We start from the raw sequence: 57,671 nt of genomic DNA on the forward strand, positions 1-57,671 counted from the left end.
AAGTCGTCATTTCCGAGAAAGCCAAATTCCAGCGTTTACTCCAAAATTCGTTTAAGCTCTTCGCCATTACCGGATTGCGAAACAGCTGCTGGCAATCAAATCCTGCCCATCTCCATGCACCGGCCCATATGTTCAATAAACCAAAATGGCCGGCAAAACTGATCCCTGTCAGCAGCAGCGCGGTTGTCCCAATTGAGCTGTAACTGGACAAAATAATGAGCAGGAGACCGAGCAGCAATCTTGCGATTCCCATTTTCATATACTTCGGGGCGTCCCTGTAAGGCTCCGCCTTCCGTTTCGCGAAAACATAAGGCTTCATCCCGATCCAGAAGTGAAAGGCCACCCAGCGCAGCACGGGTAACCGGCCTTGTGTTCGACTGGAGCATTCCACATAAGTAACGGATTTCATGGCATATAGCAGCACCACGATAATGACGATCATCCTGGTTACGGCTGGTTGAGCGAACACAATCCGATCGGCCAGCATGAGCGCGAATGCGGCCATTCCCCAGGCGAGGCTGCGTTTGATGACCATCGATTGCAGTAAAGCGATTCGATACCCGAGCACCGGAATGCAGGCACAGATGAGCGCAATCAAAGCAGGTATCATGGCGTCCCCCAGACACATAAGAAAGCCGCGCCGCCGTACACAATCGTGAAAAAAACGAAGCAGAGGGAAAGCAGCCATTCTCCGTAACGATATATCCCGCCGTTCGGTATGCCTTTTTTATCGTAATATAAAAACTGTATGCCCAGACGCGCTCCCCAATATAGCGTAATGAAGAGGCATATGGCCACAGCCAGTCCAGAGCCATCCGTCAAGCTCGGAGCCAAACAGATCGACAGCACCGCAAAAAACAAATTGGTACAAAAAATGTACGCCGCATACGTCCAGAACACTTGCTTGATTAGCGTTCGAACGGACAATAACTCATCGCGCCATTGAAGCAAATAAGGCACGGCAAGACTGCCGACAGCGACGCCCAACTGCAAATACCCCGCCCACCTGATTAGTTCCGTCCACTCGTTCATTATCTGGCTCATTCGATAACCTCCTCTCCCGTATCAATAAACCGCTCTCTCAAACCCGCCTCCGGAAGCTTGCAAACCTCTCTTCTGCCGAACAAGCGATTGCGGCGACGCGCAATGCCGTCATATACTTTGTCTCTCAACTTCACGGGAATGACGACAAGTCCATATAGAAGCCGCCAGCCCCCATCAAGCTTGCGGAAAACACGCAAAGCCGCTCCCGACTTCGTGTAGTAACGCCCGTCTTGTATGAGAACGAACGTATCCGGGTTATTCACAGGCAACTCGCCTTGTTCCAACAGCTGACGACCAACATTCGATTGCAAAGGGACGAACCGGAATCGCCCCGCCCTGTCCCGTTTGTACACAAATTGTGCTAATCCATGACAGAGCGTACATTCACCGTCAATGAGCAAATACATGAACGCCTTCGTATCCATAACGTGCTGCTTCATCCCAAGTCCCCTCCTTTCACTTGAATTGTAGCCGGTTCGCCGCCCTTTGCTCAGTTCCAACTTCTATAGGCGGATGCCAAAAAAGGTACTACATGACGTAGTACCCCGCGTTAATGAGCGAACAGAAATATCTCTCCCTACTGCCCTTCTTTATTCCTTGCGCTCTCTTCGAAACAGCCCCTTCCGCTTCACGATTTCAACGGCTTCTTTGCTGCTTTTGACACCGAACTTTTTCAGTATTTTGTTCACCTGATTTTTGAGCGTGCTTTCGGCTTTATACAATTCGCGTTCAATTTGAGCCTGCGTATACCCTTGCTCGATCAGCTCGAACACTTCGCGTTCCGCATCCGTTAGTTGCTTCAGTTGTTCTTGCCGCTTTAATCTGGATAACTCTTTCAGCAACGCGTCCATTGCCGCCGAATGATGGTAGGCGCTGCGAATCGTATGCGGCAATTCCATAAACCGGGTTTTGTCCAAATAATGAATGGCTCCCGCTGTAAAAGCCTGCGTAATGACGTGTTCATCGGTTAATGAGGTCAGCATAATGATTTTGGCAGGACGAATTTCCAGTATTTCGACTGCAGCATAGATGCCGTCCAAACCATTTTCGGTCAGCTGAATATCCATCAATACGACATCGAACGCTAACGTATGCGCCAGTCGGATCGCTTCTTCCGCGCTCGCAGCAGAACCGACCACCAGCAAATCCTCTTCCTTATTTACAAAAGCGGTAATCGCTTTAACCCAATCCGGATCATCCTCTACGAGGAACACTTTAATGTGGTTCATTCGGACTTCCCTTCGTTCGCTTGAATGATTTTGTGGCGAGGAATAAAAAGTTCGACCGCAGTGCCGATATGCTCGCGGCTTCTTACCCGAACCGAGCCGCCGCTTTTCCGCATCACATTGTGGACATATGAGAGGCCGAGACCGAAATTCCGCGAGCGGTTTTTCGTACTGAAAAAGGGTTCAAAAACCTGAGCCAGCCGATGCGCCGGAATTCCCGCTCCATTATCCTCCACGGTCAGCAAAAGCCCTTTCTTATTCGCGTCCAGCCGAATCTCGACATTTCCTCTAGCGGAAGGCAGCGCCTCTATCGCATTCGACAGCAGGTTGTTAACCACCTCTTTCATATGTACAGGATCACAAAGGACTAGCGGGCGGACCACGTAATTAGCCGTTATATTCAAGCTTTGATCGTTCGACAATAATGGCTGTCCCTGGCTTCGGCATTCATCGCATAGTTGATCCAGCCGGCACGGCTGCTCTCGGAGAACAATTTCTTTCGTCTTGTCGTGAATGCGAGAGACCATAGCCAGCATATGCCCGGATGCGCTTGCGATGATATCCAGATGCTGTTGGGACACATCGTCGTTTGCCGGAATAGATGCTTTTAAGTTCGCAGAGCTGATGGCGATTTTGCCGATTTCATTTTTCAACGTATGATTTAGCAATGCTGATCCCGAGCCCGCCGCCTTCATCGCACCTTCCAGAGGATCCCGCTCAAACCGCAGTTTGACGCCAAGCACGCTGTACAGAAACGTCCCTAGCAAACCTGCGGCAAGAGAATAACCAATGAATACGGATATATAGTTAAAAAAATCGAAATCAGGCCATATCGCCCTCGCTCCGTAAATCAACACGAGCACAGCCAGCAGCGTTGGCACGACAATAATGGCAGTAATCAAGCGTTTCTTCTTATTTGGGCGATCTCTTTCCTGGAGAAATGATGCAATCATCGCGTAGCAAGAAGCTAGATAATAAGGTGCGGCCCATGCGAGTAAAAGCTGATCATTCAACGTATATTCCGCAGACAAGCAAGTCGATGCCAGCATCATGCCTACCGGAAGCAGCAACACTCGCTTATACACTCTCATTTTAGCCGGAGCAACTCCTCCATACACCAGACTAAATATAAGCACCGCGTATGGCGTCCAAACAAGGTTAATAAACTGCGTCGCTTGCGCCCCAAAGTCGAAATGAGCTTTATGCAGGGAATCCGTTACCCCGCCGATAGCGGCGCAACTCAAAAAGAAAGCAGCCCAACGATTCGTTTCGCTTCGGATATCATTAAACAAAATAACAACAGCAGCCAGCAATAAAGCAAAAAAGTAATAAAGCATCTTTCCCAGCTCCGTTTGGTTGTGCAGTTGGCGATGTGTGCTTTTCTTTTAACGATACCATACAATGGTGCATTCATAGATGAAATCTTCAATAGTACACCGTGAAAATACGCCGAGGATCAAACAAATCTTTTAAGATTTCTTTAAGATTTCTACTCCTACAGGCTTGCTACAATAAAAATATTAATAGAGCACAAGCCAAGGAGCGAATAATTGTGAAGAAGAAATATTTCTCGCTGATGACAGCCCTTCTGCTATTTGTCATGGCGCTGGCACCGGCTATCGTTGCTGTGCAGAAAGCTACGGCGGCGGACGATGAGTGGGTTGACATCAGTACGGCCGCCGAACTGGATGCGATCAGAAGCGACAACGGCCTTGTCAAAAACTACAGATTAACCGCGGATATTGATCTTTCCAGTTATTCGAGTTGGGATCCGATTGGCGTTTACTTAAATAAGCCGTTTATCGGCAAGTTCGATGGGCAAGGACATACGATCGCTAATTTGCGGATTGATCTGCCCGGCACAAACAATATCGGACTGTTTGCCTACACAAAAGGAGCCACCATTACCAATGTACATCTAACGAATGTAAACATCATCGGTGAACAGTATGTCGGGGGCCTCGTTGGTCAGCTTTCGGATTCCAACTTATCGAGCGTGTCTATTTCCGGTACCGTTAAGGGAAACCGCTCAGTTGGCGGCCTAGTCGGATACAACGATGGATCCAGCATTAGCGACAGTTATACGACAGGGTTCATAGCCGGGGGGACGACTCCGAATTCAGAATTTGGCGGCATCGCGGGCCATGCAACTTTCCTTGGCAATACGTTAAATGAGTTCCGCAACGTATACTCCAATGCCGAAGTCTATGCCAGTTCTGAATCCGGAGGACTTATTGGACTAGCAGAGGGCTATCCTCGGGTGTACAACGCCTACTGGGATACGCAGACAAGCGGACGCTCCACATCTTCAGGCGGCGGTACAGGGCGTGCGACAGCCGAGATGATGCACCAAACGGCATTCACTGGCTGGGATTTTACGAACACTTGGGGCATTGTCGAAGGTGTCACGTATCCTCTGAGCCGCAGCCAATACGATAGCATTGCGTTAGCTTCATTAACTGTGAAAAACACGGCTAACGACGCGGCAATTCCACTCGACCGCTCCTTCTCCGGCAACTATGGCCTGTACAAAGCCCAAGTAATAAGCCAGGTCGATCACATTAACATTGAGGGCACCGCAATACAAGGAACTTCCGCCGTATCGATCGTCGGAAACGGCGGTTCGAATACTGTCGCTCTTGTCCCGGGAGAGAATGTCATCGCGATCCGCGTCACGGCATATACAGGATTAACCGCGGATTATAAGCTAACCGTCACGAGAGATGCAGGTACGGCCCAGATCCCTCACCGGATCACAACGGCAGCTCAGCTAGCCGACATTGGCAAAGCCGGTTCAAATTATGTTTTGACCCAAACCTACAGACTGGATGCAGACTTGGATTTATCCAACTATGCCTCGGGCAGTGGTTGGCTGCCGATCGGCAGCAGCGCATCTCCTTTCAAGGGCGTGTTTGACGGCAATCATCATACAATTGCCCATTTGACGATCAACCGTCCCGGCACGGACGATGTCGGGCTTTTTGGAAATACGGATGGTGCAACGATTACCGGTCTGGCTCTTACAAACGCGAACGTAACCGGTCATGATCATGTTGGCGGGCTTATCGGCACGTCCAACGATACACTTGTTAGCCATACAGCGGTTCAGGGCGAGGTTTATGGCAACGACAAAGTGGCCGGCTTGATCGGCAGCCAGAGCGGCGCCGGAGGATCAGTCGACTACTCCTACTCGACTGCGAAAGTCGAAGCACCGGTCGGAAGTATGACCGGCGGCCTCGTCGCACATTCGGTCGGCGCAACTGTGTCCCGTTCTTTCTGGGACATGGACACGAGTCGGCAAGCGCAGTCCGACGGCGGCGGCACGGGCAAAACAACTAATGAAATGAAAAAGAAAGCGACTTACGCCGCCGACGGCTGGTTGTTCGGCAACGGACAAAGCTGGGACATGATCGAAGACACCGGCTATCCGGTGCCATTGTCCAGCTTTGCGAACGTAACGCTTAGCGGCTTAATGCTCAGTACGCCCGGCGCGACCCATACGTTAGGCAGCTTTAGCACACATACGGGCGCCTACACGGCAACCTTGAGCACACCGGTGACAACGGCTGCAATCACTGCAACGCCAACTACGGCAGGCGCATCGGTTACCTTCAACGGCTCCGCCTCCAGCAGCCTTAATCTCCACCTGGGCAGTAACCTCATCGATGTGCTTGTCACTGCGCCGGACGGCGCGTCGCAAGGTTTGTATCGCCTGACACTTACTGTCCCGACACCGCAAATGCAATCGGTACAGGTACCTGCGGACGGGATGTATGGCGTCGGCCAAGAGCTTGATTTTACTGTTACCTATGACCATCCGGTTGATGTTACGGGAACACCGACCCTCCCGATCCGCTTGAATGGCACGGACACCGCCGCTGTCTATGCCGGACAACCGCCAGGGCAATCAGCTCAGCTTACTTTCACTTACATTGTGAAGGCGGGGGATCTTGACTCCGATGGCATTACCGTGGGCAGCGTGCTTAAGGCTGACGCGCCTGCAGCCATTACAGCCATCGGCGACTCGGTTCCATTGGCGCTGGCCGGCGTACCTTCGCTGAGCGGTGTGCTGATCGACGGCGTAGCGCCGACGATCGGCTTGACGCGGTCAACAACCGCGCCGACAAACGGACCGCTTAAGATAAGCGTAGCGGCTGATGGAACAGGCAGCGCGCTCGCCAGTTTGCGTTGGGCGCCGGGCGATTTGACTGTCGGCGATTTCGCGGACCCGTTATTCGGAACAGCAGTACCCGTGTCGAACGAGATTTCGGTTACGGAAAATGGAAAATACACCGTGTATGCTGCGGACTCAGCAGGCAATAAACAATCGGTCTCTATTGCCATTACCAATATTGTCGCGCCGACGTCCAATACGGGTCCCCCTACGCTGCCGGCAGGCCAGTTCCAAGTCGTACCAGGACAATCTTATACGCTCACGTTCGGCACTCTCACGTTGCATATTCCGGCGAACGCGATTACACAACCGATGATCATTTCTTTGAAGGATGCAACCGGCGATGCCGAAAAGCTGCTCGGCCAAGGCCAAAAGCTGTACAGCAACGCGTTTAGCTTAACGAAAAGCGTTCCCGGCACGTTCGCTGCTCCTGTTACATTGAAGCTGCAAGCTAATTCGAGCAACGCTGTTGCCGGACAGCGCATTATCCTGTTCTACTATGACGAATCCGCCAAGCAGTGGAAGCCGCTTCCGAGCAAGTCGGAGGGCAACACTATCGCAGGCGAGACCGACCACTTCACCCTGTTTGCCGCTTTGTCCGTGCCAACTAACGTTGAAACTTCGTTTACGGACGTTGCCGGCCACTGGGCGGAAAAGGACATTCTCAGCAGCGCGGGACAGGGCTGGGTCAGCGGCTATCCGGACGGCACATTCCTGCCGAACAAAGCGGTGACTCGCGCAGAGTTCGCTGTCATGCTAAGCAAAACGCTCCGCTTGCCCCCTGCTGCAGACTTGCCGTTCACGGATGCGAAGGCCATCCCGGATTGGGCTGCCGCTTCCGTTGCCGCAGCGACGAAGGCTGGCATTCTGAGCGGCTACGGAGACCGCTCATTCCGCCCGGAAGTGAATATCACGCGCGCCGAAGCCGCAGCGATGATCGTAAGAGCTGCCGGGCTGCCAGCCTTGCCGACTGCCGCCACCGGCTTTGCCGACGACGCGAACATCGCCAACTGGGCCAAAGGCTGGATCTCCGCAGCCGCAGGGGCGAATCTCATGCAAGGCCAAGGAAAAAATGTCTTCCATCCGCAGGCAACGACAACGAGAGCCGAAGCGGCCGTGCTCCTGCAGCGGCTGGCTGCGGCGCTTCAGTAATATTCTAAGTGAAAGAGCCTTGGCATCCCGCCAAGGCTCTTTCACTTATGGCCTGCGGCCTGCTTGTCCGAAAAAACGACGCTTTAACTTTAGTTCCTAAATTGCAGAACAACTTGAGCTTCCGCGCCAGAGGTCGAAACATAAACCGTTTCTCTGGACTTATCGTATGTTCCGCCGATGACGCCAATGGCAAGTTTTCCTTCGGGATGCGGCAAACGAATTTCTACCTTCTCCGGCCGGCGATCGGAGTGAAATGCAATAATTGCTGTGATAAGTCCATGAGCGACATCGGACTCTATCTGCATCGAGAAGGGACCGAAATAGCTGGCAGCTTGGCGAAGAGAAATGCTTTTTCCTTGTTCCAGCCAAGCTCTCGGTATTCCTTGCAGAAGCCTTAAGCTGCAGCCTTCCTCCATATATAACATCCAGCGGCATTGCATGAGAAACCAGCCTTCTTCATGCGTTTTATGCGGGCTGGCATGGAAGTAGTGCTCCCAGAAGGAATACGTTTCTCTGTCTGCCAGTCCGGCGAGCCCGTTATAGAAGGCTTTGAGGAAAGCCTTCGTCTCCCCTCGCTTGAGATGAACCCAAGGGTGGATGCTGTAATAGGGCTGACTTAACGCCACATTGCGCAGGCACATCAACTCGCTTTGAACATTCAGCAAAAAGGAGGTTTCTTGCTCGTCCGGCTCAAGTATTTCCTGGAACACAAGATATAACGGTCCGAGAAGCGAATCCCTTGCCACCATGGAGCCATGTGTTCCCCACTTGCCGCCTTCCGCATATAAGGACACCGGTCCGCGGTAATCTGCCCAAGGCGCACAAGTTGGCACCCAGCTTCCATCGCCAAGCGGTACGACGGGCGACCGCGACATCGTCTGCTTGAACGATAATCGAATATCGTGTTTCAACTGACTCGCATCGCGGCCGATTTGTTCCGCTAGTTGCTTATCTTCATCCGCGAGGATCTCTTCCAATCTCTTCAGCCCCAAGTAGGCATACCCATTCAACATATAGGAGCGGAACGGATCTTCCGGATCAGCGGTTTTCCCCTCCAGCATCCCGTACCCCTTGCCAACGAGATCTTCGCGAAGGTTGCGATTGCGCCAGTTCATTAGATACTCATAGGCTTTAACCAGGTTCGGCTTTATTTTCTTCAGCCAGATGTTGTTCCTCGTGTAGCGGTAATGCTCGCCAATGCTCCACAACGCGGCCCCTGTCTCAAGCATGTACCCGTTAAAATTTTGCATAAATCCGTTGTCGTGCTGCTTATCCAGAAAAAACTGAAGGGACCGTTCGGCAAGCCCGTGCGCTCCCGCCGAATCCAAATACTGAATAATGGGCGAACTCTCGGAACCGATCGCGGTATAGATTCCGATGGCCGGGACGACCGTGTGCTCCGGCTCGATTCCATAACAGATCAAGTCCAGATGATTCAAGCCGGCTTGCATCATTTCCTCGATTCTTCTCTCCGGCAGCTTCACCTCGACGCTATTATTCAGTTTGGATTTCCAGAAGAGCAGACACTCCCGATGTCTGGCCTTAAAGTCTTGCCGGGAAAGAGACTTCGCCCGTTCACCAGTTATCGGCCGATGAGGAATATAAAATTCGAAAGTAACCGATTCGCCGGGCTTCAGCAAAACCGCCGTTTCCTCCTGCAGCATAGGCTGCCCGTTAAGCTTGGAGACGGCAAACACGCGATCCGCTGCGAATAAGCCGAATCCTGTATCCCCATCGAATTCATAGGGAATTTTCGCCGGGAACGGGCTTTTGAACCAAGCATATCGTGGCACACGAGACTTATTGGTTGCCACGGTCATGGCGTAATAGACGGTCTCTTCAGACGGAAAAAAGTCAATCTGCTCGAGCTTCTCGAACTGTTCTCTCTGCTGTGGAGTGAACATGTACTCCCCGCCGAATTGGTCTGCGGCAAGATAATGGGTTCCGCGCAAAGTATCGGCATTTAACGGGCTTGCTTCATAGGATACGAAAGCTGTATTGTCGTATTGGATTTCGTCGTCATGAATCGTGCAAAGCGCAATCGGGAATTTGCCTTCTTCCAGCTTGCGGGATACTCGATATTCGCAACCGATTCCCCGTCCAAGCAAATAATGATAGTGAATCGTCTCTTGCGGAGCTTCGGGAATCTCCACTCTCCGGTCATGAAACCTCGGACGCACACTATCCCAGCTGCGGGTGAAGTCACTATCTCCCATTCCACGGAAGTCAGCCTCGAATATCCGTACATCTCTCGATAAGCCAAGCCAAATCGGAGATCTTAATGGTCTGGTAGCTGCGGCTGCCCTCTCGTAAGTTTCTTCCGGTTCGGATTCAATTCGTTGCAGATGAGTCGATAAGCCGCGTCCGGCAATTTCCTGAACGACCTGATCGAATTCAAGAAGTTGATCCGCTTCGGTGACAATGACGCCGTATTCCCGGATGTAAATCGGATAATCTGCCGTTACATCGCGCAAGAAAAAGCTGAATGAGCGACTGCCTGCTCCGATCGACACCATTGTCGCGCAAGCGCCCTGCTTCGTATCCCCGCCGGTAATCGTTAGCTCCAAACGCCCGGGACCGACGATATGGAACCTATGCGAATTGTTATCATAGGCTCCATGACCGGATAAAATATTTCCCTCAACCCTGTCGGCATGTTCGATAGATACGGTGCCCTCGCTGACGTTATCTTTCCACAGGATCGCAATTTTGTTCAAATCAAGCACCTCTATCGTATCGTTTACCTTATCTAAGACTTACATGTTCACCGAGCACGACTTCAATTCCCTCAGGCGCATAATAACTCAGTTTCACCCCGGATTTGGTCCGTTCCCACTCTACATCGATTCTGCCCTCGGGAACAGGCACAGATCCTCTAGCCCACTTCAGATGGCATGGCTTCGGATCGATCAATGCCTTGGTGAAACCCGGAGTCAAGGGGCGCACGCCAAGAATCTGGGATCCCAGAAAATACCCCGGGGCCGTAGACCAAGCATGACAATAACTGCGCGTCGGACCAACCATATTCGGCCGACTGACGGTTTCCCAGCAGCTCTCCGTCCCCTCATCGATCATCTGTCCCCATACTTCGCCGATCCGTTCAACGATTTGCTCTTGACGGTCGATACGCGATAAAGCTTCAAAGTAAAAGAACAGCATAAATGGGTTAACGATCTGCACGAATGAATCAGGCGGCTGCTTCAGAGCATGCTCCAGTTTCTGCTTTCTGATCCCTTCCGCACAGTTGGCCAAGTAAACCATCACTTGCGTTTGCATGCTGAAGACGTTCGATGACGTTCCGTCCGCATGTAAGCAATCGACGTACGCCTGCTTGGTTTCATCCCACAACCAACGATTAATGGCCTTCGTTATTTTCTCGGCCAATTGCTTCCACAATGCCGCGTCCTGTTCAAGCGTCAGCCAATTGGCAATGGATGCCATCGACTCCAGCGCACTGACCAAGCTCGCGTTCAGATGAGTAACGATCCCGTCATCGGGCGTATCCATCGCAGCCCACTCCAGCATGTTCCAGGCATCAATTTGCAGAAGATCCCGATCGTTCAATCTGGAAACAAAGCCTTCCATGTTCGCCTTTAAACTCGGATACATTTCCTTCAGAAAGTCATCGTCTCCGGCGTATACGTAATACTCCTTGCAAGCGGCAACCCATAACAAGGACCAAGCCGACAGCACGTTTTGCCAGCCGCTAGGTACTTGAGATTCCGTGATGGGCGACCGTTGCAAGGAACCCGCAACCAATCGCAAACAACGGCGAATCAAGGGATATGATCCATAATTATAATAATTAACCAATGATACATTCCTCGCGTCTCCCACCCAGAAAGTTTGCTCATAGACCGGGCAATCGACGAAGGTATCCTCCATGCATGCGAGCAGCGTTTGCTGGGAAATTTCCCAAATCCGGTTCAGCTTCCAGTCGGAACATTCCATTCGACCGACCGAAGTGACGGGGTACGTACTGAACTGGATTTGGATTCCGTATACTTTAACCGGAGCCCTCGCATTCCTGAACGTAACGTATAAATATCGGAATCCGCGCCGAACAAGCGACCGATACGATTGCTTGCCGCTTCGCGCCACATATCGCAGCGTATTATTCATCCCTTCCGTATGCTCGGGTACGAGGTCCGCCCCCACTCTTTCCACCCCGTAACAATCGACAACCGTACCTTGCGCCGCTTCCAATTCAAACTGAATGTATCCCGTCACTTCTTGTCCGAAATCGAGCAACACCTCGATATCGCCCGAATCGTCCGGATTCAGAATACTATACGAAGAATTCGGCATGATCATATGCTGAAGTTCGGGCGTGATCTGAAACTCTTGCTTAACGTCTTTGTACCGGTTTGGCATATACACATTGTCCAAGCAAATCTGCTCGGGAGCAATGGGGCGAATATACTCTGAATACCGCAGCAGGTCCCCCCATTCCTTCGCCTGCCATGCCCTCTCGAACCGTTCATCCGTATCCCATGGTTCCTCTTGTCGAGGAATCTTTTCCCCAAGCTGTAACAACGACTGACTACGAAACGGGCCGACGGTAACGAAGCTAATCTCAGGGTGCTCCGGCACAACGAACGAGACGGGCTGTTCGGCATCGATATGGAAAAATACGGAACCAAGATGGAACGGCTCGCTAATTCTTAGGAGACATAGATTTGCGCCTTCGCGAAGATGAATCGCAACTTCCCTGCTGGGCGGCACCTTGTAGACAATTCCGTTCACAGCAATGCTGCCGTAAGCGGACAACCAGCTATCCCATGGAAACGAGATCAAGATCGACATTTCTTTCGGTGAAACAAGGTGGCAGGCAACCAGCCCTAATACTCTTCTGGGGTTGGCATCTCTGCTGTCCGGGAAGAAATTCGGCTGCAGGTCGAGAGAGACGGGCTGTCCTCTTGGAACAACCCGCCGTACCCCTTCTATCCTGCGAGGATAAGTGAGTACTTCCTGAAGATGAGGAATATCCCGTTTAGTAACGGTAAGCCATGGCAAGCTTTCATCCGATCCTAGCTCTATCGCATTATCCCAGTCCCGGTCATCGAACTCGCGATCCTTCCATCCTTCGTCCATCCCGTTCGCATCGTAGATCTCCGTCCAGGCCAACTGGCAACAAATCCGTTCGGCGCTTCTTGCGTACCCGTCATGGGAATGAACGCGCCAGGAGCTATCGCTTCCGATCACCGTCGCCATGCCGCCGCCAACGGAAAGCACTAATTGAGCAAGCAAACCTCCCCTGCCCTCCAGATATTGAAAAGTAGAAATCCCATAGTGCTGAACAAGGATGGCTACGACATTATCCTGCGGCTGCAAATACTCTCTAATATCATAGGTGTCGTAGAATGGAGCCGACGGCCATCCTCTCACGGGGCCCATCCCGATATACGTGCCATTGACATAGGCTACATATTTGCTGTCGGCCGTTATATGAAGCAATGCCTCATCGGCCGGCTCGGACAACATAAAACTTTTGCGAAGGATGACCCAATGATTTCTCTTCCGAGGATCTCCGCCATCCCATATCCACTTGGCCTTCCCGTCCCTGAACGGCTCTCTATCATGCAAGGAGTTCATTGCAACGATTGGTCATCGCCCCTTACTCTCTTAAGTTACAGATCCATAAAAACTGTACTAATCATAAATCGAAAGAGAACTAAACGTAATGTTCAATCTTTACGGGTTTTCAGGTAAAATTTTTACTACTCTTCGTATGTAACAGGAAACCATTCCCCTGCAAACACATCTCCGTCTTTCGGCTTCATGAGCCCGACATTCATATGATCGTCCGATGATGTGCCGGCTTTGTATTTGGTTTCACCCGCCATCAAATGGACGGTGAGCGAACGGCGGGGATTATCAGTGCTGTTTGCTCCGCTTCCATGCAACGCAAGCGCATGGTGAAAGCTGACTTGACCCGCTTTCATGATCAGAGGGACAGGCGCAAACGGGACGTCGTCGGGCAAATTCAATTCACGCCTTTGTTTTTCCAAATCCTGTTCGAAAAAATTATTCACATTAAACAGACCCGATTGGTGAGAGCCCGGAATAACCTGCATACATCCATTGTCCAGATTGACATCGTCGAATGCGATCCAGGCCGTAATCAATGTAGGCTCGGCAGCACACTGCCAATAGGCATAATCCTGATGCCATCCCACATTCGCCATCGCTGAGGAATTTGCCCCGCCCGGCTTATACAGCAGTTGATCATGCCATATCCGTACCGTATTCGTGCCCATCAATTGCGCTGCTATTTGTCCGATCACAGGGTCTTGCGCCAATGCGCTTAACGTGTAATCCGCCCAGTAGCTGTTGTTCGTCTGACGCATACCTGGTTCTCCTTGCCAATAGGTCCAAGGTGCTTTGCCGGTCTCGAATTGTCCGGCGTATACTTGGTCCATATGGTGCTTCAGCTTTTCCAGACGCTCGTCATCGATGATTTTTGGGGAAATCCAGTACCCTCGTTCCTTATAGAAAGCAATATCCTCATCCGTCGGCATCCGTTCATCAACACGTTCTCTCATTTTCATAACCTCCTGATTTTTAGAACCTTCATTTCTATCTCATGCGGATGCTGTAACGGCTATCCTTAGAATGGTTGCCTGTCATGAAAGTCCGTTCCTGCTAAAATTGTAAGCGGATTTCCGCAGAACCGGTAAAATCGTCAATACGGACCGTTTCTTGTTGTGCCGAATAAGTACCGCCGACTACACTGACGGCCGTTCTGCCATCGGGGTGCGGAAGACGCACCGTTACCGATTTCGGCCTTCTATCTGCGGTACCGGTTATTTGGGCAACAATTACGCCTCTCTCCAGCTGAGATTCAACATAGAGGGACACCGGCCCGAAGTACGAGGCAACTTCGCGAAGCTCGATGACTTTTCCATCTTCCAACCAGTTCCGCGGAATTCCCGGGAGAAGTTTAAGCATCTCCCCCTCCTCCATGTAAAGCATCCAGCGCGTTTGCATGAGAAACCAACCTTCTTCATGCGTCTTATGCGGACTGGCATGAAAAAAATGCTCCCAAAAGGTGTAAGTTTCCCTGTCTGCCAATCCGGAGAACCCGTTATAATAAGCCTTTAAGAATGCCTTCACCTCTCCGCGTTTCAAGTGTACCCACGGATGAATGCTATAGTAAGGTTGGCTAAACGCCACATTGCCCGTACACATCAGTTCGCTATGGACATTCAACAGAAAATCCGCCGCAACCTCGTCCGGCCGTATAATCTCATGGAAAAGCAGATACAGCGGGCCAAGCAACGAGTCGCGCGTAAAGACGGATCCATGCGTAAACCATTTTCCGCCTTCGGCGAACAGGGACAACGGCCCACGGTATTCCACCCAAGGAGGCGCGCTTGGCACCCAGCTCCCGTCACCCAGCGGTACGACCGGCGAACGGGCGAGCGTCCGGAAGAAAGCGGCTCTAATATGTTCTCTAAAGGTTTCCGCCGTTTCGCGGATTTCCCCGGATAACGCCGGATCGGAAGCGGCAAGCATTTCCGCAAGTCGGCTAATCCCCATGCAAGCATAGCCATTGAGCATAAAAGAACGGAATGGATCTTCGGGATCGGCTGTTTTCCCTTCCAACATCCCGTACCCTTTCCCTTGCAGCTCTTCGGTTAAATTCCGTTCCCGCCATTTCAGCAAATAATCGTATGATTTCAGCAGTTTGGGTTTGATTTGCGCAATCCACGACTCGTCCCGGGTATATCTGTAATGTTCGCCGATACTCCATAATACAGCTCCCGTTTCCAGCATGTATTCGCCGAAATTTTGAATAAATCCGTCATCGTGCTGTTTATCTAGAAAGAAGGTCAAGGCTCTTCTTGCCGTCTCCTGCAAGCCAATCGAATCGAAAAATTGAATAATGGGTGAGCTTTCCGAACCGATCGCCGTATACACGCCAATCGTAGGAACGAGCGTTTCCTGCGGTTCCAAGCCATAAGTAACAAGATCCAAATGCAGCAAACCGGCTTTCACCATTTCATCTAAGCGTTGTTCCGGCAAATGAATGCTCGAAGCAAGGGAAAGCTTATCCTTCCAGAATTTCCGGCACTCTTCGAGTCTTGCCGAAAAATTTTGTTCGGCTAATCGAACGGCACGCTGCCGGGAAATCGGACGATGCGGCAAATAAAATTCAATAACGGCGCTTTCGCCCGGTTTGATTAACAGAGCCGTCTCTTCGCTTGTCAGCTGTCTGCCGTTGCATTTGGAAACGGCGAAGACACGATCATCGCTGTAGGATGCGAATCCGCAACTTCCGTCAAAATCATAATCCAGCAACGTCCCCCATGCATTCGGAGTCACGTTCTTAAACCATGCATACCGTGGGACAGAAGCCGTATTTACAGCCTCCACCCTAAAATAAAGAATCGTCTCCTCTTCACGATTCATTTCCCGATGCAAGTGTTCCTGACGCAGTTCCTCCTGCTCCTCCGTTAGCATATGTCCCGTTCCATAGCTATCCGATACCGAATAATGGGTCCCGCGATGGGTCTGGCTATTTAATTCGCTGTTTTCATAGGAAACAAAAGAGGTCGTATGGTAGGTGATATCGTCGTCTACGATCTTCGCATGAAGAATCGGCAATTTTCCTGCGTCGAGACGTCTTGTCACTTCGCTTTTGCAGCCGATCCCGCGCCCTAACATAAAACTATAGCGAACCGGTTTGTTATCGTTCTCCGCAAGCGGAACTTCATACCCGTGGAAACGCGGCTGGATCCAGTCCCACAACCGGTCTTCCGAACCGACTCCTCGAAAGCTGACGCCGAAAATGCGTATATCTCGGGATAAACCAAGCCAGGTTTGGCTAGGAAGATCTCTGGTTTGTTTCGAAGAGAGGTCAAAGTTATGTTCCTGTTCGGAGCGAATCTGTTGCAACTGCGTTAACAGACCTTGACTCCGAATATCATGCTCCACTTGCGAGTATGACCTCTCATCCTCACCATCTGTAACGATGACGCCATATACCGGGATATAGATCGGGTAAGCTTGACAAACATCGCGCAAAAAGAAGCTGAACGGATTGGAATCGGTTTGCACGCTAACGATAACCGGTTCTTCATTTGGCAAGTTCGTTTCCTCGATGTGAAGCTCCAGCCTGCAAGGCCCTTTACAAGAGAAAGCCCCATTTTCCGAAGAGTAGCTTCCTTCGCCTTTAACGATTGCTCCACTAATGATCTTCCCGCCTGTTACCTCTGCAATCCCTGAGTGATCGTCATCTTTCCACTCCACAGCAATAAGTTTACTCATGCTCGTAATCGCTCTCCTTTTTCTCTATAAAGTAATTGGACCAAAAACAACGAGAGGAATTCCCATTCCGTCTTTGACGTTTACGGTCGGATTAAAGCCTGCTCCGTGTTGAAGTTGGCTTTCCGCAGGTACGGTTTGTTCAAACACGATCCTGATCTTCTGCCTATCCTCCGTCAGCGTGGCGAGATGTCCGAAAATTTGACCGCCTTTACCCACGCGAAATCCGAATACTTTATCTACGGCAGACAGCTTCCCGTTTATACCAGCTAAAGAAATGACCAACTCGGAACGATCTTGATTCCAGCTAAAATGAACGGGACGGGGTCCGGGATGGCAAACGGGTTGCTTATAAGCCAGCTTTAATGCTTGCCATGCCATTCGCCTACCTATAGCACGAAGAGAGGAAGTATCTACATGAATAGCATCCGCCAGTTTAGCATCAATCGTCGGCACCATCGCCGAATTGGAAATATGCGATTCCAACGCTAACTGATCCTGTTGGATTTGGTCCCACAAATCGGGGTAGGGCCACCTCTCGTCGGGCTCCAAAACGAAAAACACGGAAAGTTGGGCGTAAATGAAAGGCAGTTCCGGATCGCCGATATCGTGTCTGAGATTAGCTACCCAGTTCTTCATTCGTTCAACGTATAAAGGGGCCGAATCCTCGAAGGTTTCGCCTTCGCCTTGATACCATAAGCAGCCTTTCACTTTGCCTCCGAGCTTTTTTATTTTGCGCAGCATGGCGCCGTAGAGAGAACAGCCTGCCAAATCGGCAAGAGCGGGATCCCACTGAGCCATGCTTGTTCCGCCATGTGCGCACATGATAAGTCCGATGGGAATATTCATGTGTTTCCTCAGTTCTTTGGCAAAGGGAATACCTAAACCCGCTCCTTTGGCTCTATCTCTTCTCTCTTGGCGAATGGCAAGGGGGAGATCAACTTCGGCAATGCGCCAATGAACGGGATCCACGGACTCGTTCGGCCAACAGAGCGGATCATGGGCCACGTCCCATCTATCGCTCATATAGAAGCAGCTGATTCCGACCTCCGGTTGATCAACGTCAACAAGCTGGCCGCAGCCTTCCATGTTGGACTGACCGGCCAAAATCCACAAATCGCCCACAAATACGGGTTCAATAGAACAATAGGTTAACGCAGACTCGCCTCCCACCCGGAAATCCAACCGATATTTCCCAATTTCAATTGAATTAATCGTTCCGATGAAGGTGTCGCCTTCCGATACCCCCATGTACTGCCATGGAGACGGAGAATCTTCTGCCACTACGCGAGCTTCCACGATCCCCATCGCTTGGAGGGATACAAGTTCGAATGGAATGGCTGCTTTATTATGCTCCTCTCGCTGGTACACCCTATGAGCTGCAGGTCCTTTCACAATAAGGGGGTTCAGTTGTTCGGGCGTGTTCATCTGCGTCCTCGTTCCTCCGAAAATCTACTCTTTGACACTGCCTACTACGATCCCTTTCATGAAAAAACGTTGCAAGAAGGGATACAGCATCAGGATCGGAAGAGCACCGACGAAGATTTGTGCCGCTTTGCTCGTACGATCGGAAACACTCTGCAGCATGGCAGGATCTGTAGTGCTCAAAAATTCCATATCCCGCTCGATAACAACCGTCCTTAAATAGCTTTGCAGCGGATAATTGGAAGGTGAATTCATATAAATAATCCCGTCAAACCAAGAGTTCCAATGTCCTACGGTAGAAAAGAGCGTCAACGTAGCAATAGCGGGAGCAGAGAGCGGGATATAAATTTTCCATAGGACACTCCAGTGCCCGGCTCCGTCCATGAATGCCGCTTCCTCAAGTTCTTTGGGCAGATTGCGAAAAAAGTTAAGCAGCAGCACGACGCTAAAAACGGGGACCGCACCGGGCAGCACAAGAGCCCAGATCGTATCCATGATTCCTGTATACCTTACGATCATATATGCAGGAACCAGCCCACCGCCGATAAGTACCGTGAACACGAAAAACCAGGCATAAAACGTTCGCAACCGAAAGAATTGCAATTCCTTGGATAACGGATATCCGATCAGAACGGTCATTAACATGTTGACGGATACGCCTGCAGCTATACGCTGTAAAGTCACATACATGGAAGCGACGAATTCTGATTTATTCAGAACATATCGATAGGAATCCAGCGTAACTTCAACAGGCCACAAACTGACAAAGCCGCCTGCAGCCGCTGATTTGGAACTTAGCGAAACGGCAAAAATATGAATAAGAGGAACCAAGCACAGGATGGATAAGGAGATTAGCAGCGTGTAATTGCTTATGATAAAGACACGCCGTCCAATGGAGATGCGCTCGACCAAATGGATCACTTCCTTCTAAAATATCCGGTAATTCGCGAAACGGTAGGCCAAATAATAAGAACAAGATATGAGAAGGAAAGAAACAATCGATTTGAACAGCCCCACTGCCGTAGCGATACTATATTGCGCGTTGACCATTCCCAGACGATAGACAAAGGTGTCGATAATATCACCGCTTTCGTAAACCAACGGGTTATACAGCGTAAACACCTGCTCGAATCCCGCATTTAAGACTTGACCCAGACTTAGCGTAACCATTAGCACGATAATGGGCAGTATTGCCGGAATTGTGATACTCCAGGTTTGCCGCCAACGGTTTGCTCCATCTACTACGGCAGCTTCATAAAGCGCGGGATTGATTCCGGAAAGGGCAGCTAGGAAAACAATCGTGCTGAATCCGAATTCCTTCCATATATCGGATATGACCAATGTAAACGGAAACCATTGAACGTTCCCAAGGAAAAAAATCGGCTTGAACCCGAAAAAAGTAATCATCTGATTTACGATCCCGCCGGATGGAGAGAGAATATCGATCATGACTCCGCCCAAAATAATCCAGGAGAGGAAATGAGGCAAATAAATCAAGGTTTGAATGCCTCTCTTGATCACTTCTATTCTCAACTCATTTAATAGCAAAGAAACGATAATCGGTGTCAACAATCCTCCAATGATTTTCATAGAAGCAATAAAAAGAGTGTTCCATAGAACTCTGGATAAATTGGGCATATTTAAAATATAGGAGAAATTGTCCAGACCAACCCACGAAGATTGAAAAAAACCATGAACAGGTTTAAAATCCTCGAAGGCCATTACAAGACCGAACATAGGTCCGTATTGATAGACAAGAACAATCAGAATACCGGGAAGAACCATCATATGCAGCGGGATTTCCGTTTTCCATGATCTCACGTTAAAAACCTCCTCCCTGATCTTTCGATCAGGGATTAGAATATAAATCAATCCTCACAAACTACTTCTTGGATGAATACCAGTCATTCACCTCTTTGGTCATTTCGTCTCCGCCCAGTTTCTTCCACTGATCCACGAACTTATCGAACTCGTCGATCGGTGCCGCACCCATGATTATTTTGGTGAAAACCTCTGTTTGCAACTCGGATAATATGGAACTCTTCGAAATCATTGTCGGTGTGGATCCGTTAAATTCATTAAAGAGAATAAGGTCATGGCTATTGTAGTAATCGATGACCGACATTGAACCGCCCTCTCCATATTCCCTTAAATAGGCCCATGAATTGATATCTTCCGGGTATTTTTTTATTTCATCATGAAGCGTTTTCTCATCTCCATTTAATTTGCTGGCATCATTCGTTTTAAGAGCTTCTAGGATATTGTGATACCAAATCAGATGGATGTCGTGCGGAATGATTCTGACTAACGCGTACATGGCCACCGCGAGGCTAGTGCCGTCAGTGTTGGGAGCATTGAATAGTTTCGGATCCGGATCCGTGCCATACCCTTTTTCCAAATAATAATTACCCATCTTCACGATCGCTTCAGGATGTTCATAACCCTTTTTGACAACGTAAAAACCGATGACCGGATCCGATGCGATAGGACGTGCCGGATTGTTATCTACCGACACGATCGGAAGCGCTTTCCATTCGGAACCTGGATTTTGCTTAATACTGTCTACCAGGGGATTAAACGGGTTCCAGACAACCCCATAGAAAAGACCCAACTTCCCGCTAATCGCGAGTTCCGCTTCTTTATTCCATGGTTTTACCGCAAATTCAGGATCAATCTGACCCTTTTTATACATATTTTGCAGTTCCTGCAGCGCATTCTTCATTTCAGGCTGGATGCTGCCATTTACCAATTGACCGTCGGATCCCTTAATCCACTTATTTGGGTAGGCATGGTAGCCATTGAAGAAACCTAGCAGATCCCCGAATGCGCCATCAACATAGCCCTGGGCCAATGCCAATCCGAATGTATCCTTCTTTCCATTTCCATCCGGATCCTGGGTTGTAAACGCTTCAGAGACTTTCAGAACGTCCTGCATCGTTTTCGGTTCAGGCAAATTCAGCTTTTTCAACCAGTCTGTGCGCACATATAGTATTTTGGAGTTGGCAATGGCGGTCGAAAGAAACGGTATCGCATAAAGCTTGCCTTGATATTTAGCCAAATCCATGGCTATGCCGCCATCTTTAGTAAGAACTTCTTTTGTAAAAGGCGTAGCATATTTATCGTAAGCTTCACTCAGATCTTCCAACATATTATTCTCAACCAAAGACTGGAATTCTTTTAACCCTACCATCATCACATCCGGAATTGATTTCGAGGCAATGGAAATGTTAAGTTTTTCCGCATACTGGGCGGAGTCGACAGCCCATAAGTTCTTTACTTTAATCCCTAATTTTTCCTCATAAGCCCGGGTCCAAACGTTGTTATCCAACGAATCATTATCAAGATATTTAAATGTCGAATCTACGGCTCTTACCGAAGTAACCTCAATAGGCGGATCGTATTTCCCCATTGGATCGATCTCTTTCGCAGATGCCTCTGCGTCACTGGTCTGCCCGGCTGTTTGTTTAGTGTCTGGCTCGCTGCTGTTTTCTTTTTTCGAACAAGCGCTAACAATCAAAATGGATAAAATAACCATTACCGAAAGGATAGCATTTACTCTTCTTCGCGACATTTAGTTACCCCCGACATATGGATTGGAAATGGGCCCTTTTCCTACTTTAAGGATAACGAAGTACGATTGGGTTGTATTTATCGGAATCTTTACATTCTGTTTGGAAATAGACTAATTCAACGAGCTCCTGTATTCCTGAGGCGTGAATCCGGTATGCTTCTTAAAAAATTGCGTAAAGTAGGGATGAGAATCAAACCCTAGCGAAGCCGTGATTTCCTGAATTTTAAACTTCGGGTTTTTCAACATTTCTTTCGCTTTCGACACTTTTACCCCGTTAATATATTCGGATATATTCATTCCGGTAATCTGTTTATACAGACGCGAAAGATAGGTAGGATTCATATATACGAACTCTCCCAATGTTATTAATGTCACATCTTTGCTGATATGATCATGGATATAACGATGAATTCGCGCAATGAATTCACTGGTGCGGTCTTTGTTGTTATCCTCGCACTGATCGGCCGAGCGGTCTGAAGTAATGGTTTTCTCCGTTAAAAGAAACTCCTCCCCTGATCCCAAGCTATAGTTGGGTAATGCACGTAAAAGCTTGAACTTATTAGCTGCATCTTGCCATAAGATATACTCGCTGGCCATCGCGAAAGAAATTTTGATTTTCAGCATTTCTCTGCATGTTCTCTGTATGGATTCGAAAGAATCATGTATGGATTGGATCTTACACTCCCTATCGTGCGGTTGAATAAACCAAATCAACTTCGAACTTTCATAAACAACCGATAGGGAAGATGCCGTGTGAGCAAGGAATTCCTCTGAAATATTTTGGACGGCATACAACAGTAAAGATTTGTCAGAAAAACTGTGATTCTGATTCCAATGCTCGATCTGTCCTATAATGATCGTGACGGGAGCCTCGCCTTTCAGAGGGAACTCTAATTCGACGAATTGGGTAATTATCGAGTCCATCGAAACTTTTTCCTTGTGCAGCAGCTCCAATAAAAATTGTTTCCAAAGCGATGCTCTTGCCAATTTCATTTTCTGCCTGGCTTCATTCAGATACTCCCTGTTTCTGATTTCTTCTTTTATCTGCTGCATGGTCTTTTGCACAACCTCCAAAATTTTTCCATACCCCTCCGTTTTCATAATATAGTCGACAGCCCCGTTGCGAAGGGCAGTGTGAACGTACTCGAAGTCGTCATATCCGGTTAGAAATATCACTTTGCTTCTTGGCCACAGTTTCAGCACTTTTTCCTGCAGTTCGATTCCGGTCATACCTGGCATGCGAATATCCGTTATAACGATGTCCATTCTGTATTTTTGCAACAAGTCGATTGCCTCGATTGCATTATTAGCCTTATAAAGTTCCAAATCCGCATGATTATTGTTTAAGTATCCACTGACGCCATTCACGATAATTTCCTCATCGTCCACGATCATGATCCTGCACATGGTAGCCGCCTTCCTTCATTATCCTGATTTCGACCGATAATCCTCCGTATTCGCTTCTGGAAAGCCTAATCCCCGCCCCGGACCCGTACATGATTTGCAGACGATGATGAATATTGATAATTCCCGTACTTTCCATTCCATCCGTATAATGGATTAATTGTTGCTGGAGCTGAAGCAATTGAGCATCTTCCAACATCTCGCCGTTATCTTCGACCTTTAATACAACAACATCATCCTGTTCTACAAAACTGATATGCAAAATACCGCCTGCCAATTTCTGATCCATTCCATATCTGAAAGCATTCTCCACGATCGGCTGCAAAATGATTCTGGGAACGCGCATCGGCTTAATGGCGTCAGGAAGTTCTCCGAAAAATACCCGAAGCCGTTTGGAAAATCGGGTTTGTTGAATATACGTATACGCTCGAACGTGATCCACCTCTGTTTCCAGCGTGGCATGATCCATCGCATTTCTGGTAATGTATTGGAAGTATTTTCCGAGATTCCCGGAAAATTGATCCAGCTGCTCATCATCGTACTTTTGCACCATTTCATTTAAAATAAAAAAGCTGTTATACAGAAAATGCGGATTGATTTGAGATTGCAACTGCTTAAGCTTGGAACGTTGCGCGCGTATTTTTTGTTCATACACTTCCCGTAAAGTAATCCTCAGCTTCTCTACCATGGCATTAAATTGCTTATACAAGTAGTCGAATTCATCATTCCTGTTCTGAATGATCGTCACTTGTAAATTCCCGTCCTCCAGTTGACGGAATGAACGTACGAGCTTATGCAGCGGTTGATGAATGAAACGATAAATCCAGAAGGAGAAAAACAAAATAATGACAATCGAAATGCCGCATAGCAGCCAAAACCAATATTTGTATTTGATCAGTGTCCCGAAAATTTCATTCTCCGGAACTAAAATCACCAAATAAGCATCCAAGAGACCAGACCTGTTTCTTACCGTCATAAACTTCTCGCGATCCAATTCAATCCTCTTGATCCCGCTTTCGCCTACAAGAGTTTGGACTAAAGTCTGTCTGTCTATGGGATTCAGAGCCTTAAAATTAGCGATTGTCCAATTCGGATGAACGATCATCGCTCCCCCGCGTGCATAATCAATAAAATGAAGAAGCGACTCTTTAATTTTCGCAAAGGAAAAATCAACGCTTATCATAAACACGGGAGATTTCTGGTTCGGAAGCTGCATGGGAGGGTATACAACTGTCGACAGCATACCTTCCTTCCATTGAATGATCGGCGAATCGGACTTCATAGACGATTGAAATAAGATTTCGAAATCTTCCTCCGAAAGGCTGTCGATCGGAGACGACCCAGTTGTTAACGTTCGGCGAATGATCGGAATGTATACGCTTACGCTTTGGATGAAACTTCCCGTGCTTCGGATCACGTTCATTTGGTTCAATACGGTTAGAATAGCCTGACTTCTTTCATAATCCGTCATCGCATCTCCCACCGCGCTTAATCGCACTAAATTTTTCTGGTTAATCAATTCCTTCTGTAAGCTGACGGTCCGCGATATTTCCGTTTCCAATGAACTCAGATAAAAATCCGTTTGGGAAGCCATCGATTTGGAAATCTCTTTGTTGACGCTTAATGCCCCTTCCTTATTCATCATCAAATTCAGACCGTATAAAGGGGTTATTACCAACAGAAATGCAAAAATTAATTTAGTAAGGATCGAGAACTTAAAGTCTTTTCTGAAAAGCATATCAACACGCCCCTTAACTTAAAGGGGAAAACGGGCTGTTCCCCTGGAACAGCCCGTTTTCCCTAGCCCTCTAGCTTTTAGCTTTCCATTCCCATCAGGACTTATCTACAAGACGAATAAACATGTCGTCAAACCAAGCTGTCCCGTTCACGCCGATAAGCTGCGCTTCTAGATTAAGCGATACGGCATTCGGCGGGAGGGTGATTTTACCCGTTACGTAAGTCCAATCTTTCGTCCCCGATAAAGTCGGCGTAATATAGATGTTCATCCAATTGCCGTTCGAATCCATGGCGATCGCTTCGAACTGCGCGCCCATACCACCTGCCGTTACGCCGGAGGTCTTGATCCAGCCGCCGAACTCGTATTCTTTGCCTGCTTGCAGGTTCGTTCTGTTCGTATACCAGATGGAGTTTTGATTGGAGCCGTTGGTTATTTTCAGCGACTTTTTCCCTTGGTATACCGTACCGGTATCCCATGTGAACGGCGTTCCGGCCGATGTCCAACTCGCCCAGCCGCTCGGAGTGCCCGAACCTAATTCCGCTCCCGCATTACTTAGGCCCGTGTCCGCAACGCTCAGTTCGAAATCGTCGAACCAAGCCGTGCCCGTGGCGGAATACAGATTGCCTTCCAGCAACAGATGCACAGTACCCGCAGGCGGATTAAAGGCAAGCTCGACTTTCTTCCAATCATTCGTCCCCGTGACGTACGGAATCCGGTAAACCGCAAGAACATTGTAAGCTGCATCCTTGGCCTCCACGGAAATATAGGCCCCTTGCGTCCCAGAGACGGAAGAAGTCTTCATCCACCCCGACCATATATAGGTGCTGGCAAGATCCAGATTGTCTACGACCGTGATCCAAGCCGAATTGTCCGTTGCGGAATTCGTCATTTTCAGCGACTTGCTTCCCCAATGCGCAACGCTGGAATCCCATTGGAACGAGCCGTGTCCGTTAGCGTTCCAATTGCTCCAACCGGTAGGCGCCGTTGTTCCCGTCTCTACGCCGCCGTTCGAATTAAGAGCTTGCTTAGGAAATTTCATCGTGAACGTTTCGCCGCTGTTGACTTGAAATCTGGAATAATACCCGCGGAAACGAGAGCCGTTCTTCAGCAGTACCGATTTACTCCCCCCGAACTCATACCGGATGGATTGGGAGGACGGAGGTTGATAGAGAGTCAAACTCGTCGTGTTCTTCGTATAAGTGAATCCGGGCACCGTATCGCTAATCGTATTCTTGGTGCCATCCGACCAAGTGGCCGTTGTCAGGTTCCTTGCGACGATATCGCCCGCTTCGATGAGGTAACCTCCGCTGTTCAAACCTTCGACTTTCATTTCGATCCGATCGTTATAGAAGTCGTAGGTGAGCGCCGTATCTCCGACAACGGTCCTGATTTTCTTATGCGTGGATGAGAGATCGGTGTAAGTGACCGAATCAGCCGCATACATTTGACTGAGCGACCCCGCTAGCGCGATATCCGGTTGAAGCTCCAGACGGATGTCATCAAACCAAGCCGTTCCGCTGTTTCCGTACATTAAGGCTCCCAGCAGGATCGAAGCTGTTCCCGCGGGCGGATGCACCCTGGAAGTGAAGTTTAACCAGCCATGCGTACCCACGTTCGATGCGCCGTCGAAAGCGCCATCCGCACCAAGGTTCGCCCCGCTGGCATCTAAATATTGAACATTGAGAAAGACGCCCTGTCCTCCGTTAGAGGGTCCGGTTACGTTATCCGTCTTCACCCAATAGGAAACCTCGTACTCTTTCCCTGCGGTTATGCCGGGTATCGACTGCAGCCATACGGCGTTGGCCGACGTGGACGAATTTTGGATTTTCAACGAACGATTGCCGCTATGCGTAACGGAAGTATCCCAAGTAAAAGTACCTCCGCCGCCAGTCCACGTCGACCAATTGCTCGGACCGGTCGTACCGCTCTCTGCCCCGCCGTTCTGTACCACGTTGGAGAATGCCGATGCGCTGTACTTTAAGACCAAAGGAACGGAGTATCGATCGATTTCCTGGTTGAGTCTATTGTAGCCAAGCTGGTCTTGCAGGAAGCCGATCGTTCCGGAGGCTTTATCCAGCCTGACTTTATACCCGCCCTCATAATCGGCGTTAATCTCGTAATAGGTTCCCGATGAATCTACCGTCATCGCATTCGTATAAGATTCATTTCCGATCGTGACGGAAGCCTGGGGCGAATATGCGCCCTCATTCTCCGAGGTGTCGACCGCCGATACTTTGTAATAATAGGTCTTGCCCTGCTCTACGTTTTTATCGTCGAACTGCGGTGCTCCCCCGGGCTTGATCCATCTTTCTCCGATTTTGTTCGTCCGCGATGGAGTAAAATTGCTAACCTCGCTTCGATAAATTCGATAATAAGCCAAGTCGGACTCGGTATTCGCCGTCCAAGTCAATGTGGATTTCTTGAAATCAGAAGTACTCGCGCTTGTTCCCGCAACCTGACCGGGAGCGGTGCCGTCCGGGATATCGGTATAGAAGTAAACGGTATTCGCCGGTATCGTATCCGTGAAGGAAGTACCGTTCACCGTTTGCGAAGCAAAGCTGGCCGGAAGCTCGCCGAACTTATCGACCATATCGAGCTGCGATCGCGAAAATTGATATTTTTTGAACGTCGTGTTAATCGCGTTCTCGAGGGTAAAAGACACGTCCGCCGCATTGTCCGACCAGTTCACGACAACAATCGTATGCTTGCCGTTCGCGGTCTTGATGATGGCGGGAATAACGGCTTCATTGGATGTCGTGGCCTGATAGGCTGTAGATCCTCGCGGGATGAATTTATGCGCCAAAGCGGTCGCCTTGTAGGTTGGCTTCACCGTAAAGTTCTCTTGTTTGCTTCCGATAATTCCGTAACCATAGTCGCCAAAGCTCGTCGACGTCTGATTGGTGGGTCCCGGCCATATATCTTCGGCGAACGACCATCTGCCGAATTCGGTAATTCCGATTCTTAGCCCGTTCGCCATTAACGCGACGGCATTGATTCCATCCTCGGGCGTGCGAATGCTTCCGGTGGAGAAATAGTCCGTAATCATGAAGGGTTTATCCGCGCCGTTCGGATCGTTAGTTTTGATTGCATTCAGAAAACCTGTCATTTGCGAGACGAAAGTGCCATCCGTCGCATCCTTCTTCGTCGAGCCCGAATGGATCGAATACGCATCGATGCTTGACGGGACATCCAGAGATAACTCCGACAGCCAATCCCCGGCATCGTAATCGGACGAGCCGATCTCCGGCGCTACAAGCTTTACGTATTGCAGGAGATTCTCGCTTTGCAGCCGATTGTGAATGGCGATCATCGAATTTTTGTAATTCGTGATTTTGCTGACGCCGGGCGGAGACATGAAATAGTTGTTCGGCTCTCCCGCTACAGAGAAATATTTGACGTTAGTAAACCCTTTGACGACCGTCAATTGCTTGACTAAAGCCGCGGCATGCTCGGCGTACTCGGGTATTTTCCCATCCCCCGGACCGCTTAACGGCTCCACGGGAGAAGCGATCAACCACGGGTACATCAGCGTTGGTTCCTGATAAATAATATCAACGAAGCAATCGACTCCCGCTTGTTGGAAAGCCTCGATATATTTGTACAAGCTCTGCATTCCAACGCTGTTCCAAGTAAACCCCGCGTCGTTCATGACAGCCGGATCGGAATTGTCGTTAACCGGCTCGAACCAATCCCCGTTCACCCACAGCCTTGCGATGGTCGAGCCGGTTTTCTTGAACTGCGTAACCAATGAAGCTAAATCGTCATCATTAAAATCCTTGACTTGCATGTTAGGAAGGTAGCCGAAAGGCATAACCGTTCCTCCCATGCCGCTGGTCGTGCCGTTAAACGATTTCGTGTTATTTTTCAAAGCAATACTTACGCTGGTGTTGGCATGAGCATAATCCGCGCCTGCGAACAACATGGGAATCGAAGCTAATAAGCAGCAGCACGCAATCAGAAGCAGGCTTGATTTCTTAAAGATCATTAAGAACCCTCCTTATCGATTGAGAATGCAAATGTAAGCCTAAGCCGATTTCCTTTTCCCGCTCAGCCTTTTAAGGCCCCTGCGGTAATGCCCCGAATAAAAAACCTTTGCACGGACAAGAACAACACGACCATTGGAAAAATCGAAATCAACAGCCCCGCGAACATATTCGGCCAGTGGACGTGATACTGCCCTTTGAAAGCATAGGTAACAACCGTCAAAGTCACCTTATCTGGCTTCTGCAAAAACAACAACGCCATCGTAAACTCGTTCCACAAGCTTAGGATCATCAATACGGCAATGGTCGCCGTCGCCGGCTTAAGGAGAGGAAAGACGATACGGAAAAAAATTCGATAGCGGCCGTATCCGTCAATAAGCGCGGCTTCTTCCAATTCATACGGCACGGTCTTGATAAACCCGCTGTAGAAGAAAATCGGGAAAGAGAGCATGATTCCCCCGTAGACGAGAATCAAACCGAGCCCTTGATTCATTAACCCTAGCCACATGACCTCTTTGTACAAAGTAATAATCGCCAGTTGATACGGAATCATCAAGCCCGCCAAAAAGAAAAAATACATGAAGGAGTATAGCTTCGTTTTCTTTCGGGCGATGGGGTATGCTGCCAACGAAGAAACAAGAATAATTAAAATAATGGACACGAGCGTAATCCATACGCTGTTCAGGAGCGGCTGGTAAAACTTCAGCTTGTAAATCGCGTTTGTCATATTATCCAGCGTGAATTCGGAAGGGCTCGGGAAACCAAAAGGACGTTCGGCCATTCCCTCTCTCGTCTTGAACGCATCGACAATCATAAGAAAGACCGGATAGAACGAGAGCGCTCCGACAACGACCAGAAGCAACTCCAAAGAAAGATAGTATTTTTTCAACTTCATGACTCCACCTCTCTGCTTCTGAGAAATTTCGTCAAGAGATTGGAAACGATCAAAATAACGACGAACAGCACGACGGCAATCGCGGAACCATACCCGAATTCGGCCATACCGCTAAACGCTTTGCGGAACAAAATGCTGGCGAACGTTTCCGTCGAGTAGCCAGGCCCCCCGCCGGTCGTCGCATATATGACATCGAATGTTTTCATGCCTCCAATGACACATAGAACTACGTTGATCGTAATCGCCGGACCGATTAACGGGAAGGTAATGTGCTTAAACTTCTGCGCATAGTTGGCTCCGTCGATCGAAGCCGCTTCGTAATACGATTCCGATATGCTCTGCAAGCCTGACAAATAAATGACCATTGAGTAACCTACGTTCTGCCAAATCATGATAAACATAATCGCATACAACGCAGTGTCGGGATTTCCGAGCCAATCCTGTGCAAGCGCGGATAACCCGATACTTTTCAGCAACGCGTTAATAATGCCGTCGATCGGATTATATAAATAGCTCCAGATAAAACCGACAGCCAGCGTACTGATGACCGCCGGAAGGAAAAAGACCGTCCGTAATAGTTTGCGAAGCTTAATATTTCCGTTCAGCGCCTCTGCCAAAGCCAACGCGAATACGTTCTGAACGACAGTTACGATCACGACAAGCAGAACGGTATTGGTAATGGCGTCGATTAGCGCCTCGTCGCTGAAAATGCGAACGTAATTGCGAAACCCGACGTAATCGATCTCTTTGGATAACCCGGTCCAGTCCGTGAAGCTGTAATATAAGCTTCCGACGGAAGGATAAATGAAGAAAACGCAGTACAGCACGAGCGCGGGAACCAGAAATGAGAACCATGTCAACACGTTTGCTTTATTCCTGTTCAACTTTTGCCTCCTTACCGAAAGTGCGGCTTCGCTCATCTCAAGAAAGAATCGAAGCCGCACCTGTAAGACCCTTTATTTTTTTAACGCTTTCGCTTGTTCAACCGCTTTGTCCATCGCAATCAGAATATCTTCGACCGTGCCTTTGCCTGCGTATACATCCTGGAACGTCTTCATGAACGCATCCGAGACGCCCGGCGGCCAGCCCGCATTCGCGAATTGCCATGTTTTCATTTTCGCGAGGTAGGAGGTCATGTCGTTCTGTACGGGATCAAAGTCGTTCTTCACGCCATCGATCGTGGAGATGGACTTCGCTTGATCCGTCCAAGTCTGCGCGTAGGCTTTATCCGTCCACGCCGCCAAGTACTTCTTGCCTTCCTCCAGATTTTTGCTCGAGCTGGACAAGGCCATGATCTGCCCGACGTTCAGCGCCATCCAATTTTCCTCGCCGGGCTTGTTGCCAGGGAACGGGAACATGCCCAAATCCAAGTTCGGATTGGCCGCTCTGGCGACGCTGACTCCGAACGTTCCGTTAATCGTCATCGCCGCTTCTCCGCGTGCGAACATCTCGACGCTTTGCTGATCGCCTACGCCTAGAGCATTGTCCGTGAAATAACCTTTTTCTTTCAGCTCGAACGGAATGCTCAAAGCTCTCTTCCAGCCTTCGGAGTTGAACTTGGTTTGTCCCGTCAGCAGTCCGTTATCGAACTGTTGATCTTTGGCATATACCGAAGTCGGCGCGATTTGGAAAGGCAAAAACAGCGTTAAATAAGAATCCTTGATCCCGTAAGAAATCGGCGTGATGTTCTTTGCTTTAAGCGCTTCGCATACTTGCAGGAATTCGTCGTAATTGGTCGGCACGGACAATCCGTTGTCGGCGAAAATCTTCTTGTTGTATAACACGACAAGAGACACGAGATCGTACGGAATTCCGTAAACCCTGCCGTTGATTTTCGCTCCATCTAGCGCCCCCGGCAGGATGTTTTTCACGAATGGCTCGTCCGTCAAATCTACGACAAAGTCGTTTTTGACTTGCGCGATCAACTCGGTTGCACCCATGGCCGTCGTGAAAATATCCGGCGGATCCCCGCTCAGCAGCTTCGTTTGCAGCATATTGAAATACTGGTCGGAAGCCACATTATTAATGTCGATCTTGACGTTCGGATGTTCCGATTCGTATTTTTTCTTAAACAGGTCATAACCTTCACCGACATCCGGAACGCGCCACGTCATGTGGGAAAGCGTCACCGATTTGGCCGGTTTTGCGCTGGCCGTTGAAGTAGCAGAGTTGCTTGCGGATGGCGTGGCATTCGTATCGTTGTTTGATTTGCCACAAGCGGCTAGCACGGATATGCAGAGTAGGCTGATTAAGCCCGCTTTCATTTTGTTTTTCATCGATAGACCCCTTCCGTTCCATTCGATTAGGTTGGCTATGATCAACGGCGCCATTGATTTAACTTGCCAACTGCCCTTATTATAGATTCAATTATTTAATAAATTAATGTTCAAACTTTACGGATGTATGGGTAATATTTTTACTCGGAAGTTAGCGGGGTGACGTTGTCAGGTGAAGAAACTACTAAACAGCCTCTTGAATTATTCAAGAAACATAGGGATCATCAAGAAATTTATCCTATTTTATCTCATTACGATTTTTATCCCTGTCATCATTATCTATTACGTTTCGTATACGAATACCGTAAACCTGATTCAAAGAGAGATTCAAACTTCGCTGTCGAGCCTGTCCGTCCAGGTCAATAACAATTTGGAGGACTGGTTAAAGAAGATGGACAGCATGACCTCTACGATGTATACGTCCGCGCTGCTCAATACGCTGAGCAAGGAAAAATATGAAACCGATTCCCTGGAATTCGTTAATGATCACCGTGAATTCGATAAATTTTTTATGTACGTACTCACGCAATCCAATGAAATCGCGAGCATCTACGTTTTTACGCAAAATAAAAACATGTTTTACAAATCTTATGCAGGATCCGTGAAGCTTCACTACGATCCGGAGGGCGAAGAATGGTATTCCCGCACGCTCAATAACAAAGGAAAGACAACCTTCTTCGGTCTCCATGATCCGTGGCCATTATCTAGCGGCAAAGGCAACGTCTTCTCCTTCTCCAGGGAAATTCGCAACATGGAAGGCGAGCACTTGGGCGTACTTCTCGTTGATATTAAGCTTAATTCCATCAGCCAACTGATCAGCAGATCCGCCGATACGTACAACAGCAAATTTCTTGTTATGGACAATAACGGGAACCTCGTTTATCACGATAAAGAGATCGAATTTGCTAACGATGAGAACGCCCTGGCGAAATTAAACCATTCCGATACTCAGCCGTCTACCACTGTCATTAACGGAAAAACCTTTCATTTGACATCGCAAACTTCCGACATCTCCGGTTGGAAAATCATTAGCGTCACTCCGGAACAATCGTTTAATCAGCATACGCTAAAACTGTTCGTGTTCTATGCGATCATCACGGCGATTTCGGTGTTTGTATTCTCGTTCATGCTGCTCCTCCTGTACTTGACGATTTATAGACCTATCTACAGACTCAATCATTCCATGAAGAAGGTAGAAGCCGGCGACTTTAGCGTACAGATGCGAGGACTTGCCAAAGATGAAATCGGACAATTGAATACAAGCTTTAATCAGATGGTCGTCAAGGTGAAGGACTTGATTGAAAGCGAATACAAAGCTACGATCTTGCGCAAGGATGCTGAACTTAAGGCGTTACAGGCTCAGATCAATCCCCATTTTCTGTACAACACGTTGCAACTGATTAGCAGCATAGCCGTCGTAAAAAAGATCCCTGAAATTAATCGCGCCTCCTTGTCTCTCGGCTATATGCTCAGGTACAGTATTCAATCGTCGGGCGACCTCGTGCCCTTCAAGCAAGAGCTGGAGCATGTCACAAGTTATTTGGCCATTCAGAAGATCCGGTTGGAGGACGAAGTATCGATTAACGTCGATGTAGGACATGGAGTTGAAGAACTTGAAATTATGAAGCTCACCCTCCAGCCTATCGTAGAAAATGCGTTCCAGCATGGCATAGATAAGAGACGCGTTCATGGCATAGTCGAGCTCAAAGCGGAGGCGGTCAACGATCAGTTAATCATCAGCATTAGGGACAACGGAATCGGAATGAGTGAGGAAACTCTGAGAAATCTGATGACTTCCCTGGAGAGCAGTGTCGATCATCTGCCTAACAACGGGAAAGAGAATATCGGCCTTAGCAATGTGTATTCGAGATTGAAATTGCATTACGGCGCAAAGTGCGCCATTCGGATCAGTAGTCAATACGGGGAAGGCACGGAGGTTATCATCACGGTTCCAGCCATTAAACATCAAGGGGAAAAACATCATGTATAAAATCATGCTAGTCGATGATGAAGTATGGGTTCGCAGATCTCTCAAGGAGCAAATTCATTGGAGCGCACTACATGCGGAGTTCTGTTGCGAAGCTGCAGATGGGGAAAACGCTTATCGCCTTGCTATGGATTTGCGTCCGGATATCATTATTACGGATATCAAGATGCCGCTTATGGACGGCATCGAATTCATGGACGCCCTGCAAAGGGATTTACCGCACATCAAAGTCATTGTCATTAGCGGCTATTCCGAATTCGAGTACGTACAGAAGGCAATGGTGCGTAAAGCGACCAACTACATTTTGAAACCCATTGAGGAGCAGGCTCTTAACGAATCCCTGTCTTTGGCGATTAACGAAATTTGGAACACTCGTCTGGAACGAGAGGAAAAAATAAATCTTCAAATGACATTAAATCAGAACCTTCCCGCGCTTCTAGAACAATACTTGAATCGGATCATATCGGATACAGGAATTACGGGCAAGCAATTCCTTACTCTCCTGACCGATCTGGATATTCAGTTTGACAGGAGCAGCAGCTTTCTCATCGCCGTTATCCATACGCATAACTACGAGCAACTGCTAAACACCAAATTCAACAACGATGATGTGTTGCTTAACTACTCCATGAACAACATTATTAGCAAGTCCGGCGAGGGCTCTACCGAATTATTGTCTGCCCGTAACATCAAGAATAAGAACGAACATATCGTGTTGCTGAGCTGCTTCTCGCCTGCTTCAATGCACGAAGGGGAAGAAAAGTCCTCGCCGCGAGAACTGTTGCATACCATCCTCGATAATCTCAGGAGTTATCTTGGGGCCGACGCTAGTGCAGGAATCGGGGCCGCCTATGAACGGATAGAGAACATGACCAACTCCTATGTTGAAGCCACTCATGCATTAAAGCAGTTGAGGGTTCGCGATGCTCGAGGAGTCATATTGTACGAGGAAGTCAGAAAAAAGGATAAGGAACCGAAAGACGATATCATTGGGAAAATCGTTGAATATATGAAATCGAATTTTAAGGAACCGATAACTCTTGAAACGGTTGCAGAGCGTTTTGCTCTTAATTCTTCGTACCTCAGCCGGTTATTCAAGCAGGAGTGCGGCGAAAATTTTATCGATTTTCTTACTCGAATCAGAATTGAAAAGGCAAGCAAGCTCATGCTCAATCCTCATCTCAAAACGTATGAAATCGCTGAAATCGTCGGTTATGAGAACACCAATTACTTCAGCAAAGTGTTCAAGAAAATCATCGGACTGTCCCCGACCGAATATAGAGAGAAATTTATACAGGACTGAAAAAACACGTCCGAGCGGATTTTACTCCACTCGGGCGTGTGGGCGATCTAAGACTCGGATCAGCTTACAGTTGTGCTATCGTGCAAGGTTTCCAGCATCGCATAAAAATAACGGGGCTCGCCAGTTTGAAAATAGTTATACCACGCCTCTAACGTATTCTGCGCAAAGAGATCAAGATGAAGAATGACCTCGCGAGCCAGTTCGAGTCCCCCTGCTGCACTCGTAGTGATCAAATTGCGATCCTTTACGATTTTCTCGTCCCTGTACAAAGCTTTTCCTTCATACGTTGGGGAGAAGAGGGTCAAATAATCCAAGCTATTGCTCGTATGCTGACGGTCGTTCAACAAGCCGGCATCGGCAAGCGCGAGCGTCGCGCCGCATATGGCGGCAACGTTGCCTCCGCTGTCGAGCAATTGTTTAGCCCTTGCAATAATAGGCGCATGCTCGGGATTTTTCCATGTATCCGCGCCGGGCAGAAGCAGAATCGCAACTTCATCGTCCACAACGTCCTCGATCGTCACATCGGGTACAATCGTCAAACCTCCCTTAGTTACAATTGGGCTTTTGGAAGACCCAACTGTTTTGACAGGGATGCTGCTCCCGCGATTTTTGAAATATTGCCCGGAATTCAGCTCCGCTGTCACATAACCAAGCTCCCAATCCGCCATCGTATCCAATACATAAACATATGCGTTTTTCATAAACTCTTCTCCTTAGGCATTGTAATATTGTTCAATGAACGACTTCAGTTCGTTTGCATAAAGTTCAGGGGCTTCTAATACTCCAAAATGACCGCCATAGAGCATACGCTTGAAGCTTTGCACATGAAAATTTCTCTCCGCCCATTCCCGCGGAAATTGAATTTCTCGAGGAAATAGAGCAATTCCCGCCGGGACTGTGCCTTTCTTTGCGAGCGCGGAAGCCGCTTCCTTCTCTTGATTCATCGTCGCGGTCAACCAGTACATTCGCGCGGCCGATCCGGCCGTCCCGGTCAACCAGTAAATCATCAAATTGGTCAACAACTCGTCCTTTCCGCCGAAAGCTTTTTCGACGCCAACATCGCCTGCGCCAGAATGAATCATGCTGATGATCCATGCCGCAAAGCCAACAGGAGAATCGTTCAGCGAATAGGCTAGCGTTTGCGGTTTGGTAGCTTGCAGCCTCAAATAAGCCCCCTCTGAACCGACCCATGATTGCGTACTTCGGATAAATTGCCGCTCAGCTTCACTCAACGACGCAGGGTCCTCTTTACCTGTTGGATAACCCGCATCCGTTAGAAAAATGGCTCGCACGACATCCGGGTACCGATTGGAGATCTCAGAAACAATTCCGGTACCGATATCGCCTCCGCAAGCCGCAAAATGCGTGTAGCCTAGTATTTGCGTCATCAACTTGTCGAACAATTCTGCCACCTTGATCGGCGTTGTCGTTCTGCGATCCGAGAATCCGAATCCGGGAATCGACGGTACAATCAGATCGAAGTCTCCGGATAGCAGCGGAATGACCTTGTGATAGCGATAAAAACCGTCCGGCCAACCGTGAACGAGCAGCAGCGGTATTGCATTTCGTTTTGGGCTTTTGACATGTACGAAATGTATCCACGTATCATCGACCAGCGTCTTGAAATGCGGCAATTCGTTTAATTGGGTTTCATGAGTACGCCAGTCATACTGCGTTTTCCAATAGTCCGTCAGCTCTCGTAAATAATGCAGATCCGTTCCCATCGACCATCCTGCGTCTTCAGGATCGTCGGGCCAACGGGTTTGGTTTAGCCGCACTTTCAAGTGATCAAGTTCTTCCTGAGGAAAATGAATTTGAAATAATTGTATGATGCTCTCCCCTTCCTACAATTGATTGCCCATTATGATTTCATTGTAGGGGAGGGGATTAAGCGGGTATTGTAAATTTTTTACCTTACAACGTTGATTAAAGAGGGATATGGTTCGGATGAAGGCTTTTTTTATTTCGATATTCCATCGGAGAAAGACCGGAGAAGGCTTGAAACTCTTTGATGAAGTGCGGCTGATCGTAATAATTGCACTTTACGGCCAGATCAGCCCAGTCTATCGGGTCGGGCTGCCGGATCCAACGAACAGCCGATTGAAAACGTACAATTCGGCCATATTTTTTGGGCGTCATCCCCACTTCCATTTTAAATAAATGGATAAATGTCTTGGCGCTCATGTTGACCTGGTCAACGATGTCTGCTATCGAATGAAACTGATCCGGTTGCTCTAATGAAGCAAGCGCAAACTGCACGGCGGCATTCGCTGGCTGTGAGGACGAGCACTTCATCAAGAGATATTTCTCAAGTATGCGAAACCGCTCTGCCGAAGACACGGTATACAACAGTTCATCTCGCAGATCCGTGGCTAAGCTTCCCCATAGGTCAGTTAACGAGGCATGCGTGTTTTGCAATTCTATTGAAGGCAGCCCAAGAAACGACGCAACTTTGCCACGCTTAAAGTGCACTCCGATCATCGATCGCTCGTTGCCCGAATCCGTGATGAAATATTCGCTCTGCGGTCCGCTGATCACGGAAGCTTCGAGTCGCTTCTTCTCTCGGGACCGATCGCTAATATGCGTTCTATTCTGGCCAAGCTCAATGACGAGATCGACAGATCCGTCAGGAAGAGTAAGCCTTCTCGCGCTTGGAGGATTCATGCCGTCAAATTGCCAAAAGTATGCGACAAACGAAGACAAAGGAGGCTTCGGAACATAGGTTTGGAATCGCATGAGATTCACCGGCCCGTCTTTCCACTATTTTTCATAGAGAATTCATGAAATTCAATATAATCTACTTTCCTTCGTATTGAGGCCTCTCTGCCCCCGATTCCTGTTATGAGAAATAATCACACTCGAGAACAACAATCCGTCCTTGTAATTAAGATTCATTTTTAGGCATTCTCCGTATCATTGGCTTGCTTCGAACTTCTACGACAATGTTCTGGTTTGACGTATGATAAACAAAACATTCATTCTTTGCATCGAAAAGCTCTTTCCATGCTGCCTCTGCGTCCGGAATCGGTTTGATAACCGCAACTTCTTCCACATGAAGTTTGTTATCCTCAAAATGGGACTTCAATTCTTCTACCAGTACGAATTGGTCAGGGAAAAGATCCCTCACTTCGGACCACAGCATGTTGCTCACCCTCTCGATATAATCACCGTTTTCTTATATTTTATCATTGTTTGAATGCCGTGAGTATACTGCGATCGGGTAACTATCTTGATGCCCCTGCTGGGCGTAACTCTAATGAAAAATGCTTCTTGCGAGTTCTAAGAACTTAGCAAGAAGCATTTTTATTTTAGCTTTTTAGTTTCTTCCAGTATTCATAAGAGTGAACGACGACGCCATCATATGAAGAGTAGGACGACAATAGCTTGGGCAGTTTCGCTAGCTCTTTCTCCATATAGGCATTTCCTTCTTCGTAGAAGGATACGAAGTCCCCTTCGTTGCTCTTTTTCGTTTCTACGCCAATCAACACCTTTTTACCTAAAGCATCTGCTGCGGTCATAACTTTAGGAACAAGGGTTGAAATGCTATTCGATCCATCTGCATGATCCCGGTACGCCATGACGGTTACGGAGTCGTGCTTGGAGATGAGCCATTTGCTGATCGAAGTTTTAGGGTCATTAGGGATAGGTGTCTTGTCAAGCCAGAAAGGAATGTCGCAAGACACTTGGAGCGTTGAGTCTCGCTTGACGTATTCCATATAAGCCTCAACATTTCCCATCCACTGTTTGATCACGTCCGCCTGCTGCTTGCTCTTCCATGCAGTAAGGGTGTACGGCTCAATATCAAGATGAATGCCGCTTATGGTTTCCTTACTTGTGACTGCTTTATTATACTTGATCACCCAATTGGCCAATTCGAAAATCCGAGTCCGATTTTCTTTCAAGCCCCAATTTGCTTTTCCGCCTAAAGCTTCGATTTCGATTCCTGCAGCGCGCGCCCTTTTGATAAACGGTTGATAATAAGCGGCTTTCTTGGTTGGATCGATCTTCAGGTACAGCAGGTTTACGCCATGATTCTTGGCAAACGATAAGATTTGATCAGGCTCGGTGACGATCAATGAGGAGTCCCAAAGCCAGGTCCCTCTTCGCGGAGGATCCTGGGAAGAGAATCCCGTCAAAATCGTAGCCACAAACATGAGCAGGCAAACTGCCGAAAGATGTACAAGCTTCATTTTATTCCGTTCACTCCAATCGACCTTCCAATAATCACCTCATCTTATCGCGCCCCTTCGATCATCTCAATAGTCCGATCAAACCAAATTGAAGACCAATTCTTCCTTAATGACCTCGACGATATGATCGACAAACCCTGCAAGCTCTTGCTCATTCGGGCCTTCTGCCATGACCCGCACAATCGGTTCCGTCCCCGATTGACGAACCAGCACTCTACCGCTTCCGTCCATTTTAGTCTCTACTGACTTGATAGCTTCTTCAATTTTTGGATTCCCTGTCAATTTCGACTTGTCCTCTACTTGAACGTTCACCAGAAGTTGTGGGTACTTGGTCATGCGCTCGGCATGTTCGCTCAGCGATCCGGAAGCGGACTTCAGCACATCCATCAACTGGATAGCACAGAGCATTCCGTCCCCGGTCGTATTATAATCCAGCATGACGATATGACCTGACTGCTCACCGCCAAGGTTATATCCGCCTTGTACCATTTCCTCCAACACATAGCGATCTCCGACTTTGGTTTGTTTGGCTTCGACTCCATTTTCCTCAAGCGCCTTATAGAAGCCCAGGTTGCTCATCACAGTAGAGACCACCGTATTGTTATTCAGTCGATGGCGATCCTTCATGAATCCGGCCAGAATGAAGAGGATATGATCCCCGTCCACGATCGTTCCCTTTTCATCGACGGCAATAAGCCGATCCGCATCCCCGTCGAAGGAAAGGCCTAGATTGGCCCGATGTTCCACAACTGCCCGTTGAACCGCTTCCGGATGAGTTGAGCCGCAGTCCTCGTTAATATTCAACCCGTCCGGTCGATGAGCTAGGACAATCGTCTCGGCACCCAAATCTCGGAAAAGCTGAGGCGCAAGCATGGAAGCCGCCCCATTGGCGCAATCCACTACGACTTTAAGCCCTTCGAACCGATTGTTAACCGTGGACTTGAGATAAGAAATATATTCTTGTCCGCCTTCGAGATCATCTTGTACGCTGCCAACACCACTGCCAATCGGGCGAGGGATGAGATCCTCATCCGATTCAAGAAGCGCTTCAATCTCCGCTTCCATTTCATCCGACAGCTTAAATCCGTCGCCTCCGAAAAATTTAATCCCGTTATCCTCTACAGGATTATGAGAAGCGGAAATCATAACCCCTGCATCCGCTCCCCTTGCTCTCGTCAAGTACGCTACACCCGGCGTAGAGATGATGCCTAATCGTACAACATCTGCACCGATAGACAATAACCCTGCAACAAGAGACGCTTCCAGCATTTCACCCGAAATGCGGGTATCCCGTCCGATTACGATTTTAGGGCGTTTCCCCGGCTTGCTCCGAGTTAGCGCATATCCGCCTGATCGGCCTAGTCGAAACACCAATTCAGGCGTTAATTCTCTATTGGCAACGCCTCGTACTCCATCCGTACCAAAATATTTACCCATACGTATCGTCCCTTCCCTTACGATCTCGAGGCTTTTTCCCAGTTTTTGTAGTCATGGATCGCAAAGCCTTCATAGCCGGCATACCACCGCATGACGATATGGCTGAGCTGCATTTGCCGATGCAGGCTGGATTCGCCCTTCTTATAAAAGGAAATGTGCTCCCCTTCATCCGAAGGGACCATTTCCAGACCTATGAGCACAGGTTTCCCTGCTTGAGTTCCTTCTTTAATCATCGGGAGCGCATTAGCTATGATCCCGTTTCCCCCGATGGCGAAATTCCGATAATCCATAAGCACAACGCGGTCAAGCCGCTCGAGCATCCAAGCGCCCACGTTACCGCTTCCGCTATCGCCGGCAGGAATCGTATGAATCCAGAAAGGGAGATCGGCTGATACTCGCAAGATTAGATCCCGCTTCGCCATTTTGACCAAATCGTCCACATTCCCCATCCATTGGCGTACGATATCGCCGCGATCCTGATCCCATTCCTTTAGCAGATAAGGTTCAATGTCCACGTGGATGCCGTCAAAAGCAGCTTGCTCACCCGCAGCGCTTTGATAACCTTTCATCCATCCGATAAAAGCTTCAATATCCTCTACATGATCGGTTAATCCCCAGGCCGGATCCCCGCCCAACGCCTCGACTTCAATCCCTAAACGATGGGCTTCCTCGACGAAAACTCGATACGGTTCATAGTCTTCTGACTTACGATCGATGTGCAGGAAGATCACGTTCACGCCTTGCTCTTCGGCAAAAGCGAGCATTTTACTTTTGTCTTGCATCAAAGTCGTTGTGTCCCATACCCAGGTGCCTTTAATCGGCGGCTTTTCCAATCCCCATTTCAGCATTAAAACCGTTGCGATCACCAGGCAGATGAGCATGGTGATCATAATCCTTTTAAGCGCCAACAGGAACTTCCACATCTTTAGAATGGATTCCGGTTCCTAGCTTATGGATGTTATCCGACTTGATCTCCGCAAAGGCGTTGCGCGTATCAATGATCGGAACTCCCATGTCGGCTAGCTCATGATAGCTGAAGCTTCGGTGATTGGTGATGAGCACCATGCAATCATATTGGGCAAAAACTTCCGGATCGTATTTTACTGTCTGAACGATGCGGCCGTGCTCGTCTTTGAACGATGTCGCGTACGGATCGTAATACTCGACTTTCGCCCCGCTTTTGCGGAACAATTCATAGATTTCCAGGCCAGGAGATTCGCGTAGATCGTCGATATCCGGCTTATAGGACATGCCTAATAGGAGGACTTTCGAGTTGCGGATCGATTTCGCATACACATTTAACACTTGAGCTGTTTTGTTCAGCACATATTCCGGCATATTGTCGTTAATCGATTGGGCCAATTCGATAAACTTGCTATAGAAACGGAATTCTTTGGCTTTCCAAGACAAATACATCGGATCCAGCGGTATGCAGTGACCGCCGATTCCCGGCCCCGGATAGAAAGACATGAATCCGAACGGTTTCGTAGAAGCCGCTCGAATCACTTCCCACACGTCAATGGCCATTCGATCGCACATCATGGCCAATTCGTTGACGAAAGCGATATTGACGCTACGGAACGTATTTTCAAGCAGTTTGGACATCTCAGCTACTTTAGGCGAAGAAACTGGAACGACGGTTTCGACCACGTTGTTATACAAATTTACGCCTAACTCTTTGCATTTCTCGGTCGTTCCGCCAATGACCTTGGGCGTATTGTACGTATTGTAGTTGGGATTACCCGGGTCCACGCGTTCCGGCGAGAAACAGAGGAAGAAATCCCGACCTACCGTTAAGCCTAGAGCCTCAAGCTCATATTCGATTAACTCTTCCGTCGTTCCGGGATACGTCGTGCTTTCAAGGACAATCAAAGTTCCTTTTTTGATATATTTCTTAATCTCGTTCACAACGCTCACGATAAAGGAAGTGTCGGGATCTTGATTCTCGCTGAGCGGCGTCGGTACGCAAATGCTGATCGTATCCAATTCCCGAATCGTTTCATAGCGGTCCGTTGGCACGAATCTCCCGCTGCTCACGGCATCGCCCACTACAGAACCTGGAACATCTTGAATATAGGACTCTCCATGAAGAAGAGACTCTACTTTACGGCTATCCAAATCGATGCCGTATACGGTAAAACCGCCTTTCACCATTTCCATCGCTAACGGCAATCCTACGTACCCCAGGCCAACGACGCCTACTTTCGCCGTTTTATTTTGCAAGCTTTCTTTTAAAGTGTTATAGATCATGTGGTATCCGCTCCTCGAATTCGCCATTTTAATGGGTTGTAGTTAGTCTTTTCACTTTCCATTCCAATTCAGAGATCGAAAGCGGCTTTGTTACGTAGTCGGCAGCCCCAGATTCATAAGCGCGACTCATGCTTCCTACGGGCTGCTTGTCCGTCAGAACGATCACCTTGCTTTCATTCGCATCCCGTTGAATGCTGCGGATGAGTTGGTATCCATCGAGGATAGGCAAATTCAATTCGGTAATGACGAGTTCCGGTAATCGTCGAAAGTATTCATCGTAAGCCTCTTGTCCATCTCTGGCCTCATATACGCGATATCCTTTTAACTCCAGTCGGATCTTGATGAATTCGCGAACGATATCGTCGGTGTCGGCAATCAGAACGGATGTCGCGGCATTGGCCGCCGTAAAAAAGCGAATGTCATCATCGCTCCCTTTGCTCTGGATGGTCTGTTGAATGAAATCCGCGATCGCCGACTCGGTCGGTTTTCCACTCCCCGGAAAGCTTGATACAATCAATTGCCCCTGCAGCAGATTCTGTTTTTGGAGTAAATCTTTCAGCACCAGAGAAGCATAATGTGTGCTGCCCAATGTCCCATTACCCAGCACGGCACACAATATTTGATTCGAATCGTCATAGAAAAATTGCACCTCAAGAGACGCATCGTTTTGACTCATCAGTCGTTTCGCCTGCTCGAGCGAATTGGGGGTTATATTCGCGCAAGGAGCCAAGATGACGCCGCACGAAGCGTTTTTCTTAGTCGCCGAGTGAATGTATTGTAAAAGCTGTAACGTGAATTCCTGTATGCTATTGCGGATCACAATGGCCATATTCTCCACTCCTTTAATCTATATACTTGAGATTTATTTATTGAAATTGGTTCTAACCATCGTTCCCCACGAATTATTGTTGCGGAAGAAGTCGATGTGCCCCAAAAATCTCCACAGAACGCCTACTTGACGATAGCCGAGAAACATAAGGAGCGAGTAAAGCATCATTTTATTGAGATCACTCAGTTTCGGATAGCGGCTAAACGCTTTTTCCTCGATAAATAAAGCGCCAAGACTAAGAATGAAGCAAGAGAAAAAGTTCACTAGCATAAACACAACGACTGTTTTCCAATCTGCCATATTCAGCAGCCAATAACCGATCATGGCGATCAAACCGCTCAAGCGGAAGTAAGGGTTTAAAGTCTCAAAAATAATGTTATAGGGAAGCGTTAAAAATCCGAACACCTTGTATCGAGGGCGGAAGATCATATGGATGCCTTCTTCGATCATGTTCTTCAAGTTACCGCGTCCCCAACGCATCCGCTGACTGCTTAAAATCCGATAAGTATCCGGAGCTTGCGTCCAGCACACGGCATCCGGGCAAAAAGCGACTCTATAAGGTATTTTGTTCTCCAGGCAATAACGATGAAGCTTGATGACGATGTTCATGTCTTCCCCGGGGTATCCGCCGCGGTAACCGCCTACGGCAATCACTTTATCTTTTTGAAAGACGCCGAAAGCACCGGATACAATGATCAACCCGTTAATGGCACTCCAGCCGATCCGACCGCCTAAGAAAGCTTTGATATACTCTACATTCTGGAGAGCAGGCCACATTTTTTTCGGGAATTTGATGTTTTTGACTATTCCGTCTTCTACTGTACAACTGTTGACGATTCGAACATTTCCGCCGACCGCAACCGTATCTTCAGGGTTTTCCATATATACTCTGGCGATTCTCGTCAAAGCATCTTTCTCCAGAAGCGAATCCGCATCAATGGTCGAAATCAGAGGATAGTGAGAAAGGTTAATCCCCGCGTTCAAGGAGTCCGCTTTCCCTCCATTTTCTTTATCGATGAAATACAAATTCGGATATTCGGGATTATGATAATAACCTCTGACCTTTTCTGTTTTCACGTGTTTGGCGACAAACGGCTTGATTTCTTTGAGTTGAAACTCCTCGATCATGATCTGAGCAGTATCGTCTTTGGAACCGTCATTCACGACGATGACCTCATATTCGGGATAATTCAAAGCCAATAACGATCGTACATTTTCTTTAATCGTTAATTCTTCGTTATAGGCAGGGACTAACAATGACACCGGCGGAACATGTTCGGAGCCGGATAACTTCTGTACGCGATTGTATTTGATCCCTCTTTGGAGAGGGAACGTATGACGAATCGATAAGCCGAAGATCAGGAAATAAACGAAAGTAATCGCGAGTGCATAATACATAGCAAAGTAACCATATCCCAACAAAAAGTCGCGTATGTGGTGCAATGCTTGTTGAATATAAAAATCTAGCATTCTCATGCTTGTTTCCTCCTAAACCGATAAGCTACACGACACGATAGATTCGTTTGTTCTTTCCGAACGTTTTTTCGTAATGGTAGGATAGCGAATTATACCGTGTCAGTTGGTCATGATCATGGAGCTGTTTGGAGAGAGACTTGATTTCTTCCTCAATCAGCATTTGAAGATACATCCCTTGCTCCGATCCTCTTACTTCCGCGGCGACTCCGCACAACTGGGCGATTCCTGCTTCCCCAAGAACCAATAATCCTTTCGCACTGGCAACGGATACCCGCTTACTTTCATCCAATAATGCGTCTTTCATGACATGGATATACGTCACCAGTTTCAGATCAGAGATCGCTTGAACGATTTGGACACGCACTTCATCCAACGGATGCTGTTGCAGTTTTTGAACGACGTTTCTAGGTAAAAAGTGAACGGATTTCAGATAGATTTCCACGGCTTTATGTTGAATGGTTGTATCCGAGGAATCGATGAGACGATAGACAGCTGAAGCCACTGTCGGCTCGGTATAGTCTTTCAATCCGCACAGCCCGATATGAATGAAATCGTTGCTTTCCCGCTGAATAAATTCCGCAAACAGTGCCCCATGGTCGATATCCGCTTCTTTAATCATGTCAACAAGCAAATCGTAAAATCCTTTGTTATGACTCAGTAGAATCTGTACCATTTCCTTCACATCCCGTTCATCGCGAGCGCACTTCGCAATGGAGCGAGCGATGACAAAGAGGGAAGAATTCAGTTTATGCGTTCGGAGTAGCTTGAGCAGATCCGGAACGGCTTCCTGAACTCTCATACAGCCCAAATGATAAGCCGCATCGATTTTCCCAGTATAAGATCCTTTCTTCAGACGATTCAGATGGTATTGCACTAACCCCAGCTGTTCGCAGAGCTCCATGCATCTTTGGCGAGGTGTTCCGGTAAAATTCTCGATCATATCATTCAAGCGCTCTTGTATCACTTCTTGTTCCACTTTGTTCAATAAAAACGGCGGTGCTTGTAAGGGTCCTTCTGCTTCGATATTAACCAGGACATAAGTAAGGTAATCTTTGATTTTGACTTCAAACTTGCGCCTTAATCTGGTTTTTCTTAACGTTCTGATTTTCATGAAATAAACGACGAAGGCGAAAACAATATTCAAAAGGATAAGAACATACAAAATTTTGATCGCCGCTTCGAGATTGTTATACAAATCGAATCATTCCTTCATTCGTTTTACTTGGATACCGGTTGATCCGCCTCATGCATCGCTTCCTGCATCAGCGAATAGCTTTGTTTTGGACGTTCCACATATTTGACATCGACATCTTCCCACCTTTTCCAAGTGTAAAGCGGGAGTTGCGATACCGGATAAGGGTTGTCCCCTTCGAGTCCGACGACTTCCTTCGAATCTTTACGGACAATCCATGGAACAATACGAACGCCTTCGACTTTCTCGGATTCAAACTGTTTCGTTCCCGTATCTTCGTAGCTAATGACACTAAGTGAGCTTGGATCGCTGAACCCTAGCAGCGCCCACGGAATACGAATTTCCAATTCATTCCCTTTGGCCTGCCACATCGCCTTTGAATTATAGTTCGGATCTTGCGGATCGCTAGATCCTCTCAACATGTCTCCGACTCCGATATCGCCGAAGGGATGATTGACTCGGGAATCCGGTTTTTCGAGCAAGTAATTAACGACCAATTTCCATGGATTAAAAATACCGCTATCGTCCTGCAGTTCTTTGGGATCATAAGGAAGTATTTTCGATAGCTTGCCATATAAGCGGGTATGGAAGTCATAATTGGAAGCAATCATCATCTGCCCTTTATCCTGGTTTCCGATTTCGAGCAGCGTTTCCAATCCTTCATCCAGCGTCTTTCCTTGGAGCTGAGGTGCATGGCGATTGCCGCCCTTTAAAGTGTCGAATCCGAAATAGATTGAATTTTTGGATAAATCCAAAGGTTCAGATAATTTTATCGAGAGATATAGATACCCTTCATCATGCGTTGCCCATATTCCATTGAAACCATCGATATGAAGATCAAGCTTCGTCTTATCCTTATCATCGAGCTTGTCCCAGTCCGAAGCATCCCCGTCAATATGAATGACATCGTCTTTACTTGGATACATGCCGAGCACCCCAAAATGGGATTCGTTCGTTAGCGTGTTATACCAATAAGCCCGTCGGTCGGGAATGTCGTAGTACATCGTGTTCCAGGTTTTCTTGAACCATTCGTCCTGCCATGTAAACAAGATCGCGCCGGAATAGCCTTCCTGATGGATTTCCCGGAACATATCCGCATCCATCTCCCCTTGGGTCTTGTCGTCGTGGCCACCTTGATTGCGTCCGAGCATGCCTGTATGGGCAACGCCTTGCGAGGCGGGAACGCCAAACTCGGTAATCATAACCGGCATATCGCTATGGTATTCCTTCAACTTGTGAAGATAGGTTTTGTAGCTATCCACCTCGCCTTTAACGTTCTTCATCGTTTGGAACGACTTGTCAAAGGTGAAGAAGTCAGGGTAATAAGGGTAGACGTGATAGGAGGCAAAATAACCGGCTTCCCAATCTACGGCTGCGATATGCGTCGGATCGACGCTGACCATATCTTCAGCAACCAGTGGCTCGCCAGGATGTTCGAGCGGGTCGGTGGTCACCCAATTCGAGAATGCAATCGGGTGCTGCCATCCGTGATTTGCTTCCGTTGTGGCTGTGATGTCGACCATCTCGGCCAACCATTTTTCAAAGGGATTCGCCCCGGGTTTGCTCTGAAAATGGTCTCCTTTATAATCAGCTGTACCCACATTGCTCTTATTCGTTTTATCCACCATAACTGGATCCCATTCTGTGCCGACGATCCATCCCATGAGATACGGGCCTGCATTAAATACGTAATTCCCGCTGGCTTTACCGGAATGCTCTTCGGCATCAAGATCGATATTTCCGTATACCGCTTCTACAGCGTCTTGAACCTCTTTCTCGAACTTCTGTTTTACTTGCGGATCAAAAGCATTCTGACCTGCAATCAATTGTTCTTCCGGGCTCCATATGCCTTGGATGAAAAAGAGCGGATTATCCTGATGCTTCGCATTATAGCGGACCAAAGATTCGTAAAACTCCGGCTTTAAGATGGTGTACACGCGAATGACGTTGGCGCCCATCTCTTGAATCATCTTAAACCATCTCATATAGTCGTCTTTCGAAATCTCAAGTTCGCCTGGGAAATGTCCTGGAACAGTAGCTCCCATATTGACCCCTTTAGCAAAGTATGGTTTCCATATTTGGTTTTGGAATTGCTCGATTTGTGTCCCGTTCGTTTTGAACTTTATCTTAAATCCGTTACCGATTTCGGCGCTCTCTACTTTAGCCATAGGCGGCATCAACCAATAAACGGCCGCTCCGCCCACGATTACAGTAGCAAGTCCGAATTTGAAAAGTCGGCTTTTGAATAACTTTTTCATAGCAATGATGCTCTCCCCCCGTTGAGACCACCATAATGTAGCACAGTGCGACAAGTCGCATCAACAAATCCTGCACGATATTGGCATTAACAATTTTTTAGAACTTTAATGTTTGGCGGAAATCATATTAGGCCAAAAAGCGGTCTGAACACCGTTTGAATCGTACATTTTCGAAAAATGCATTTTCTCATTTAACAGCAAAAAGAACAGCCTGCACTGCAAGCTGTTTAAGGATGTGATTCAAAAACCACACCTTTTCTCTGTAACATAAAGGTGATATTATGAGTACTATAGGTTACAAGTAACGCAGTTGGAGGGTTCTCGACGATGAGTGAGGATGTTCTAGAGAATATGATAAAAGTTCAACGAGCCAAAATGAATTTGACACAAGAACAGTTAGCAGATTTGATTGGGGTCACCAGGAAGACCGTCAACACAATTGAAAACGGCAAGTTCATACCGAGTACAGTGTTAGCCATTAAGATGGCAAGAGTTTTTGGTCTTCCGGTTGAGGAATTGTTTACTTTGAAATAAATGCGGTGCTTTTCCACGAGCCTTTACTCAGCCTGTAATAATTATACTTCTCGCCATCTAACTCAATCCTATTTTGAAATTCGAAACCGCATTTTTGTATGACTCTATTTGACGGTATGTTGCGTAAAAGAGCAATTGCATTGAGCACTTCGACGTTCGTGTTCTCGAACAAATACTTGATTAACCCTTGAGCCGCTTGAGTCGTATACCCCTGACTTCGATGATCTTTTGATATTGCAAACATGATCTCTCGATTAGGAGGCGGCAATTCGTCCTTTATTCCCGTGCAACACCAACCGATAAACTCTCCCGATTCCTTTAAAATAATTCCCAATCGAAGACGGAGTTCACCGATATTCCCGTCAGTTGTAACCGTATTAAGAAACTGCTTATTTTCTGGTATCTCGTAATTTAGAAACCAATCTTCCCGCTGCTCTTTAGATACATTCCAACCCGGTAAAAATTCATTAATTTCAGATTGCCAGGTTAAAGAATGAAAACTGTCTAAATCAGCAGTTATAAACTCTCTTAAAATAATATGTTTACAATCAATAATGAAAACTTTTTCTCGCCCAGTAGAATGGATGTTATTACTCATCATTGACTCCTTTAGTAGCATAATTGCCATTACTAAACGTCGGTGTTTTTGTTCTACGACGGCACAATTGACTAACAAAAGTCCGATATGCAGGCTCCTGAGCAGTTGATAGGGTGATCCCGTAACGCTATTCTCTCCCGCAGGGGCTTTCGCTTGTTTGTGAATTGTGCCGTCGTAGTTTTTTTATCATAGCGCAAGAATGGACTAACAAAACATATAAAAGATGATTCAGAATCATTTATTACAAAATAAATCACATCATATGATGTGATTTTTTGTGATTTCTTTCTGCGGTTCTGATGTTTTCGGCTTCCTGAATTTTCGCCCAAACGCAGATATTATGGCGGTAAAAATAATTCCTGGCTCCGTATATACAACTGCCGTTGTTCGATTAATGAGTAACATCGTCGAAATTCCGCAATAGACGCTGTTCCAGTCCTCTTTCATCTCTTTTCAGTTCCTGCATGATCGGTATACTCATATCGGTATTAGGGTTGTATTTAAGGCCCCAGTGCATAATGGCAAATACCGCGGGAAACAGATCAAGGGTTTTCTGTGTTGGACGGTACATGGTCTGTGCGCGGTTTGTATCGCCTTCTATTCTGACGAGCATGCCTGCTTCAACGAGTGCTTGAAGCCTCGCGCTCAAAATATTAGTTGAGATACGCTCACGCGAAGCAAGAAACTCGCGATAATATCTCTTGTTGTGAATGAGGACGTCACGCAGGATGATCAAACTCCAAGGATCGCCCCAGATATCTAGCGCATATACAATTGGACAAACCGAAGATGTTCGCTTTTTCATGACTTGATTATACAATCCATACTTGCATTTCACAAGTTCGTAATTGCAAATTGCAAGTACATAAATTATACTTGTTGTACATTACATTCAGACTAATTATCCGTGTGCCAGTACTAAACCCAAACCGAAAGGAAGTTCACAAATGAATGGTAATCATTTCAGCGTTGTGGAAGCAGGTCCTTTTAACAATCTATTGAGTACGTCGAAGGATCCGATCCCAGGAAAATACTTTCTGAAGGACAAGCTTGGACTAACCGGCATGGAAGTTTCACTGAACCAACTGCCGGAGGGAGGCTCTATTCCGTTCTATCACACTCATCGCGAGAATGAGGAATTATATCTTTTCACTGGAGGCCAAGGGCAATTTCAGGTGGATGGACAGATTTTCGATGTAAAGGAAGGAACGGTTATTCGTGTTTCTCCTGAAGGTGAGCGCACGCTTCGCAATAACGGTACCGGAGATTTGTTTTTCATCATCGTTCAAGTCCAGGCAGGCAGTCTCAAACAATGGGTAATGACGGATGGCGTTATACTTGATAAACCGGTGACTTGGCAGGAATAGGGTCTCGCGACGCCGAAGAAACGGCTGCCCGCTTAATGGTGCAGCCGTTTCTCTTTCCAGTCGCTAACCCGCAAATTATTCAGAGCGGTAAAGCTGGCCGCATGCCGCGTTAATGTCCGATCCGAATTGAGTTCGGACTGTGATGCCGATCCCTTTTGACTTCAAGATTCGAACAAACGCTTTAATCCGATCAAGGTCAGATTGCCGATAGCTGTCTGGCGTAACTTCGGTCGAATTAAACGGAATCAAGTTAACGTGGTAGAGATGATCCACAGGTCCCCTTCCCCTTAACAACTCGGCAACCGCTTCCGCATGTTCTGTTGTGTCATTAACTCCACGAAGAAGAATATACGCAATATATACCTTTCTCCCCGTAAGCCGGATGTGTTGATCCAACGCCTTTAGCACGTCACGGATCGGGAATCGGTCGTTGATCGGCATCAGTTCACTTCGCTGATCGTCGAACGGCGAATGCAGCGAGAAAGTTAGATTGACCTGCGGAAATTCACGTGTTAGCTTGTCGATCCCCGGCAACAGGCCAATGGTCGAAATCGTAATTCGTCGATGTCCTAAACCAAAGAGATGCGGGTCGGTCAATATCGTCATTGCATCAAAAATATACGGGTTAGCGAGCGCCTCCCCCATGCCCATGAATGAGACGCTGTCCAAGGCGTGGCCGTTCAAGCGAAAGTACAGCAATTGGTCCGTTATTTCGTCGGCGGTCAGATTTCGTTTCAGGCCGATCGTACCGGTGGCGCAAAACTTGCACCCGAATCCGCAGCCGCACTGCGTGGAAATACAATACGATTTCCACCCTCGCTCATAGGTAAGACGTACAGCCTCCACTCGTTCGCCACCCTCAATGGCAAACAGCACCTTGCTGACCTGTTTCGATGTGAGTTCCTTTACCGGAACGATGCTGCAGACGTTCGGACCAAGCAGCCGGCTCAACTCGTCGCGCAAAGATTTGGGAAGTATGGTCATCCGTTCGTATTCGCCGACGTTTTGCTTGAAAATCGCGTCCATCATCTGAGCATACCGATACTCTGGCTGCTTCAATTCGGACAACATTCGCCGAATGGTTTCATATTTTGAGGTTATTCTCATGTCTTCTCCTTACCGCCGGAGAAGTTTACAGTCGGATCGCTACGTGCACCTGTCGATGGATTGGTAAACCTCCGGCAACCGATTTGTTATTATGTGAACCGCTTCGCCTAACAGAAACCGGTTCACGTAATCATCTACTACCTCAATCGTCATCGTTTTCACCCTTTCAAGAATGATTAGTCCTTCAATTCCACAATCTTTGTCGCGATATGCTTGCAAAACTCGCTGTCATGCTCCACAAATAGAATGGTCGGAGAATGCTCCAGAAGCAGCTCTTCGATTTGCATCCGGGAAATGACGTCGACAAAATTGAGCGGTTCGTCCCAAACATGCAAATGAACCCGCTCGCAAAGGCTTTTCGCGATCAGCACCTTCTTCTTCTGACCACCGCTATAAGAAGCGATGTCCTTTTCGAATTGCAAGCGCGAAAAATCGAGTTTCCGTAAAATCGCTTTGAACAAGCTTTCGTCAATCCCGCTGCTTTTGGCGAATTCAGACAAATTGCCCCGCAAGTGCGATGTGTCCTGCGAAACGTATGATATTTTCAACTGGCTTCCTCTTCGAAGCGTCCCGGCAAATGGAATTTCCTCGCCGTAAATCAATTTGAGCAAGCTGGATTTGCCTGAGCCGTTCGGACCGGAGAGCGCAATGCGGTCCCCTTGCTCGATAGTAAAGCCAACATCGCGGCAAACCTCTTTCTCGCCGTAATGAATCGAAACGCGGTCGAGCTCGACTAATTGTTGTTTGTGATATACCAATTGGGATATTTTCAGGCTTTCCGAGCTTTCGACGTTGTTAAGCAAATGGGATCTTTCCTCGATCGCGGATTGTTGCCTTTGCTCGATCGACTTGGACCTCTTCATCATTTTGGCGGCTTTGTGACCGATGTACCCTTTATCGACCTTGGAACCGGAGTTGCGGGTGCCGTTTTTTGTTTTTTCCACTTCGTGCGACCAATTACTCGTCCGCTTGGCCGCATCGGATAGCCGCTTGATGTCCTTTCTCAGCTTGTCGTTCTCGGCCATCTCAAAGTTATCCTGTCGTTGTTTGTTCTCACACCAGTCGGAAAAGTTTCCTTTCTGAATTTCGATTTTCGTCTTGTTGATCGAAAGAACGTGGTCCACGCAGTTGTCGAGAAACGCCCGGTCGTGCGACACCAATATAAACCCGCTCTTGCCCTTCAAGTAATCGCTGACCAGCTTCCGAGCATGCAGATCCAGATGGTTCGTCGGCTCGTCAATGAGCAAGAAACTGTTTTCCTTCAAAAACAAAGCCGCCAGCAGCACTTTCGTTTGTTCTCCGTTGGACAACGATTCGAACGGTCTGTACAACACGTCTTCCGACACCTTCAGCAGCGAAAGTTCGCGTTGAAGCCGCCAGTACTCATAATCCGAATAAATGTCGGCGACGATGTCGACGGTGTTGTTCTCTTTGTGTTCAACGTGGAATGGGAAATACTCGCAGCTGACGTTGGACGAAATCGTTCCGCTGTATTCGTACTTCCCGAGCAGCAGATTGAGGAACGTGGTCTTGCCCCGGCCATTTCTCCCCGTAAAGCCCAATTTCCAGTCGGTATCGATTTGAAAGCTTACATTCTCAAAGATGTTATCGTAACTGCCGTCATAAGCAAACCTTAGGTTCGATACCTTGATCAATGACATGTGTGGTCAGTCTCCTTTTTTTCAAAATAAAAAGAGCTACAAGAAAGTTACCTTTCTTGTAGCTCAAAAAAACACGGCATATCCAACCTAGTGAAGGGTATGGTACGGGTATATTTTCTGAGTGAAAAGAATAAGGTAACTTTCTTGCCATGAAAAATAAAACAAACTCTGTTTTATTCTTCAAAAAGCGGCAAGAAATATTACATTATCCTCTTCAACTCCAATCGTTAAGTGTATGCACGATCTTAACATACCCGCTTCGACAATTCAACATCCATCGGACTAATTCGGGACATCATGTCCCGGAATCGCGCATTTATTTGTACTAAATCCCGGGATGAAGTCATCTTAAGCCTCGGGCATTGTTGCATCGGAAACACCCGCATAGTAATCTAGAAGAAGACGGTTTCACGCTTTATCTGGAAGGAGCGAATTCGTTGAGGCTTGCAATGATCATTCGAATCCTATTGATCCCGGGGATACTAGCCATTTCCTTGACAGCGGCGCTCCCGCTTTCGCACGAAGCAGTTGCAAGCTCGCCCCTTGCCGCGAATGGGGACAGGCAAGCGCTCGTCGATCGCTACGAACATATGAAACCGAAACAATGGGGAGACAAAATCGCCGGTGTCATGACCCACCTCGATACAAAAGACAAAGTCATCGCCCTGACCTTCGACGCTTGCGGAGGCCCCCATGGAAACGGCTACGATAAAAAACTGATCGACTTTCTCGTTCAAGAACATATTCCCGCTACCTTGTTCGTGAATGCGCGGTGGATCGACGCTAACCCAAAGACATTTATGGATCTGGCGCAAAATCCTTTGTTCGAAATCGAGAATCACGGATACGAGCATCGTCCGCTTTCGGTCACTGGCAAAGCCGCCTATGGCATCCGCGGAACGAAAGATGCTTCCCAAGTTGTCGACGAAATCAGTCTAAACGAGAATAAAATTGCGAAATTGACCGGTCGCAAACCGCTGTTCTTCCGCTCCGGAACGGCCTATTACGATGATATAGCCGTGCGCATCGTACACGATCTCGGTTTAAAAGCCGTGAATTACAACATACTTGGTGACGCCGGCGCAACTTATAATAAAAAACAAGTTTATAAGGCGTTGATGAAAGCGAAAAGCGGTTCAATCGTTCTCTGCCATATGAACCATCCGGAAAAAGAAACGGCGGAAGGCGTCATCAAAGCGATACCCGACTTGGAGAAAGCCGGGTTCCGATTCGTCCTTCTATCCGATTATCCACTATTGGCCAATTGACTGGCTAACCTAATATTTACAGGCTTAGTCCGGCTTAGTCCGTCCAAACTAAAACCCACACCAAAATGGCGTGGGTTTTAGTTTGACCTTAGAAGAATAACGTGGATTTATTCATTGGAGAACTTCTTCAAAATGAACTCATGGATAAACGGTTCAATCCCAGGCTGATCTTCATGGATCCATTGTTCATGAAAGACCTGGTGCTTTACCGCTTGATAGAAATCGAGCAAGGCTTGTTTTAATGTCATATTGTGCAACATGAGGAGCTTGGGATCCAGCAATTCTCTTAATACGACGTCCAGTTGGATAAGCAGGATTCTGGAATTCAGCCGACGAAAAACGCCGAGCTCCATGCCGCTGTCAAAATAGGAAATCAGCTTTTTCCGGCAACGCTCCACCCCTTCAGCAAGCTGGGCCGCTAATTCCGGATAAGCGTTGTTTAGATCGTCAAGAAAGGCATCGCTTAAATAATAAGCCAGCTTTATCGCTATTTTAAAAGTCGTGTTGAATGTTTCGCCGTAAAGCAACAATTCCTTATGCGTAGGTTCCGATTGTGCCGTTAATTTGGGAGGCGCTTCCTCCAGCACCAGTTGATCGATATAGTCAATGGCCTGGAGAACCAATGCCTCAATGATTTCATCTTTAGAAGAAAAATATTTATACATTGTTGCTTTGCTTATATCCATACATTTAGCGGCATCATCCATTTTCAACGAATTGAAGCCTTGCTTTTGAACATAAGGGAATATTTTAAAAATATGTTTTAGTTTGATTGTTTGCTTCTTGGCTTCTGCTTCGTCGAACTCTTCGCAATCCACCATACTCCCTCGCCTCCTGCCTTTATAAACGAGTATAACGCAAATGACATTCATTTCACACTGTTTTTACGAATTAAACTTTTTTAGTGTTTTTTGTTTACTTTGTATGGATGCTATGCTAAATTACTCTTATCAAATTCGATACAAAATATGGAGGAGACCATCAATGACTACGAATTCCGAGTCACTTAGCTCCGAACAACCTTTGTCCATGCGATCGTTATTAGCTCCGTTGGTCGCATTAATTATCGGCATGTTCATGGTTATTCTGGACACGACGGCCGTCAATGTCGCCATTCCCGTGCTCGCCAAAGACTTCAACAGCACGTTAAACGTCATTCAATGGACGGTTACCGGATATGCGCTTGCACAAGCGGCGGTTATCCCGCTTTCCGGCTGGATGTCGGACCGTTTTGGCGCTAAACGCATATTTATTATTTCCATCATTTTGTTCACGCTTGGGTCGATCTTATGCGCACTTGCCGGCTCCGCCGAGCAGCTTATCTTTTACCGGGTTTTACAAGGCCTTGGCGGAGGCATGGTGATGCCGATTGCCTTCTCGATGACATATCGCATCAGCCCTCCCGATAAAGTCGGCCGCATCATGGGCATGATGGGCATTCCCGTTCTGCTTGCACCGGCTCTCGGTCCGATTGTTTCCGGTTATTTGATCGACTACGTCAATTGGCAGTGGATATTCCTTATTAATGTTCCGATTGGCATCATTGCAGTATTCATGTGTATTTCGGCGCTTCCGAATTTGGCGAAGAAAGCTTCGGCTCCGCTCGATTTGCTCGGCATGGCGCTCGCGCCTCTTGCCTTCGGCGGCCTTTCTTACGGCATTAGCGAGGGAAGCACAAGCTGGCATTCCGCGAATACGATCATCGGTCTTTCTGTTGGCGCAGTCGCGTTAATCTTGTTTGTTATTGTCGAGCTGACCCGCAAAAATGAACCTTTACTTGAATTGAGAGTATTCCGTTCTTCCCAATTCACGCGAGGAATCCTCCTGCAATGGGCTTTGCAGTTCACGATGTTCGGAATTGTATTTGCCGTACCTTATTTCATGCAACAATTAATGGGAATGAGCGCTCTCGAAGCCGGCTTATGGACATTGCCGCATGCGATTGCAGCGGGCATCGCAATGCCGATCGGCGGCCGTTTGTACGACCGAATCGGCGCAAGGCCTCTCGTCATGACCGGATTAGTGTTTGCGGGAATCGGGGCTTATCTTCTCTCCT

The 57,671-nt window shown here is 47.8% G+C and carries 43 protein-coding genes (2 of these 43 running past the window's edge); 7 read left to right on the top strand and 36 right to left on the bottom strand.

What is annotated here, in order from left to right; genetic code table 11:
• From ACFPOF_RS21590 to ACFPOF_RS21610, 5 genes are all read right to left on the bottom strand, one after another.
• On the bottom strand, positions 1-610 hold the 5' portion of the coding sequence (locus ACFPOF_RS21590) for a wax synthase family protein (RefSeq protein WP_378136502.1). The gene continues 308 nt to the left of window position 1, outside the view; the window shows 610 of its 918 coding nt (coding positions 1-610); it begins with the start codon at positions 608-610; its stop codon lies beyond the left edge, outside the window.
• Complete coding sequence (locus ACFPOF_RS21595) at positions 607-1,044, bottom strand: hypothetical protein (protein ID WP_378136504.1); 438 nt, start codon at positions 1,042-1,044, stop codon at positions 607-609. The genes ACFPOF_RS21590 and ACFPOF_RS21595 overlap by 4 nt, the downstream gene beginning before the upstream one ends.
• A complete protein-coding gene (locus tag ACFPOF_RS21600) occupies positions 1,041-1,484 on the bottom strand; it encodes a thiol-disulfide oxidoreductase DCC family protein (protein ID WP_378136506.1) in 444 nt (147 codons plus the stop codon). Before ACFPOF_RS21600 ends, ACFPOF_RS21595 begins: the two co-directional genes overlap by 4 nt.
• 150 nt (positions 1,485-1,634) lie before the next feature.
• A complete protein-coding gene (locus ACFPOF_RS21605) occupies positions 1,635-2,273 on the bottom strand; it encodes a response regulator transcription factor (RefSeq protein WP_378136508.1) in 639 nt (212 codons plus the stop codon).
• Positions 2,270-3,607 (bottom strand): sensor histidine kinase, encoded by a 1,338-nt coding sequence (locus ACFPOF_RS21610; protein WP_378136511.1) that lies wholly within the window; start codon positions 3,605-3,607, stop codon positions 2,270-2,272. The genes ACFPOF_RS21605 and ACFPOF_RS21610 overlap by 4 nt, the downstream gene beginning before the upstream one ends.
• A gap of 215 nt (positions 3,608-3,822) precedes the next feature.
• On the opposite strand from ACFPOF_RS21610, the gene ACFPOF_RS21615 reads away from it, so the two are divergent.
• The gene (locus ACFPOF_RS21615) at positions 3,823-7,596 is read left to right on the top strand and encodes an S-layer homology domain-containing protein (RefSeq protein ID WP_378136513.1); all 3,774 of its coding nucleotides are present in this window, start codon (positions 3,823-3,825) and stop codon (positions 7,594-7,596) included.
• An 89-nt stretch (positions 7,597-7,685) separates the two neighbouring features.
• On the opposite strand, the gene ACFPOF_RS21620 is transcribed toward ACFPOF_RS21615, so the two are convergent.
• From ACFPOF_RS21620 to ACFPOF_RS21685, 14 genes are all read right to left on the bottom strand, one after another.
• Positions 7,686-10,313 carry a glucosidase family protein gene (locus ACFPOF_RS21620; RefSeq protein WP_378136515.1) on the bottom strand — a complete coding sequence of 876 codons (2,628 nt, stop codon included), beginning with the start codon at positions 10,311-10,313 and terminating at the stop codon, positions 7,686-7,688.
• A gap of 28 nt (positions 10,314-10,341) precedes the next feature.
• Positions 10,342-13,191, bottom strand: a complete 2,850-nt coding sequence (locus tag ACFPOF_RS21625) for a family 78 glycoside hydrolase catalytic domain (protein ID WP_378136517.1) — start codon at positions 13,189-13,191, stop codon at positions 10,342-10,344.
• A gap of 125 nt (positions 13,192-13,316) precedes the next feature.
• Positions 13,317-14,141: a phytanoyl-CoA dioxygenase family protein gene (locus tag ACFPOF_RS21630; protein WP_378136519.1), complete on the bottom strand. Its 825-nt coding sequence runs from the start codon at positions 14,139-14,141 to the stop codon at positions 13,317-13,319.
• Between the two features lie 100 nt (positions 14,142-14,241).
• The gene (locus ACFPOF_RS21635; RefSeq protein WP_378136521.1) at positions 14,242-16,869 is read right to left on the bottom strand and encodes a glucosidase family protein; all 2,628 of its coding nucleotides are present in this window, start codon (positions 16,867-16,869) and stop codon (positions 14,242-14,244) included.
• Between the two features lie 24 nt (positions 16,870-16,893).
• The gene (locus tag ACFPOF_RS21640; protein ID WP_378136523.1) at positions 16,894-18,294 is read right to left on the bottom strand and encodes a sialate O-acetylesterase; all 1,401 of its coding nucleotides are present in this window, start codon (positions 18,292-18,294) and stop codon (positions 16,894-16,896) included.
• Positions 18,295-18,318: 24 nt separating this feature from the next.
• Positions 18,319-19,203: a carbohydrate ABC transporter permease gene (locus ACFPOF_RS21645; protein ID WP_378136525.1), complete on the bottom strand. Its 885-nt coding sequence runs from the start codon at positions 19,201-19,203 to the stop codon at positions 18,319-18,321.
• 15 nt (positions 19,204-19,218) lie between these two features.
• Complete coding sequence (locus tag ACFPOF_RS21650; RefSeq protein ID WP_378137098.1) at positions 19,219-20,079, bottom strand: ABC transporter permease; 861 nt, start codon at positions 20,077-20,079, stop codon at positions 19,219-19,221.
• Between the two features lie 94 nt (positions 20,080-20,173).
• Complete coding sequence (locus ACFPOF_RS21655) at positions 20,174-21,862, bottom strand: extracellular solute-binding protein (RefSeq protein WP_378136527.1); 1,689 nt, start codon at positions 21,860-21,862, stop codon at positions 20,174-20,176.
• A gap of 111 nt (positions 21,863-21,973) precedes the next feature.
• A complete protein-coding gene (locus ACFPOF_RS21660) occupies positions 21,974-23,251 on the bottom strand; it encodes a response regulator transcription factor (RefSeq protein WP_378136529.1) in 1,278 nt (425 codons plus the stop codon).
• Positions 23,241-25,004, bottom strand: a complete 1,764-nt coding sequence (locus ACFPOF_RS21665) for a sensor histidine kinase (protein WP_378136531.1) — start codon at positions 25,002-25,004, stop codon at positions 23,241-23,243. Before ACFPOF_RS21665 ends, ACFPOF_RS21660 begins: the two co-directional genes overlap by 11 nt.
• Before the next feature lie 94 nt (positions 25,005-25,098).
• Positions 25,099-28,989 (bottom strand): carbohydrate binding domain-containing protein, encoded by a 3,891-nt coding sequence (locus ACFPOF_RS21670; RefSeq protein WP_378136533.1) that lies wholly within the window; start codon positions 28,987-28,989, stop codon positions 25,099-25,101.
• A 62-nt stretch (positions 28,990-29,051) separates the two neighbouring features.
• Positions 29,052-29,882, bottom strand: a complete 831-nt coding sequence (locus ACFPOF_RS21675; protein ID WP_378136535.1) for a carbohydrate ABC transporter permease — start codon at positions 29,880-29,882, stop codon at positions 29,052-29,054.
• On the bottom strand, positions 29,879-30,766 hold the full coding sequence (locus tag ACFPOF_RS21680; RefSeq protein ID WP_378136537.1) for a carbohydrate ABC transporter permease: 888 nt from the start codon (positions 30,764-30,766) through the stop codon (positions 29,879-29,881). The genes ACFPOF_RS21675 and ACFPOF_RS21680 overlap by 4 nt, the downstream gene beginning before the upstream one ends.
• Before the next feature lie 72 nt (positions 30,767-30,838).
• The gene (locus ACFPOF_RS21685; RefSeq protein ID WP_378136539.1) at positions 30,839-32,158 is read right to left on the bottom strand and encodes an ABC transporter substrate-binding protein; all 1,320 of its coding nucleotides are present in this window, start codon (positions 32,156-32,158) and stop codon (positions 30,839-30,841) included.
• Positions 32,159-32,330: 172 nt separating this feature from the next.
• On the opposite strand from ACFPOF_RS21685, the gene ACFPOF_RS21690 reads away from it, so the two are divergent.
• Together ACFPOF_RS21690 and ACFPOF_RS21695 are read left to right on the top strand one after the other, a co-directional pair.
• Positions 32,331-34,148 carry a sensor histidine kinase gene (locus ACFPOF_RS21690; RefSeq protein ID WP_378136541.1) on the top strand — a complete coding sequence of 606 codons (1,818 nt, stop codon included), beginning with the start codon at positions 32,331-32,333 and terminating at the stop codon, positions 34,146-34,148.
• Positions 34,141-35,448, top strand: a complete 1,308-nt coding sequence (locus tag ACFPOF_RS21695) for a response regulator (RefSeq protein ID WP_378136543.1) — start codon at positions 34,141-34,143, stop codon at positions 35,446-35,448. Before ACFPOF_RS21690 ends, ACFPOF_RS21695 begins: the two co-directional genes overlap by 8 nt.
• A gap of 59 nt (positions 35,449-35,507) precedes the next feature.
• Here the strand turns inward: ACFPOF_RS21695 and ACFPOF_RS21700 are convergent, their stop codons facing one another.
• The 12 genes from ACFPOF_RS21700 to ACFPOF_RS21755 form a co-directional block, all read right to left on the bottom strand.
• Positions 35,508-36,149 carry a DJ-1/PfpI family protein gene (locus ACFPOF_RS21700; protein WP_378136545.1) on the bottom strand — a complete coding sequence of 214 codons (642 nt, stop codon included), beginning with the start codon at positions 36,147-36,149 and terminating at the stop codon, positions 35,508-35,510.
• Positions 36,150-36,161: 12 nt separating this feature from the next.
• Positions 36,162-37,280, bottom strand: coding sequence for an epoxide hydrolase family protein (locus ACFPOF_RS21705; RefSeq protein WP_378137100.1), 1,119 nt, complete (start codon positions 37,278-37,280; stop codon positions 36,162-36,164).
• A 94-nt stretch (positions 37,281-37,374) separates the two neighbouring features.
• The gene (locus tag ACFPOF_RS21710; RefSeq protein ID WP_378137102.1) at positions 37,375-38,184 is read right to left on the bottom strand and encodes a DUF6597 domain-containing transcriptional factor; all 810 of its coding nucleotides are present in this window, start codon (positions 38,182-38,184) and stop codon (positions 37,375-37,377) included.
• Positions 38,185-38,332: 148 nt separating this feature from the next.
• Positions 38,333-38,590 carry a hypothetical protein gene (locus tag ACFPOF_RS21715; protein ID WP_378136547.1) on the bottom strand — a complete coding sequence of 86 codons (258 nt, stop codon included), beginning with the start codon at positions 38,588-38,590 and terminating at the stop codon, positions 38,333-38,335.
• A gap of 166 nt (positions 38,591-38,756) precedes the next feature.
• Positions 38,757-39,524 (bottom strand): hypothetical protein, encoded by a 768-nt coding sequence (locus tag ACFPOF_RS21720; protein ID WP_378136549.1) that lies wholly within the window; start codon positions 39,522-39,524, stop codon positions 38,757-38,759.
• Positions 39,525-39,716: 192 nt separating this feature from the next.
• The gene (gene glmM / locus ACFPOF_RS21725; RefSeq protein ID WP_378136551.1) at positions 39,717-41,075 is read right to left on the bottom strand and encodes a phosphoglucosamine mutase; all 1,359 of its coding nucleotides are present in this window, start codon (positions 41,073-41,075) and stop codon (positions 39,717-39,719) included.
• A gap of 17 nt (positions 41,076-41,092) precedes the next feature.
• On the bottom strand, positions 41,093-41,983 hold the full coding sequence (locus ACFPOF_RS21730) for a glycoside hydrolase family protein (RefSeq protein ID WP_378136553.1): 891 nt from the start codon (positions 41,981-41,983) through the stop codon (positions 41,093-41,095).
• Positions 41,973-43,325 (bottom strand): nucleotide sugar dehydrogenase, encoded by a 1,353-nt coding sequence (locus ACFPOF_RS21735; RefSeq protein ID WP_378136555.1) that lies wholly within the window; start codon positions 43,323-43,325, stop codon positions 41,973-41,975. The genes ACFPOF_RS21730 and ACFPOF_RS21735 overlap by 11 nt, the downstream gene beginning before the upstream one ends.
• 28 nt (positions 43,326-43,353) lie before the next feature.
• On the bottom strand, positions 43,354-44,154 hold the full coding sequence (locus ACFPOF_RS21740) for a response regulator transcription factor (protein WP_378136557.1): 801 nt from the start codon (positions 44,152-44,154) through the stop codon (positions 43,354-43,356).
• Positions 44,155-44,187: 33 nt separating this feature from the next.
• Positions 44,188-45,588, bottom strand: coding sequence for a glycosyltransferase family 2 protein (locus ACFPOF_RS21745; RefSeq protein ID WP_378137104.1), 1,401 nt, complete (start codon positions 45,586-45,588; stop codon positions 44,188-44,190).
• A gap of 67 nt (positions 45,589-45,655) precedes the next feature.
• Positions 45,656-46,825, bottom strand: coding sequence for a hypothetical protein (locus ACFPOF_RS21750; RefSeq protein ID WP_378136559.1), 1,170 nt, complete (start codon positions 46,823-46,825; stop codon positions 45,656-45,658).
• Positions 46,826-46,848: 23 nt separating this feature from the next.
• The gene (locus tag ACFPOF_RS21755; protein WP_378136561.1) at positions 46,849-49,080 is read right to left on the bottom strand and encodes a hypothetical protein; all 2,232 of its coding nucleotides are present in this window, start codon (positions 49,078-49,080) and stop codon (positions 46,849-46,851) included.
• Positions 49,081-49,407: 327 nt separating this feature from the next.
• Here ACFPOF_RS21755 and ACFPOF_RS21760 point away from each other — a divergent pair, with 327 nt between their 5' ends.
• Positions 49,408-49,614 carry a helix-turn-helix transcriptional regulator gene (locus ACFPOF_RS21760; RefSeq protein ID WP_378136563.1) on the top strand — a complete coding sequence of 69 codons (207 nt, stop codon included), beginning with the start codon at positions 49,408-49,410 and terminating at the stop codon, positions 49,612-49,614.
• Here ACFPOF_RS21760 and ACFPOF_RS21765 read toward each other — a convergent pair.
• Together ACFPOF_RS21765 and ACFPOF_RS21770 are read right to left on the bottom strand one after the other, a co-directional pair.
• Positions 49,601-50,215, bottom strand: coding sequence for a GNAT family N-acetyltransferase (locus tag ACFPOF_RS21765; protein ID WP_378136565.1), 615 nt, complete (start codon positions 50,213-50,215; stop codon positions 49,601-49,603). The genes ACFPOF_RS21760 and ACFPOF_RS21765 overlap by 14 nt on opposite strands.
• Before the next feature lie 388 nt (positions 50,216-50,603).
• Positions 50,604-51,017, bottom strand: coding sequence for a winged helix-turn-helix transcriptional regulator (locus ACFPOF_RS21770; protein WP_378136567.1), 414 nt, complete (start codon positions 51,015-51,017; stop codon positions 50,604-50,606).
• A gap of 142 nt (positions 51,018-51,159) precedes the next feature.
• Between ACFPOF_RS21770 and ACFPOF_RS21775 the strand changes: the two genes are divergently transcribed.
• Positions 51,160-51,579, top strand: coding sequence for a cupin domain-containing protein (locus ACFPOF_RS21775; RefSeq protein ID WP_378136569.1), 420 nt, complete (start codon positions 51,160-51,162; stop codon positions 51,577-51,579).
• A gap of 75 nt (positions 51,580-51,654) precedes the next feature.
• Here the strand turns inward: ACFPOF_RS21775 and ACFPOF_RS21780 are convergent, their stop codons facing one another.
• Both ACFPOF_RS21780 and ACFPOF_RS21785 read right to left on the bottom strand, forming a co-directional pair.
• On the bottom strand, positions 51,655-52,686 hold the full coding sequence (locus tag ACFPOF_RS21780; RefSeq protein ID WP_378136571.1) for a Cfr family 23S rRNA (adenine(2503)-C(8))-methyltransferase: 1,032 nt from the start codon (positions 52,684-52,686) through the stop codon (positions 51,655-51,657).
• A gap of 176 nt (positions 52,687-52,862) precedes the next feature.
• On the bottom strand, positions 52,863-54,347 hold the full coding sequence (locus ACFPOF_RS21785) for an Lsa family ABC-F type ribosomal protection protein (RefSeq protein WP_378136573.1): 1,485 nt from the start codon (positions 54,345-54,347) through the stop codon (positions 52,863-52,865).
• Between the two features lie 449 nt (positions 54,348-54,796).
• Here ACFPOF_RS21785 and ACFPOF_RS21790 point away from each other — a divergent pair, with 449 nt between their 5' ends.
• Entirely contained in the window at positions 54,797-55,615 is an 819-nt protein-coding gene (locus tag ACFPOF_RS21790) for a polysaccharide deacetylase family protein (RefSeq protein ID WP_378136575.1), read from the top strand.
• A gap of 107 nt (positions 55,616-55,722) precedes the next feature.
• Here the strand turns inward: ACFPOF_RS21790 and ACFPOF_RS21795 are convergent, their stop codons facing one another.
• The gene (locus ACFPOF_RS21795) at positions 55,723-56,436 is read right to left on the bottom strand and encodes a TetR/AcrR family transcriptional regulator (protein WP_378136577.1); all 714 of its coding nucleotides are present in this window, start codon (positions 56,434-56,436) and stop codon (positions 55,723-55,725) included.
• A gap of 163 nt (positions 56,437-56,599) precedes the next feature.
• Here ACFPOF_RS21795 and ACFPOF_RS21800 point away from each other — a divergent pair, with 163 nt between their 5' ends.
• Positions 56,600-57,671, top strand: the 5' portion of a protein-coding gene (locus tag ACFPOF_RS21800) for a DHA2 family efflux MFS transporter permease subunit (protein ID WP_378136579.1). The gene runs 392 nt beyond the window's last position; only the first 1,072 of its 1,464 coding nucleotides appear in the window; the start codon lies at positions 56,600-56,602; its stop codon lies off the right edge, out of view.

Source organism: Cohnella soli (assembly GCF_042655525.1).
In the GTDB taxonomy this organism is placed as follows: domain Bacteria; phylum Bacillota; class Bacilli; order Paenibacillales; family Paenibacillaceae; genus Cohnella; species Cohnella soli.

Coding starts and splice junctions, on each gene's coding strand:
- ACFPOF_RS21775 (WP_378136569.1), top strand. CDS start 51,160: ATGAATGGTAATCATTTCAGCGTTGTGGAAGCAGGTCCTTTTAACAAT.
- ACFPOF_RS21755 (WP_378136561.1), bottom strand. CDS start 49,080: ATGAAAAAGTTATTCAAAAGCCGACTTTTCAAATTCGGACTTGCTACT.
- ACFPOF_RS21630 (WP_378136519.1), bottom strand. CDS start 14,141: ATGAGAGAACGTGTTGATGAACGGATGCCGACGGATGAGGATATTGCT.
- ACFPOF_RS21740 (WP_378136557.1), bottom strand. CDS start 44,154: ATGGCCATTGTGATCCGCAATAGCATACAGGAATTCACGTTACAGCTT.
- ACFPOF_RS21700 (WP_378136545.1), bottom strand. CDS start 36,149: ATGAAAAACGCATATGTTTATGTATTGGATACGATGGCGGATTGGGAG.
- ACFPOF_RS21655 (WP_378136527.1), bottom strand. CDS start 21,862: ATGTCGCGAAGAAGAGTAAATGCTATCCTTTCGGTAATGGTTATTTTA.
- ACFPOF_RS21595 (WP_378136504.1), bottom strand. CDS start 1,044: ATGAGCCAGATAATGAACGAGTGGACGGAACTAATCAGGTGGGCGGGG.
- ACFPOF_RS21785 (WP_378136573.1), bottom strand. CDS start 54,347: ATGTCATTGATCAAGGTATCGAACCTAAGGTTTGCTTATGACGGCAGT.
- ACFPOF_RS21635 (WP_378136521.1), bottom strand. CDS start 16,869: ATGAGTAAACTTATTGCTGTGGAGTGGAAAGATGACGATCACTCAGGG.
- ACFPOF_RS21665 (WP_378136531.1), bottom strand. CDS start 25,004: ATGCTTTTCAGAAAAGACTTTAAGTTCTCGATCCTTACTAAATTAATT.
- ACFPOF_RS21760 (WP_378136563.1), top strand. CDS start 49,408: ATGAGTGAGGATGTTCTAGAGAATATGATAAAAGTTCAACGAGCCAAA.
- ACFPOF_RS21640 (WP_378136523.1), bottom strand. CDS start 18,294: ATGAACACGCCCGAACAACTGAACCCCCTTATTGTGAAAGGACCTGCA.
- ACFPOF_RS21780 (WP_378136571.1), bottom strand. CDS start 52,686: ATGAGAATAACCTCAAAATATGAAACCATTCGGCGAATGTTGTCCGAA.
- ACFPOF_RS21625 (WP_378136517.1), bottom strand. CDS start 13,191: ATGAACTCCTTGCATGATAGAGAGCCGTTCAGGGACGGGAAGGCCAAG.
- ACFPOF_RS21735 (WP_378136555.1), bottom strand. CDS start 43,325: ATGATCTATAACACTTTAAAAGAAAGCTTGCAAAATAAAACGGCGAAA.
- ACFPOF_RS21765 (WP_378136565.1), bottom strand. CDS start 50,215: ATGATGAGTAATAACATCCATTCTACTGGGCGAGAAAAAGTTTTCATT.
- ACFPOF_RS21610 (WP_378136511.1), bottom strand. CDS start 3,607: ATGCTTTATTACTTTTTTGCTTTATTGCTGGCTGCTGTTGTTATTTTG.
- glmM (WP_378136551.1), bottom strand. CDS start 41,075: ATGGGTAAATATTTTGGTACGGATGGAGTACGAGGCGTTGCCAATAGA.
- ACFPOF_RS21650 (WP_378137098.1), bottom strand. CDS start 20,079: ATGATGGTTCTTCCCGGTATTCTGATTGTTCTTGTCTATCAATACGGA.
- ACFPOF_RS21670 (WP_378136533.1), bottom strand. CDS start 28,989: ATGATCTTTAAGAAATCAAGCCTGCTTCTGATTGCGTGCTGCTGCTTA.
- ACFPOF_RS21790 (WP_378136575.1), top strand. CDS start 54,797: ATGATCATTCGAATCCTATTGATCCCGGGGATACTAGCCATTTCCTTG.
- ACFPOF_RS21685 (WP_378136539.1), bottom strand. CDS start 32,158: ATGAAAAACAAAATGAAAGCGGGCTTAATCAGCCTACTCTGCATATCC.
- ACFPOF_RS21675 (WP_378136535.1), bottom strand. CDS start 29,882: ATGAAGTTGAAAAAATACTATCTTTCTTTGGAGTTGCTTCTGGTCGTT.
- ACFPOF_RS21605 (WP_378136508.1), bottom strand. CDS start 2,273: ATGAACCACATTAAAGTGTTCCTCGTAGAGGATGATCCGGATTGGGTT.
- ACFPOF_RS21795 (WP_378136577.1), bottom strand. CDS start 56,436: ATGGTGGATTGCGAAGAGTTCGACGAAGCAGAAGCCAAGAAGCAAACA.
- ACFPOF_RS21695 (WP_378136543.1), top strand. CDS start 34,141: ATGTATAAAATCATGCTAGTCGATGATGAAGTATGGGTTCGCAGATCT.
- ACFPOF_RS21715 (WP_378136547.1), bottom strand. CDS start 38,590: ATGCTGTGGTCCGAAGTGAGGGATCTTTTCCCTGACCAATTCGTACTG.
- ACFPOF_RS21710 (WP_378137102.1), bottom strand. CDS start 38,184: ATGCGATTCCAAACCTATGTTCCGAAGCCTCCTTTGTCTTCGTTTGTC.
- ACFPOF_RS21770 (WP_378136567.1), bottom strand. CDS start 51,017: ATGAAAAAGCGAACATCTTCGGTTTGTCCAATTGTATATGCGCTAGAT.
- ACFPOF_RS21600 (WP_378136506.1), bottom strand. CDS start 1,484: ATGAAGCAGCACGTTATGGATACGAAGGCGTTCATGTATTTGCTCATT.